This window comes from Pseudomonas sp. P867 (genome assembly GCF_019891455.1).
Taxonomy (GTDB): domain Bacteria; phylum Pseudomonadota; class Gammaproteobacteria; order Pseudomonadales; family Pseudomonadaceae; genus Aquipseudomonas; species Aquipseudomonas synxantha_A.
This window is the reverse complement of record NZ_JAFLXB010000004.1, coordinates 287,507-345,177: the sequence shown is the minus strand read 5'-3', so window position 1 is coordinate 345,177 and position 57,671 is coordinate 287,507. Positions and strand designations below refer to the sequence as shown.

The 57,671-nt window shown below is 60.3% G+C and carries 51 protein-coding genes (2 of these 51 running past the window's edge); 24 read left to right on the top strand and 27 right to left on the bottom strand.

Translation table 11 applies throughout. The annotated features are described in order from the left end of the window. Positions 1–793 carry the 5' portion of a LysR family transcriptional regulator gene (locus J1G33_RS10210; protein WP_032878447.1) on the bottom strand. The gene continues 152 nt to the left of window position 1, outside the view, so only the first 793 of its 945 coding nucleotides appear in the window; its start codon is at positions 791–793; its stop codon lies off the left edge, out of view. A gap of 155 nt (positions 794–948) precedes the next feature. Here J1G33_RS10210 and J1G33_RS10205 point away from each other — a divergent pair, with 155 nt between their 5' ends. Next, the gene (locus J1G33_RS10205; protein ID WP_223018014.1) at positions 949–3,264 is read left to right on the top strand and encodes a TonB-dependent receptor; all 2,316 of its coding nucleotides are present in this window, start codon (positions 949–951) and stop codon (positions 3,262–3,264) included. On the opposite strand, the gene J1G33_RS10200 is transcribed toward J1G33_RS10205, so the two are convergent. Next, the gene (locus tag J1G33_RS10200) at positions 3,235–4,422 is read right to left on the bottom strand and encodes a CynX/NimT family MFS transporter (RefSeq protein ID WP_223018013.1); all 1,188 of its coding nucleotides are present in this window, start codon (positions 4,420–4,422) and stop codon (positions 3,235–3,237) included. The two genes, J1G33_RS10205 and J1G33_RS10200, sit on opposite strands and share 30 nt — an antisense overlap. After that, a complete protein-coding gene (locus J1G33_RS10195) occupies positions 4,409–4,870 on the bottom strand; it encodes a nucleoside deaminase (RefSeq protein WP_032878444.1) in 462 nt (153 codons plus the stop codon). The genes J1G33_RS10200 and J1G33_RS10195 overlap by 14 nt, the downstream gene beginning before the upstream one ends. Positions 4,871–4,976: 106 nt before the next feature. On the opposite strand from J1G33_RS10195, the gene J1G33_RS10190 reads away from it, so the two are divergent. The 12 genes from J1G33_RS10190 to J1G33_RS10135 all read left to right on the top strand — a co-directional run bounded on the left by J1G33_RS10190 (position 4,977) and on the right by J1G33_RS10135 (position 17,004). After that, positions 4,977–5,828 (top strand): LysR substrate-binding domain-containing protein, encoded by an 852-nt coding sequence (locus tag J1G33_RS10190; RefSeq protein ID WP_032881155.1) that lies wholly within the window; start codon positions 4,977–4,979, stop codon positions 5,826–5,828. Between the two features lie 234 nt (positions 5,829–6,062). Continuing rightward, positions 6,063–6,881, top strand: coding sequence for an energy transducer TonB (locus tag J1G33_RS10185; protein WP_223018012.1), 819 nt, complete (start codon positions 6,063–6,065; stop codon positions 6,879–6,881). 49 nt (positions 6,882–6,930) lie between these two features. After that, a complete protein-coding gene (locus J1G33_RS10180) occupies positions 6,931–7,653 on the top strand; it encodes a MotA/TolQ/ExbB proton channel family protein (protein ID WP_223018075.1) in 723 nt (240 codons plus the stop codon). Position 7,654: 1 nt separating this feature from the next. Beyond that, positions 7,655–8,056 (top strand): biopolymer transporter ExbD, encoded by a 402-nt coding sequence (locus tag J1G33_RS10175; protein ID WP_034125467.1) that lies wholly within the window; start codon positions 7,655–7,657, stop codon positions 8,054–8,056. 187 nt (positions 8,057–8,243) lie between these two features. Beyond that, positions 8,244–11,141, top strand: a complete 2,898-nt coding sequence (locus J1G33_RS10170) for a DUF6543 domain-containing protein (RefSeq protein WP_223018011.1) — start codon at positions 8,244–8,246, stop codon at positions 11,139–11,141. Positions 11,142–11,380: 239 nt separating this feature from the next. After that, complete coding sequence (locus J1G33_RS10165; protein ID WP_032878440.1) at positions 11,381–11,962, top strand: alpha/beta hydrolase; 582 nt, start codon at positions 11,381–11,383, stop codon at positions 11,960–11,962. A 48-nt stretch (positions 11,963–12,010) separates the two neighbouring features. Beyond that, entirely contained in the window at positions 12,011–12,937 is a 927-nt protein-coding gene (locus tag J1G33_RS10160; protein WP_032878439.1) for a sigma 54-interacting transcriptional regulator, read from the top strand. Positions 12,938–13,046: 109 nt separating this feature from the next. Continuing rightward, a complete protein-coding gene (locus J1G33_RS10155; protein ID WP_032878438.1) occupies positions 13,047–13,829 on the top strand; it encodes a MetQ/NlpA family ABC transporter substrate-binding protein in 783 nt (260 codons plus the stop codon). Between the two features lie 251 nt (positions 13,830–14,080). Beyond that, positions 14,081–14,746, top strand: coding sequence for an amino acid ABC transporter permease (locus J1G33_RS10150; protein ID WP_005783759.1), 666 nt, complete (start codon positions 14,081–14,083; stop codon positions 14,744–14,746). Continuing rightward, a complete protein-coding gene (locus J1G33_RS10145; protein WP_078820016.1) occupies positions 14,727–15,386 on the top strand; it encodes an amino acid ABC transporter permease in 660 nt (219 codons plus the stop codon). The genes J1G33_RS10150 and J1G33_RS10145 overlap by 20 nt, the downstream gene beginning before the upstream one ends. Continuing rightward, positions 15,383–16,159, top strand: coding sequence for an amino acid ABC transporter ATP-binding protein (locus J1G33_RS10140; protein ID WP_103734003.1), 777 nt, complete (start codon positions 15,383–15,385; stop codon positions 16,157–16,159). Before J1G33_RS10145 ends, J1G33_RS10140 begins: the two co-directional genes overlap by 4 nt. Next, positions 16,156–17,004 carry a transporter substrate-binding domain-containing protein gene (locus tag J1G33_RS10135; RefSeq protein WP_078820017.1) on the top strand — a complete coding sequence of 283 codons (849 nt, stop codon included), beginning with the start codon at positions 16,156–16,158 and terminating at the stop codon, positions 17,002–17,004. Before J1G33_RS10140 ends, J1G33_RS10135 begins: the two co-directional genes overlap by 4 nt. A 145-nt stretch (positions 17,005–17,149) precedes the next feature. On the opposite strand, the gene J1G33_RS10130 is transcribed toward J1G33_RS10135, so the two are convergent. Next, complete coding sequence (locus tag J1G33_RS10130) at positions 17,150–18,310, bottom strand: AAA family ATPase (RefSeq protein WP_032881152.1); 1,161 nt, start codon at positions 18,308–18,310, stop codon at positions 17,150–17,152. 120 nt (positions 18,311–18,430) lie between these two features. Between J1G33_RS10130 and J1G33_RS10125 the strand changes: the two genes are divergently transcribed. The 4 genes from J1G33_RS10125 (at position 18,431) to J1G33_RS10110 (ending at position 25,996) form a co-directional block, all read left to right on the top strand. Continuing rightward, on the top strand, positions 18,431–19,513 hold the full coding sequence (locus J1G33_RS10125; protein ID WP_223018010.1) for an efflux RND transporter periplasmic adaptor subunit: 1,083 nt from the start codon (positions 18,431–18,433) through the stop codon (positions 19,511–19,513). Then, positions 19,510–20,580 carry an efflux RND transporter periplasmic adaptor subunit gene (locus J1G33_RS10120; RefSeq protein WP_032878432.1) on the top strand — a complete coding sequence of 357 codons (1,071 nt, stop codon included), beginning with the start codon at positions 19,510–19,512 and terminating at the stop codon, positions 20,578–20,580. Before J1G33_RS10125 ends, J1G33_RS10120 begins: the two co-directional genes overlap by 4 nt. Continuing rightward, positions 20,577–23,642, top strand: a complete 3,066-nt coding sequence (locus J1G33_RS10115; RefSeq protein WP_032878431.1) for an efflux RND transporter permease subunit — start codon at positions 20,577–20,579, stop codon at positions 23,640–23,642. Before J1G33_RS10120 ends, J1G33_RS10115 begins: the two co-directional genes overlap by 4 nt. A 164-nt stretch (positions 23,643–23,806) precedes the next feature. Further along, a complete protein-coding gene (locus J1G33_RS10110) occupies positions 23,807–25,996 on the top strand; it encodes a glycoside hydrolase (protein ID WP_223018009.1) in 2,190 nt (729 codons plus the stop codon). Positions 25,997–26,105: 109 nt separating this feature from the next. Here J1G33_RS10110 and J1G33_RS10105 read toward each other — a convergent pair whose 3' ends face one another. After that, the gene (locus J1G33_RS10105; RefSeq protein ID WP_223018008.1) at positions 26,106–26,732 is read right to left on the bottom strand and encodes a class I SAM-dependent methyltransferase; all 627 of its coding nucleotides are present in this window, start codon (positions 26,730–26,732) and stop codon (positions 26,106–26,108) included. Positions 26,733–26,909: 177 nt separating this feature from the next. Here J1G33_RS10105 and J1G33_RS10100 point away from each other — a divergent pair, with 177 nt between their 5' ends. Next, entirely contained in the window at positions 26,910–28,013 is a 1,104-nt protein-coding gene (locus tag J1G33_RS10100) for a hypothetical protein (RefSeq protein WP_223018007.1), read from the top strand. Between the two features lie 2 nt (positions 28,014–28,015). Here the strand turns inward: J1G33_RS10100 and J1G33_RS10095 are convergent, their stop codons facing one another. From J1G33_RS10095 to J1G33_RS10045, 11 genes are all read right to left on the bottom strand, one after another. Continuing rightward, complete coding sequence (locus J1G33_RS10095; RefSeq protein ID WP_078820022.1) at positions 28,016–28,660, bottom strand: methionine ABC transporter permease; 645 nt, start codon at positions 28,658–28,660, stop codon at positions 28,016–28,018. Then, positions 28,650–29,765, bottom strand: a complete 1,116-nt coding sequence (locus J1G33_RS10090; protein ID WP_078820023.1) for an ATP-binding cassette domain-containing protein — start codon at positions 29,763–29,765, stop codon at positions 28,650–28,652. Before J1G33_RS10090 ends, J1G33_RS10095 begins: the two co-directional genes overlap by 11 nt. Then, entirely contained in the window at positions 29,762–30,577 is an 816-nt protein-coding gene (locus tag J1G33_RS10085) for a MetQ/NlpA family ABC transporter substrate-binding protein (RefSeq protein ID WP_103733995.1), read from the bottom strand. Before J1G33_RS10085 ends, J1G33_RS10090 begins: the two co-directional genes overlap by 4 nt. Before the next feature lie 83 nt (positions 30,578–30,660). Continuing rightward, positions 30,661–32,013: an LLM class flavin-dependent oxidoreductase gene (locus J1G33_RS10080; RefSeq protein WP_032878423.1), complete on the bottom strand. Its 1,353-nt coding sequence runs from the start codon at positions 32,011–32,013 to the stop codon at positions 30,661–30,663. Further along, complete coding sequence (locus J1G33_RS10075; RefSeq protein WP_223018006.1) at positions 32,013–33,206, bottom strand: SfnB family sulfur acquisition oxidoreductase; 1,194 nt, start codon at positions 33,204–33,206, stop codon at positions 32,013–32,015. The genes J1G33_RS10080 and J1G33_RS10075 overlap by 1 nt, the downstream gene beginning before the upstream one ends. A 40-nt stretch (positions 33,207–33,246) precedes the next feature. Beyond that, positions 33,247–34,488 carry an SfnB family sulfur acquisition oxidoreductase gene (locus J1G33_RS10070; RefSeq protein WP_032878422.1) on the bottom strand — a complete coding sequence of 414 codons (1,242 nt, stop codon included), beginning with the start codon at positions 34,486–34,488 and terminating at the stop codon, positions 33,247–33,249. Positions 34,489–34,675: 187 nt separating this feature from the next. Further along, positions 34,676–35,470: a hypothetical protein gene (locus tag J1G33_RS10065; protein ID WP_103733993.1), complete on the bottom strand. Its 795-nt coding sequence runs from the start codon at positions 35,468–35,470 to the stop codon at positions 34,676–34,678. Between the two features lie 371 nt (positions 35,471–35,841). Beyond that, positions 35,842–36,588 (bottom strand): L-cystine ABC transporter ATP-binding protein TcyN, encoded by a 747-nt coding sequence (gene tcyN / locus J1G33_RS10060; protein WP_005783788.1) that lies wholly within the window; start codon positions 36,586–36,588, stop codon positions 35,842–35,844. 3 nt (positions 36,589–36,591) lie between these two features. After that, positions 36,592–37,257, bottom strand: coding sequence for a cystine ABC transporter permease (gene tcyL, locus J1G33_RS10055; protein ID WP_032878420.1), 666 nt, complete (start codon positions 37,255–37,257; stop codon positions 36,592–36,594). Further along, positions 37,257–38,051 (bottom strand): cystine ABC transporter substrate-binding protein, encoded by a 795-nt coding sequence (tcyJ, locus tag J1G33_RS10050; RefSeq protein ID WP_032878419.1) that lies wholly within the window; start codon positions 38,049–38,051, stop codon positions 37,257–37,259. Before tcyJ ends, tcyL begins: the two co-directional genes overlap by 1 nt. A gap of 171 nt (positions 38,052–38,222) precedes the next feature. Beyond that, a complete protein-coding gene (locus J1G33_RS10045; RefSeq protein WP_223018005.1) occupies positions 38,223–39,218 on the bottom strand; it encodes a D-cysteine desulfhydrase in 996 nt (331 codons plus the stop codon). A 167-nt stretch (positions 39,219–39,385) separates the two neighbouring features. Here J1G33_RS10045 and epsC point away from each other — a divergent pair, with 167 nt between their 5' ends. The 3 genes from epsC (at position 39,386) to mgrA (ending at position 43,777) form a co-directional block, all read left to right on the top strand. Further along, complete coding sequence (gene epsC, locus J1G33_RS10040; protein WP_005783794.1) at positions 39,386–40,312, top strand: serine O-acetyltransferase EpsC; 927 nt, start codon at positions 39,386–39,388, stop codon at positions 40,310–40,312. 339 nt (positions 40,313–40,651) lie between these two features. Beyond that, positions 40,652–42,613 (top strand): choline transporter BetT, encoded by a 1,962-nt coding sequence (gene betT / locus J1G33_RS10035; protein WP_164366000.1) that lies wholly within the window; start codon positions 40,652–40,654, stop codon positions 42,611–42,613. Between the two features lie 126 nt (positions 42,614–42,739). After that, a complete protein-coding gene (gene mgrA / locus J1G33_RS10030; protein ID WP_103733990.1) occupies positions 42,740–43,777 on the top strand; it encodes an L-glyceraldehyde 3-phosphate reductase in 1,038 nt (345 codons plus the stop codon). 160 nt (positions 43,778–43,937) lie between these two features. On the opposite strand, the gene tauD is transcribed toward mgrA, so the two are convergent. The 7 genes from tauD to J1G33_RS09995 all read right to left on the bottom strand — a co-directional run bounded on the left by tauD (position 43,938) and on the right by J1G33_RS09995 (position 52,093). Then, positions 43,938–44,774: a taurine dioxygenase gene (tauD, locus tag J1G33_RS10025; protein ID WP_223018004.1), complete on the bottom strand. Its 837-nt coding sequence runs from the start codon at positions 44,772–44,774 to the stop codon at positions 43,938–43,940. 14 nt (positions 44,775–44,788) lie between these two features. After that, the gene (gene tauC, locus J1G33_RS10020; RefSeq protein ID WP_032878413.1) at positions 44,789–45,625 is read right to left on the bottom strand and encodes a taurine ABC transporter permease TauC; all 837 of its coding nucleotides are present in this window, start codon (positions 45,623–45,625) and stop codon (positions 44,789–44,791) included. Next, positions 45,622–46,401 (bottom strand): taurine ABC transporter ATP-binding subunit, encoded by a 780-nt coding sequence (gene tauB, locus J1G33_RS10015; protein WP_032878412.1) that lies wholly within the window; start codon positions 46,399–46,401, stop codon positions 45,622–45,624. Before tauB ends, tauC begins: the two co-directional genes overlap by 4 nt. 18 nt (positions 46,402–46,419) lie before the next feature. Then, positions 46,420–47,397 (bottom strand): taurine ABC transporter substrate-binding protein, encoded by a 978-nt coding sequence (gene tauA / locus J1G33_RS10010; RefSeq protein ID WP_032878411.1) that lies wholly within the window; start codon positions 47,395–47,397, stop codon positions 46,420–46,422. A gap of 190 nt (positions 47,398–47,587) precedes the next feature. After that, positions 47,588–49,171 (bottom strand): glutamate--cysteine ligase, encoded by a 1,584-nt coding sequence (gshA, locus tag J1G33_RS10005; RefSeq protein WP_032878410.1) that lies wholly within the window; start codon positions 49,169–49,171, stop codon positions 47,588–47,590. 214 nt (positions 49,172–49,385) lie between these two features. Next, the gene (locus tag J1G33_RS10000) at positions 49,386–49,769 is read right to left on the bottom strand and encodes a PaaI family thioesterase (RefSeq protein ID WP_050549370.1); all 384 of its coding nucleotides are present in this window, start codon (positions 49,767–49,769) and stop codon (positions 49,386–49,388) included. Then, positions 49,769–52,093 (bottom strand): Tex family protein, encoded by a 2,325-nt coding sequence (locus tag J1G33_RS09995; protein WP_032878409.1) that lies wholly within the window; start codon positions 52,091–52,093, stop codon positions 49,769–49,771. Before J1G33_RS09995 ends, J1G33_RS10000 begins: the two co-directional genes overlap by 1 nt. Positions 52,094–52,450: 357 nt before the next feature. Here J1G33_RS09995 and ompR point away from each other — a divergent pair, with 357 nt between their 5' ends. Both ompR and J1G33_RS09985 read left to right on the top strand, forming a co-directional pair. Continuing rightward, entirely contained in the window at positions 52,451–53,191 is a 741-nt protein-coding gene (gene ompR, locus J1G33_RS09990) for a two-component system response regulator OmpR (protein WP_003187669.1), read from the top strand. Positions 53,192–53,307: 116 nt separating this feature from the next. After that, a complete protein-coding gene (locus J1G33_RS09985) occupies positions 53,308–54,621 on the top strand; it encodes an ATP-binding protein (RefSeq protein ID WP_005783812.1) in 1,314 nt (437 codons plus the stop codon). Between the two features lie 140 nt (positions 54,622–54,761). Here J1G33_RS09985 and rimK read toward each other — a convergent pair whose 3' ends face one another. The 3 genes from rimK to J1G33_RS09970 are packed head-to-tail and all read right to left on the bottom strand — an operon-like array spanning position 54,762 to position 56,938. After that, positions 54,762–55,667: a 30S ribosomal protein S6--L-glutamate ligase gene (gene rimK, locus J1G33_RS09980; RefSeq protein ID WP_003187674.1), complete on the bottom strand. Its 906-nt coding sequence runs from the start codon at positions 55,665–55,667 to the stop codon at positions 54,762–54,764. After that, a complete protein-coding gene (locus J1G33_RS09975) occupies positions 55,664–56,128 on the bottom strand; it encodes an ATP-dependent zinc protease (RefSeq protein ID WP_169986753.1) in 465 nt (154 codons plus the stop codon). Before J1G33_RS09975 ends, rimK begins: the two co-directional genes overlap by 4 nt. A gap of 30 nt (positions 56,129–56,158) precedes the next feature. Then, a complete protein-coding gene (locus tag J1G33_RS09970; protein WP_223018003.1) occupies positions 56,159–56,938 on the bottom strand; it encodes an EAL domain-containing protein in 780 nt (259 codons plus the stop codon). Between the two features lie 116 nt (positions 56,939–57,054). On the opposite strand from J1G33_RS09970, the gene J1G33_RS09965 reads away from it, so the two are divergent. Further along, entirely contained in the window at positions 57,055–57,462 is a 408-nt protein-coding gene (locus J1G33_RS09965; RefSeq protein ID WP_005783819.1) for a S4 domain-containing protein, read from the top strand. A 135-nt stretch (positions 57,463–57,597) separates the two neighbouring features. Here J1G33_RS09965 and J1G33_RS09960 read toward each other — a convergent pair whose 3' ends face one another. Next, positions 57,598–57,671, bottom strand: partial view of a phosphatase PAP2 family protein gene (locus J1G33_RS09960; protein ID WP_032878407.1) — the 3' portion only. 730 nt of this gene lie beyond the right edge of the window; 74 of the gene's 804 nt are visible here — the last part of the coding sequence; its start codon lies beyond the right edge, outside the window; its stop codon occupies positions 57,598–57,600.

The following is a 57,671-nucleotide window of genomic DNA, read 5'->3' as shown; positions in this document are numbered from 1 at the left end:
CCAGGCCATCGATCTTCAAACACACCAGCTCGCCCCGCGCCATGTGCAGCACATCGCTGTTGGCGCTGACGATGCCGATGGCATCCGAGCGCAGCACCACGCCCATCAGGCTATAGCCGTTTTCGCACTCCACATTGGGTTGGTAATCGGGCCGGCCGCTGAGGTCGGCGATGACCTTGCGCAGGTTCGGCGGGCGAATGGTGACCGCCAGCGGATAACTCATCAGTTCATCGGCGCGGATGCTTTCGCGGCCGGCCAGGGGGTGGCCGGCGCGGCAGCAGAAATACCAGCGACGGGCGCGCAGGCGGTGGGTGTGGTAGTCGGGGTTGGCTTCGAAGTGGCGAGTGTCGGCGACGAAGAATTCGAACTCTTCGCTGAGCAGGCGTTTGCCCAGGCTTTGCCAGTCATCCACCTGGAACTGCACGCGGGCCTTGGGGTAGCGCCCGATAAAACTGCCGATGGCGCGCGGGATCAACCCACCTGCCGGGGCCGGGCCGCAGCCGAAGCGCAGCTCGCCGGCTTCCAGGCCGTTGAACTGGCTGATCTCGTTGGCCAATTGCTGGGCGCCGCTGACCAGGCGCCGGGCATGTTCGAGCAGTACCTGACCTTGCTTGGTGGGCGCCAGGTCCTTGCGGCCACGGTCTACCAGCTGGCAGCCGGCGCTGTGTTCAAGGGCCTGGATGCTGCGACTGAACGCCGACTGCGACAGGTTCACGGCCAAGGCTGCCGCGACAAAACTGCGTTGCTCGGCGAGGGCGATGAAGTGGCGAAGCTGGCGCAAATCGATATGCATTTTTCACATCAAAAATATCCGGGAAATGCATTGGCTATGCATTAGGTCGACTCCTTATAAAGGCTATCTCTTATGCAGTAAATGTTCGTAAAAACATAAATAAATAACCTTTAGGAATATCTGGCGACGGATATCTCCGGGTTCTGGAGCCGCTTATGAGTCTGTTCAAGTCCTTGCCGCTGGCGATGCTGGTGGCCGGCAGCAGCAGTTGGTCGCCTTCCCAGGCCGCTGAAACACCCGCGCCTGCCGGCAAGGGCGAAAGCGCCAGTGGCCAACTGGAAACCGTCACCGTGACCGCCCGGCGGCGTACCGAAAGTGCCCAGGCCGTGCCAACGCCCATGAGCGTGGTCGGCGGCCAGGCGCTGGAAACCCAGCGGGTGTACCGCATCCAGGATTTGCAGCAACTGGTGCCCAGCGTCAACGTCGCCTACATGCACGCGCGCCAGTCCAGCGTGTCGATTCGCGGCCTGGGCAACAACCCGGCCAGCGATGGCCTGGAAGGCAGCGTGGGGTTGTACATCGACAACGTCTATCTCGGGCGCCCGGGCATGGCGGTGTTCGACCTGATGGACATCGAGCAGCTTGAAGTACTGCGTGGCCCGCAAGGGACGTTGTTCGGCAAGAACACCACCGCCGGGGTCATCAACATCAGCACCCGCGCACCGAGCTTTACCCCGGAGCGCAGCATCGAAACCTCTCTGGGCGAGGACGGTTATTTCCAGACCAAGGGCACGATCTCCGGCCCACTCACCGAGGACCTGGCGGGGCGTTTCTCGGCCTATCGCACCCGCAGCGACGGCGACATCAAGAACGAGCACGACGGCCATGAGCTTAACGGCGGTTCGCGCCAGGGCTTTCGCGGGCAACTGTTGTACAAGCCCAACGAGGCGTTCAACCTGCGCTGGATCGGTGATTACAACGAAGAGGATTCCAGCGCCGGCACCCGCGTGCTGTACAGCACCGGGCCGACCATCAATGGCACCAACCTGTATCAATCCCGGGCCAACGCAGCGGGGGCGACCCTGGTGGATGGCACCCATCGCAAGGTCAACCTGGACAACGACCAGCATGTCACCGTGTTCCAGGGTGGTACCTCGCTGGAGGCCAACTGGACGCTGCCTAGTGACTTCACCCTGACGTCGGTGAGCTCCTATCGCTGGTGGAATTTCACCCCACGCAATGATGACGGCCTCAACGTACCGGCGTCGTATAACGCCGGGGTCTCAGTGGAAGATAAGCAGTGGTCCCAGGAGTTTCGCCTGGCATCGCCTACCGGCGGCTTCTTCGATTACGTGCTCGGCGCCTATTACTTCGGCTCCGACCTGGACAACAAATCCTTCGCTTATTACGGCCCCAAGGCCGATATCTGGAACGGCACGCCGAACGGCGCTTTGAGCAATGTGAGCAGCGTCGGCAACGGGCATATCCGCACCGACAGTTTTGCCCTGTTCGCCCAAGGCACCTGGCACCTCACCGAGCGCCTGGATTTCACCGCCGGCCTGCGCGGCACCTACGAAGAAAAAAGCGCCTGGGTCACGCGCAATGCTCCGCTGGGCGGCGCTGCGGTGAGCGGTGCGGCGGCCAATGCACGGCGGGGGCGCACCGGGGCGTATGACTCGGGCGACCTGACGCAGTACAGCGCCACCCCATCGGGGCTGCTCAACCTCAGTTATCACTTCAATGACAACCTGCTGGGCTACGCGACGCTGTCCCATGGCGAGAAGTCTGGCGGGGTCAACCTGGCGGTAGGGTCTGCGCCCACGGCCGGGGCCGACTCGTTACTGATCGGCACCGAGCGCGCCAACAACGCCGAGCTGGGTTTCAAGAGCACGTTGTGGGACCGCCGCCTGCAACTCAACGCCAACCTGTTCTGGACCCAGGTCAACGGCTACCAGACCAACGCCTACGACCAGGACAACCGCGTGCAATACCTGACCAACGCCGGTTCCGTGCGCTCGCGAGGCGTGGAAGTGGAAAGCACCCTGGTGCCGATCAAGGGCCTGACCCTGAATATCAACGGCTCGTTCAACGACGTGAGCTACCTGTCGTACAAGGATGCACCGTGCCCGCCGGAAACCAGCCTGCGCCCTGGTGCTCCGGCGTCCTGCGACCTCACGGGCCATCAAGTGGTGGGCGCGTCCAAGTGGATCGCCAATGCCAACGGCGAATACAAATGGAACCTGGCTAACGGTTTGGAACCCTACGTAACCGCCAGCTACGCGTTCCGTTCCAAGGCGGTGGGCACGGTGGAAGATTCCGACTACGGGCAGATCCCGGCGTATGCGGTGGTCAACCTGTCCACCGGCCTGCGCGGTGACTATGAGCAGGGGCAGTGGGACGTGTCGCTGTGGCTGAAAAACGCCTTCGACAAAACCTACTACACCACCCTGTGGACCGGCGGTAACGGCGGTTACGAGGGCCTGTTGGGCACGCCGCGCACCCTAGGCGTGACTGGGCGCTACGACTTCTAAGTCAGTGCGATAGGTGGCCGGGCTGAACACCCGCGTCACCAGCAGCATCGCCACCACGGTCACCGTCAGCACCACCCAGGCGCTGACAAAGTTGCCGGTGAGCTCGCGCAGCGCGCCGGTCAGCCACGGCGAAAGTGCATTGATCAGAAAGCCTACGCCTTGCACGAATGCTGCCAGTTGCCCGGCTTGGCGTGGATCGCGATGGTGGTCGAGGGTCAGCAGCAGGCTCAGGGCGAAACATGCGCCCAGGCCGAAGCCGATCAGCGCTACCCACAGGTGCGGGAATTGCTGTGGCGCCATCAGCAGGCCGAGGTAGCCGACCGTTTGCGCCAGCAGGCTGATGCTCAGCAACGGGCGCCGATCAATCCCTCGTTGCGCCAGCACCGGCATCAACAGTGCGGCGATCACCTGGAAGATGGTCATGAACGCCAGCAACGAGCCGCTGGGCAGCACGCCCCAACCCAGTTGCTGATAGTAGGCGGGCAGCCACGCGACCATGCTCATGTAGCCACAATTGACCAGGCCGAAATACAGCGCCAGCAGCCAGGCACGCCGGTTGCGCAACCCTTTGAACGCAGGTGCCTGTTGTGGGTTTCGCGCGGCACCCAGCGGCAGCCAGGCCCATAGCAGCAATGCCCCCAGCGCCGGCAACAACCACACCCCCAGGCCTGCCTGCCATTGCTGGAAATGCAGGGCCACCACAGGGCTAAGCAGCGCCGCCAGCCCACCCCCGGCCATCAGCGAGGCCGAATACACGCCCATCGCCACCGGCACGCGGTGATGAAATTCGCGCTTGATCATCGCCGGCACCAGCGCCTGGATCAGCGCCACGCCCGCGCCGCCGAGCAGTGCGGTAACCAACAGCGCCGAAGCCTGGCCCATCAACCAGCGCGCCAGGCACGCCAGCAAAATCATCAACAAGCCCAAGGCGATGCCGCGACGTTCGCCCAAGCGAGCCTCCACGCGCACGCCGACCAGTGCCACCAACCCCATGCAGATCACCGGCAGGCTGGTGAGCAGGGCGCTGCTCTGGAAGCTCAGCCCGGTGGCCTGGCGAATCTCGCCGAGCAACGGGCTGATGGAGCTGAGGATGGGGCGCAGGTTCAGGCCGAGCACCACCAGCAGGCCCCAGCCGGCAAGGGATTTATTCAGGGTCATGCAGAGCTTTCCACTGGTGATACAGCGCAGTCATTGCGCTGTCGGGCAGGTGCTGGATGGGCAGGCGTTGCGCGCCGATGGGCAAGCCGACCTGTTGGCTAATGGCTGCGGTCGAGAGGCCGAACGGCTCGGCCATTTCGTTGCTGGCGGCAAACACCACCCGTTCTACACCGCACAGGTACATGGCGCTCAGGCACATCGGGCAAGGCTGGCCGCTGGCGTAGATCACGCAGCCGTCCAGGCGTGCACCCAGCAGCCGGCTCGCTGCGCGGATCGCCAGCAGCTCGGCGTGGGCGGTGGGGTCCTGGGTCAGGTGGATCTCATTCACGGCTTCCACCAGCACTTCACCGTTGCGCGTCAGCACCGCGCCGAAGGGTCGGCCGCCTTGGGCAACGTTGGCGCGGGCCAAGGCGATAGCGCGTTGCAGGTGTGGTTGATCGTTGGTCATACAAGCCCCCCCGGGCGCGATGAAAGGTGAAGTATGGTCAGCCACCGGGGTATGCTGAAATTAAATATAAACATGCCAATCAGTGGCAAACGCAATGGTGATGACGTTGTTCGATCCCGTGTTGTTGCGCAGTTTTGTCGCCGTGGTGGACTGCGGCAATTTCACCCGCGCCGCCGAGCGCCTGCATTTGACCCAGTCCACTGTCAGCCAGCAGATCCGCCGGCTGGAAGACGCAGTGGCTTGTCAGTTACTGGACCGCGACCAGCGCCGCGTGGTGGCTACCGCCGAGGGTGAGCGTCTGCTCGCGTATGCGCGCCGCATTCTCGCACTGCACGAAGAAGCCGCTGACGTGCTGATCAACCAGCAGAGCGACGGTGTGTTACGCCTTGGCGTGCCGGAGGACTTTGCCGCCGAGCGCCTGATGCCGCTGCTTTCAGCGTTTGTCGTGGCGTATCCACGGGTGCGGCTGGAAGTCACCAGCGGTCTGGGCCCTGAATTGCAGCGCCAGTACCGGGGCGGTGAGTTCGATGTGTTGCTGGTCAAGCAGATGGGCGACAGCGACGACTGTGTGGCGTCGTGGCCGGAGCCCTTGTATTGGGTCGACAGCCTGAGCACCCCGGCGCTGGGTCGCGACCCGCTGCCGCTGGTGGCTTTCCCGGTGGGCGGCTTGTACCGCAACGACATGCTTCACCATCTTGAGCGTGCCGGCTGGCGTTGGCGCATCGGCTACTCCAGTGCCAGCCTGGCCAGCGTGTGTTCAGCGGTGGCGGCAGGCTTGGGCATCAGCCTGTTGCCGGAGCGGGTGTTGCAACCGGGCCATTGCATACTCGGCCCAGAGAGTGGCCTGCCGCCTGTCCATGGTGTGCGATTGGCCCTGTATGGCCGCAGTGGTTTGGGCGCAGCGGGCCAGAGTTTGCTGGGAGAATTGCTGGCGTTGTGCAGTGGAAATCCGCACTGAGCCATACCTTTGCTGAATATTTTGTATGCCTTTAAAGCATTGAAAAACAAGGGTTTGGCGCCAGGCCCCGAGCCACGTGGCTTTGACGTCAGCGGCTGTTTCATTTATGCATTTTTGTTCTATATATAACTTTAAAGATTACTTTAAGAGATAAGTGTCTGGCCCCGATGATTCAGCCCTCGACGGGGCTGCACGCTGGCCCGTCGGTTTTTCAAAACCGTAGGGAGTGAATCAATGGGCAATGTCCAGACCGCCGCCAGTGCACCCGAGGCGCAATGGCGCCAGGCACCGAGTGGTGAGTTGGTCGACCTTGGCCGGCCGCATCGCGCGCCGTTGGGGCAATTGCGCCTGCAGAAGACCCCGAAGCGTTTTTCCAGCCGCCGCGAAGGGATTTTGCTCGGGTTGCTGGTGTTGGCGCTGCACGGCGCAGTGATCTATTGGGTGAGCCAGAAACCCACGCCGGTGCTGCCGATTGTGCCGCCGGAAATTCCGCCGATGACCATCGAATTTTCCCAGCCGGCGCCGCCGGTGGTTGAAACGCCACCACCTGTACCGCCACCACCGCCGCCCCCTGTAGTCGAGCCACCGCCGCCGGTGGTGGATGAGTTGGCGGCCAAGCCGGCGCCGCCCAAACCTATTGTGAAACCCAAGCCCAAGCCCGCGCCGAAACCTGAGCCCAAGCCGGCCCCCAAACCCGTCGAGCAGCCGCCTGCGCCACCGACGCCAGCCCCACCTGCTCCGCCCGCACCTGCGGCGCGAGCGCCAGCGCCGGTGACGCCGGCTTCGGCCAACGCCGCGTACCTGAAAAACCCGGCACCGGAGTACCCGTCACTGGCTCAGCGACGCGGTTGGGAAGGCACGGTGTTGTTAAGGGTGCATGTGCTGGCCAGCGGTAAACCGGGTGAGATTCAGGTGCAGAAAAGCAGCGGGCGCCAGCAGCTCGATGACGCCGCACTGGCCGCCGTAAAGCGCTGGAGCTTCGTACCGGCCAAGCAGGGGGATGTGGCCCAGGACGGCTGGGTCAGCGTACCGATCGACTTCAAGATTCATTAATTATTCGGCCGCGGTGTGCACACGCCGCGACCTGCACAAGAGGGAAAACATCATGGCATTAGCGTCTCCACTTGAATCCATCGAAAGCGCGGTGATCTGGCTGCTGGTGATCTTTTCGGTCGCCACCTGGGGCCTGGCCTTGCTCAAGGGCGTGCAGTTCGGTCGCCTCAAGGCTCAGGATCGCAAGTTTCACAAACAGTTCTGGGCGGCATCGAGCCTCGATTCAGCCGCCGAACTCGCCGAAACCCAGCCCGGCGCCGCCGCGCGCGTGGCCCAGGCCGGCTATGCCGCAATCCAGGTGGGCGATACCCCTCACGCTGCGGATCTAAGCCAGGCGATCAATCATCAGGACCGCCTCGAACGCGCCCTGCGCCAGCAAATCGTGCGCGAGCGCCGCTCCCTGGAGACCGGCCTGGCTGTGGTCGCCAGTATCGGCAGCACCTCGCCGTTCATCGGCCTGTTTGGCACCGTGTGGGGCATCATGGAAGCGCTGAAGGGGATCAGCGCCGCCGGGTCCGCCAGCCTGGAAACCGTGGCGGGGACGATTGGTGCGGCGTTGGTCGCGACCGGTGTGGGGATCGCCGTCGCGGTGCCTGCGGTGCTTGTCTACAACTATTTCCTGCGCCGCCTGAAGCTGACAGCGGCAGACCTGGATGACTTTGCCCACGACTTCTACAGCCTGGCGCAGAAGAACTCATTCCGCGTGCTGTTGCACCCGACACTGACCAAAGCCAGCGCCGCCAGCCCGCAAAAAGTGAAGGAGGCGTCCTGACATGGCCTTCTCCACGCAAGACAGTGATGAGGTGCTGAGCGAGATCAACGTCACGCCGCTGGTGGACGTGATGCTGGTGCTGCTGGTGGTGTTTATCGTCACCGCGCCGTTGTTGACCAACTCGATCCCGATCAACCTGCCCAAGACCCAGGCCGTGGCGCCTGTCGAGCAGAAAGACCCGCTGGTGGTGAGCATCGACGGCGCGGGAAAACTGTTTATCAACAAGGACGAAATCCAGCCGGACCTGCTGGAATTCAACCTGCAGGCGGCCAAGGCCAAGGACCCCGATGTGCGGGTGCAATTGCAGGCTGACGATGGAGTGAACTACGGCGAAGTGGCACGCGCCATGGCGTCGATTGAACGTGCGGGGATTACCAAATTGTCGGTGATTACCGCACGTTAGTTTCATCCGCCGCGACACGTTTTTTAGGCCGTTTCCTTGGCAGGGTGCGGCCTTTTTTTATTTTGTGGTTACAGTGTTTATAGAGGAAAAGAATTTTCACGTATTTGAATATTTCTGGGCGTGCAATTCACAACAGTATGATTACTCTAGTCGGCGCATGGAGAAATTTAACTAATGGAGAAGTTGCATGAACGTACGCTTTCCTATTCATTCGGTAAGTGCATTTGTTAACCCACAATCAACTCCCCCTCAGCTCGAAGAAACCCCCACTGCAAGGATTTATTCGCGGCCTGATAGGCCGGGTGTGCAGCATCCGCTTCCCAAAAAATCATTAAGTCGCGCTGATTATCGAGAGAGTAAAGCGCCAAAGGCCGGGGCGCCGGTGTTGAAACCAAACCCTGAAATAGATGCTTATATCAGCACACACTCTTTTGACTACATTTCTCCCGAGAAAGAAATTTCGACGATACTCTCGGCGAAAATAAAACAACATTGGGGCGTCGACGTTGATCCTGATAAAACGTATCTGGTTACGTTTAAAGATAATGGTAAAGATGATAAAGATGTTGTGGAAAAAATAACGCTGACACAAGCGGCGTTGAAAAACAGACAAGATGTAACGATTGAGGATAATGAGGGCTGGTTTGTAAAGATTGCCAAGTATTTTTCGCCGGCAGTTTATATTTACAATAAAGTTGACGGTTGGGTGCAGGAAGCACACAGTCGACAAGCTATTTACCGAGAGCCGAGTTCCCCAGGTTCTGCGCTGTATAGTGCAGACACTCAAGTGTCCATTCCTGTTGAAGACTTCAAAGCCTTGGTCTGGGATACAGACCGAACCAAACTTTACAAGAACACCCTTGACGGGTTTTGGGACAAGCACAGTAGTTCCTATGCTTCATTGAGTAAAATATCCTTTGTTAAAGCGATCAACCTACAGCGCTTGGAAGGCACGCTTGGCCCAGTCGAGGCGGCACTCGCCCAGAGGGCGTTGGGGCCTGTTGCGCAAAAGCAATGGTCCGAGCTGACGGTTCAGGACTTTTCAGCACCTGCCGTCAAGGATCCGAACCTGGATATCGGGTTGCTGAGCATCAATGGCCTGCAGTCAACCGACTTGATGTGTGTGACCGATCGCAAAACCCAGCTGACCTTGCTTTACATCCCTGGTAACTCCTCGCCGATACATCGTTTCGATAACCCACAGCAAATGAATATCTGGCTGGCCAAGCAAGCCACTGATCCTGTGAAACTTGAATCACTGCTGACGCATTTTTCCCTCAAGGACCAAGCCCAAAAGCTGTTGGCAGACGGTGTGCGTCAATCCTTGGACGGGATGGCACATTGGTCCAATGCGCAAGTATCTGGCAACGGCTTCCTTGCAAGGATCAACGGCTGGGTGCCCGATCGCTTTATCTCGGTTGAGCCTTTGCGCAGAGATCCTTTTGAAGCGGTCAAGGTCCGGCAAAAGGCGCGGTCTTATTCGGATGCAGAAAACGCGATCGTCAGCGATGGTGACTACACCAAGAACAAAGTCTTGCAAGGTGTGGAAGAGGCCACGAAGGTTGCCATGTTCATGACGCCTCTGGCATTGGTCATGCCGGAAGTAGCGATAGGCTTGGATGTTTTTTTCATGGCAGCCGGAGCCACTCAAACAGGTATCGGTATTGATGATGCCGTCAAAGGAAAGGCCACTGGTTCTGACCGGATTGTATTTGGAGTACTGAACGCGATACCGCCCTTGGTCACCCATGCGGGGGCGCCGCTGGCGAAAGCGATGACAGAGAGAATGGCCAACGGGGGCGTTACAGCAGGGGTTGACGCCGCAGCCCAGGCGCCCACTCAAGTGGCTGAACAGGAGCGTCCATTCTTCAATCCCCCACGACGAGTCAATGGGCATATCGGCTACCCAATGGGGCCTACTACGCCTCCCGTTATCCTCGATGAGTTCACGGTCCCCATGGACGACGTGCAGCGAATGTTTTCTCAGGACTACATGGTTTTTGTCGGGCAGTACGGTACTAAAGTCACTTATGACGTTGAGGCACGCCTCTGGCGTGGGCTCAACGAAGATGGTCAAGTGAATGATATATTCTATTGGCGTAATGGCCGAGGAAGATGGTTAGGTGGTACTAAAACCGAAGCGATCGAAGGGAATAAGAACGTACCTCCATCAGTTATAAATAAAACGCTTAAGTTACCACGGTTGCCGTCGCTGCCGTCCGGTACGACAGAAGTGCCCAAAGTCATTCATTATTTTTGGGCTGGCAATGAAATGCCGGAGCATTTAATCCAGAACATTATTGAGAACGCCAGGAAAAGCCCGGGTTACAAGTCTGTCGTTCACGTGGATGCAAACAGCGGGAGTGCGTTTCAGAAAATAAAATCTGCTCTGGATCACAAAGTGGGTGGGCTGGAGGTGCATGATCTGAAAGAGGATGAAGCTTTTCGAGAGCTAACGGCAAGTAAATATGGAGAGATGTATCAGTATTTTAGATCAGGTCAAGGGCAAAATTTAGCGGCTTCATCGGATGTGATGCGCGTTGCACTGATAAAGAAGCACGGTGGAATATACCTGGATACGGATGACACGCTGACCTTCAACGTGGGGGATGTCACGCTGAAAGCCACACCAAGTGATCTATTGATGAACTCGCCCATTACTTATGAGGGAGCGGATTTCAATGGTTTCAATACAAGTAATTTCGCAAGCCATGCGGACAATCCATTATTTGACAAGATTCTGGAGGAGTCATATCAGCGGTTCAAAGCCAACGAGTCGTGGTTTAACAATAATCGTCCGTTTTTAAGAGAAGGTTCGACAGACATAGAACGGCAAGCCTATAAAGAGTACGAGACGAAAATCTTCGAGGTTACCGGGCCGAGAATGTTTGGTGATGTAGTGGCGCAAGAGGAATATGGTTTTTTCCCGTTTGTTGATGACATGACTGAACTTTTGAATGCGCGTCTTCTTTTGCCCGAAGATTTCGGAAAAAAGTACATGGAAGTACGCGATTTCTATATGCCCATGAATCGTAAATTTGGGGTCGATATCGGCTCGGAGCACTCTATGCATCATTCTCGTTGAGTCGGTATAGCGGTAGCGGTCGTTGAGCATTGGGTTATCCAACTCAACATTACCGGCCCCCGATGCCATGGCGTCGGGGGGCACAATGGTTGGTTTCCAGGAATGTGGAAGGGAGTGGGATTCGAATAAATGATGTGATGAGTTTTTGGTTATTAATAAATTCCTTTTTATTCCTTATTTGATTGTTGGGGCGCCCCTATACTGGTCAGCAACGTTAAAAGCTGCAGGAGGGCACACCCATGCACAGCGAGTCGATTCGTTATCTGATCGTGCCGGGCTGGCAAGGATCGCCAGAAGATCATTGGCAAACCCATTGGCAGCACAGCCTGCCCAACAGCGCTCGCGTGGAGCAGGCCGATTGGCTGACGCCGCGTCGAGAGGATTGGGTAGCCGCATTGGCCGAGGCGATTGCCGCCGACAGCACACCGGTAATCCTGATTGCCCATAGCCTGGGATGCATCACCGTGGCTCATTGGGCGGCCACTGCCCCCGTGCATTTCTTGCGTCAGGTTCGCGGCGCCTTGCTGGTAGCCCCAGCCGATGTCGAGCGCGCAGCCTGTGCCCCCGCCCTGCGTAACTTCGCACCAATTCCCACCGACCTGCTGCCGTTTCCCAGCCAGGTGGTCAGCTCCGACAACGATAGCGCCGTCAGCGCGCCCCGGGCTCTGGAGTTGGCGCGTCAATGGGGGGCCGAAGCTGGCATTTTGTCCGGCGCCGGGCATATCAATGTGAAGTCCGGCCACCGCCGCTGGGAGCAGGGTTTCGCCTATCTCTATCGCCTGCAGAGCCGCCTCGAGCACCATGCTCGGCGTAGTGCCTGATATTTTTTCAACGCCCCGTCCCTGAGTGGATTGGGGCGGGAGCCTGCCATGAGTTTGCATGAAACCTACGGCCAGCCTTTGCTGACCTTTCCCGATGCCGAAAAGAGCCCACTGAGCATCCGCGCCAAGGCGTTGGTGTTCGTCGACCCACGCTCACGCCAACTGCGTGAAGAATTGGAAAGCCTTGCGCCGCGCGCCTTACCCGTATTGATCCGCGGTGAAACCGGCAGTGGTAAAGAACTGCTGGCGCGACACATCCACCGTGGCAGTGACCGTACTGGCCTGTTTGTCTCGGTCAACTGTGGCGCCATCAGTCCTACCTATGCGGATGCCGAGTTGTTTGGCTATGCCGCCGGCAGCCACAGCGGCGCAGCGAGCAGTCGGGCTGGCTGGTTTGGCTCTGCCAACGGCGGCACCTTGTACCTGGATGAGATTGGTGACTTGCCGTTGCCGATCCAGGTGAAATTGCTCGCGGCCCTGGAAAATCATGAGGTCACCCGCGTTGGTGCCCATCAACCCAGCCCGGTAGACGTACGTCTGGTGGCCGCTACCAGCATCGACCTGGCCCAGGCTGTGGCCGTTGGCAAGTTTCACGAGCGCCTGTTTCATTACTTGAGCGAAGGCCGGCTGGACCTGCCGGCGTTGCGCGAGCGGGTGGGGGATATTTTGTCTCTGGCCGAGTATTTTCTCGGCATCTACAGCCAGCGCCTGGACCTGCCGGTGCCGCTTATCAGCGACGCCGCTCAACAGGTACTGGAGCGTCACACCTGGCCGGGCAATACCCGCGAACTGGAAAACGTCATTCACTTTGCCTTGCTGGTGAGCAGTGGCGATGAAATCTTGCCCGAGCATTTGAACCTGCCGGTGGCAGGTTCGCCGCTGGAGCAAGTGCGACGAATTTTTGCCAGCGCCAGTGCGACCGAGCGCGAATCGCTGCGTACCTTCCTGTATGAACAAAATGGAATATCAACGTGAATAAAAGATATTGTTCGGGAATAAAAAATCTAGGTATTGTCCTTCCTACGCCGCGATAGCATTTCGCTGGCACCTCACATAAAAAATGGTCGTTAGAAAAGGACACTGCATGAAAAAGGTTCTGTTGTTTACCGCCCTGGCGGCTGCCCTGACTGCCGGCTTCGCCCAGGCCAACGAAAAGCTGGTGGTAGCGGCCACGCCGATTCCGCACGCTGAGATCCTGGAGTTGATCAAGCCGACCCTGGCCAAGGAAGGCGTGGACCTGCAGATCAAAGTCTTCACCGATTACGTGCAGCCAAACGTGCAAGTCGCTGAGAAGCGCTTGGACGCCAACTACTTCCAGACCCTGCCGTACCTGGAAAACTTCAACAAGGGCAAGGGCACCAACCTGGTCACGGTAGTCGGTGTGCATGTTGAACCCATCGGCGGCTACTCGAAAAAGATCAAGAAAATTGAAGATCTGAAAGACGGCGCGACCGTGGCCATCCCGAACGAAGGCTCCAACAGTGGACGCGCCCTGTTGCTACTGCAGAAGAACGGGCTGATCACCCTGAAAGACCCGACCAACGCGTTGTCCACGCCAAAAGACATCAAGGACAACCCGAAAAACCTCAAATTCAAAGAGCTGGAATCGGCCCTGCTGCCACGCGTGCTGGATCAGGTTGATCTGGATGTGATCAACACCAACTACGCCCTGGAAGCCGGCCTGAACCCGGCCAAGGACGCGTTGATCATCGAAGATGCCAAATCCCCTTACGTGAACTTCCTGGTAGCGCGCCCGGACAACAAGGACAGCGACGCTATCCAGAAACTGTCCAAGGCCCTGACCAGCCCGGAAGTCAAAGCTTTCATCGAGAAGAAGTACAACGGCGCAGTCGTGCCGGCGTTCTGATGTAACTCAAAACCCCCTTCAAGGTTTCAACGCCGACGGCTACTACAGCGTCGGCGTTTTTTTTGTGGGAGGGGGCTTGCCCCTCCCACATTGATCGCCCTGGCGAAGGTTAGTTTTTTGGGTGATATCAATATGCTATTTCGGTATTTAAATTTTGCTTTTTATACCTTTAAAGTTCGCGCTACCCGACGTTATCCACGCCGGAACGGATTGCGCTCGCGGCATTACCCATGCGGCGATATGGACTGCACATGACCTTCGATTTCGCTTTTATCCTCAGCACCTTGCCGGCGTTCCTGCAAGCGGTGGGCGTAACCCTGCAAGTGGGCCTGATCGCCATCGGCACCTCCTTGCTGGTGGCGCTGATCAATGCAGCCTTGTTGGTGTTTCGCACGCCGTACCTGTCACGGCTGGTAGCGCTGTATGTGGAGCTGGCGCGGAACACGCCGCTGTTGATCCAACTGTTTTTCGTCTACTTCGCACTGCCGGCCCTGGGTTTGAATATCTCCGGGTTCTGGGCGGCAATCATCACCATGACCTTTCTCGGCGGCGCCTACCTCACTGAAGTGTTGCGCGCCGGTGTGGAAGCGGTGCCGCTGGCGCAGATCGAGTCGGGCAAGTCCATTGGCCTGTCCGACTGGCAGCTGTTGCGCCATGTGATTCTGCCCCAGGCCGGCATCCTCAGCCTGCCGGCGCTGTTCGCCAATTTCATCTTTCTGCTCAAGGAAACCACGGTGGTTTCCGCGGTGGCGGTGCCGGAGATTCTCTACACCACCAAGAGCTACATCGCCCTCTACTACAAGACCTACGAGATGCTCGCCGTACTGACGCTGATTTGCGTGCTGCTGTTTTTGCCGTTGTCGTTGCTGCTCAGCCGTTTGGAAAGGAGGCTCCAGCATGGCCAGTTCGGGTCTTGAGTTGCTGTGGGTGTCGTTGCCACAACTGGGCAAAGGCGCTGCGCAAACCCTGTCGATTTCGTTTTTGAGCATCGCTTTCAGTACGGTCGGCGGCGTGCTGTATGGCGTGCTGCGCACCTTGAATAACAAGGTGATCAACGGTGTGCTGCGCATCTACCTGGAGCTGTTCCGGGCGATTCCGGTGCTGGTGTGGTTGTACCTGCTGTTTTTCGGCCTGCCGATTTTCTTTGGTGTGAGCCTGCCGAGCTTCTGGTGCGCGGTGCTGGTGTTGTCGCTATGGGGCGCCAGCGAAGTCGGCGAGGTGGTGCGCGGTGCATTGCATTCGCTGCCGCGTGGCCAGCGTGAAGCGGGCTTGTCGATTGGCCTGTCCGACCCGCAGTTGTACGGCTACGTGCTGCTGCCCCAGGCCCTTAAACGCATGACGCCGCCGACCATCAACGTCTACACGCGCATCATCAAGACCAGTTCCCTTGCGGTGCTGATTGGCGTGGTGGATGTGATCAAGGTCGGCCAGCAAATCATCGAGCGTACCTACGAGTCGGTATTGATCTACGGCGCGCTGTTCCTGTTTTTCTTCTTTATCTGCTACCCGTTGTCGGCCGCCTCCAAGGTGCTGGAACGGCGCTGGGCCCACGCATGAGCGCATTGATCGAGTTCCAGGGTTTCAACAAATTCTTTGGCCAGGCACAGGTGCTCAAGGGCATCGACTTGAGCGTGCAAAGCGGCGAGGTGGTGGTGATCCTCGGCCCCAGCGGCTGTGGCAAAAGCACCTTGCTGCGCTGCCTCAATGGGCTGGAAGTCGCCCACAGCGGCAGCCTGCGGTTTGCAGGCGTTGAGCTGCTGGATAAAAACACCGACTGGCGCCAGGTGCGCCAGGACATCGGCATGGTGTTCCAGAGCTACCACCTGTTCCCGCACATGAGCGTGCTCGACAACATCCTGCTCGGCCCGCTGAAAGTGCAAAAGCGTGTCCCCCGCGAGGCCCGTGAGCAGGCGCAAAAACTGCTGGAGCGCGTGGGCCTGGCCGACAAGCGCGACGCGTTCCCGCGCCAGCTCTCCGGCGGCCAGCAGCAACGCATCGCCATCGTGCGTTCATTGTGCATGAACCCCCAGGTCATGCTCTTTGATGAGGTCACGGCGGCTCTTGACCCGGAGATGGTCAAGGAAGTACTGGAAGTGATCCAGGGCCTGGCCCGCGATGGCATGACCCTGCTGATCGTCACACACGAAATGGCCTTCGCCCGCGCCGTCGCCGACCGCGTGGTGTTCATGGAGGCCGGTCGCATCCTCGAACACAACACCCCCGAGGCATTCTTTACGAACCCGCAGACCGCACGCGCGCAGCAGTTCCTGGAGAAGTTCTCCTTCGTTTCAACACTGCCCAAAAAGATCAAGGAACTGGAGCTGATATGAAAAAGTTACTGCTGCCACTGTTTGCCGTCGCCGTGCTGGCCGGTTGCGATAAAAAGGCCGAAGAGCCGGTAAAACCCGCGGCTGTCAGCTACATCGACAAAATAAAAGCGCGGGACAAGCTGATCGTTGGCGTCTTCACGGACAAGCCACCGTTTGGCTTTGTCGACGAGGCTGGCCGCTACGTCGGCTTCGATACTGACATTGGCCGTCAATTCGCCAAGGACCTGTTGGGCGACGAAAACAAGGTGGAGTTTGTCGCCGTTGAGCCCGCCAGCCGCATTCCGTTCCTGCAAAGCGACAAGGTCGACCTGATTCTCGCCAACATGACGGTGACGCCCGAGCGCAAGGAAGCGGTGGACTTTACCAACCCCAACCTGAAAGTCGCGGTGCAGGCCCTTGTACCGAATGACAGCACGGTAAAAAGCCTGGATGACCTGGCCACTCGCACCACCATTGTCACCACCGGCACCACCGCCGACATCTGGCTGACCAAAAACCACCCGGACTGGAAGCTGCTCAAGTTCGAGAAAAACTCCGAGTCGCTGCAAGCGCTGTCGGCCGGGCGTGGCGATGCCTATGCCCAGGACAACCTGGTGCTGTTCAGCTGGGCCAAGCAGAACCCGGGCTACCGTGTGCTGGAAGAAAAGCTGGGTGATGAAGCACCGATTGCTCCGGCGGTGAAGAAGGGCAATACCGAACTGCGCGACTGGGTGAATGCCGAGCTGGCAAAGCTGGGCGAGGAGAAGTTCCTGCTCAAGCTCTATGACCAATATGTGCGCAAAGAACTGAGCGATGACACCAAGCCTGAAAGTGTGATTGTTGAAGGCGGGAAGTGGCAGGGCTGAAACCTGACTTTTTGTGTTGGCTGCACCGGCCTCATCGGGAGCAAGCCCCCTCCCACACTGGATCGGGTTCACACATTCCGATGTGTGAATACAGGTCAAAATGTGGGAGGGGGCTTGCTCCCGATGAGGCCGGTACAGTCACCACCTACTCCGGCCAATGCCAGGCCGGCCCATCCAGAATCCCTTGCCCCACGATCCGCGTTTCCCCCAACACCTTCTCCAGCACAATCGAATTGCACCCCTCATCCTGCTGCAACGCCGCAATCAAGCGGCTGGCATGGGACACCACCCACACCTGGCACTGCTTCGACGCTTCGATAATCAGGCGCGCCAAGGCGGGCAGCAGGTCCGGGTGCAGGCTGGTCTCCGGTTCGTTCAGCACCATCATGGTCGGCGGGCGTGGCGTCAGCAGTGCGGCGATCAGCAACAAGTAGCGCAGGGTGCCGTCTGACAGTTCCGCCGCCGACAACGGCCGCAGCAAGCCTTCCTGATAGAACTCAATGGCAAAGCGTCCGCCTTGCAACGGTTCAATGTTCAGGCGCGCCCCCGGGAATGCATCGCTTACGGCACGTTGCAGCGCCTCGGGGTCGCCGATCTCGCGGATAGTCTGCAACGCGGCCGCCAAATCGCGGCCATCGTGGTGCAACACCGGCGTACGCGTACCCAACTGGGGCTGGCGCACTGGCGCGTCCACGTCGCTGCGAAAGTGATCATAAAAGCGCCAGCCACGAATGCTTTCACGCAACAGCAGCACTTCCGGCGAGCCGCGCAGGCTGCCGACCTGATCGAACAGGCTGTGGTAGTTGGGTGTGTGCTGCGCCAGTACATCCCAGGCACGGCCTTCGCGGGCACGCACCATGGCACCTGAGCGCTGCACCAACAGGCTGGCCGGGCGGTAGATGTGGCCGGCCCAGATGCATTCCTTCTTCACTTCGGGGTCGAGGCTGAAGAACGACGAGGTTTTTTCCGGCAATCCCAGAGAGATTGCGTAGCTGAAATCTTCGGCGGCAAACCCTAAGCGCAGGCGTTTGACGCCCTGGCGCACATTGGATTCGATCGGTACTTCACCAGTGCGCATACGCCGGCTGATGGTTTCCGGCCCGGCCCAGAAGGTCGAGTCCAGCCCGCCTTCACGGGCCAGGGCATTGATCACTCCGCCCTGGGCGGTTTCTGCCAGCAGGCGCAGGGCCCGGTACAGGTTGGATTTGCCGCTGCCATTGGGCCCGGTGATCAGGTTCAAGCGGTCCAGCGGCACTACCAATTTGTTGATCGAGCGGTAATTGGCCACCGCGAGGGTTTTCAGCATATGCATTTAATCGGCTGGGGAACCATTGGAGTATGGGATCCTCCATGCAGATAAGGAACCCTGATCTAAGCTCACAGTCGCATACACACTTGTACCTTGCGTCACGCAAAAGGAGCCTGCATGGGCGGTCGCACTTCGACATTTATTCTCAGCCTTGGCCTCCTGGCGCTGCTGAGCGGCTGTGGCCAAGACAAAGCCGAGCCCAAGCAGCATTCACGGGTATTTGTGCAAACCGTGCAGCCGGCGGATTTTGCCGCGGCGGTCACGCTGACGGGCGATATCCAGGCGCGGGTGCAGACCGATTTGTCCTTTCGCGTGGGTGGCAAGATCATTCAGCGCATGGTGGACGTGGGCGACCGAGTAACGGCCAAGCAAGTACTGGCCAAGCTTGACCCCAAGGACCTGCAAACCAACGTCGATTCCGCCCAGGCCCAGGTTGTGGCCGAACAGGCGCGGGTCAAGCAGACCGCCGCCGCCTTCGTGCGCCAGGAAAAACTCTTGCCCAAGGGCTACACCAGTCGCAGCGAATACGACGCCGCTCAGGCCGCGTTGCGCAGCAGCCAAAGTGCCCTTGCCGCCGCGCAGGCGCAATTGGCCAACGCCCGTGAGCAACTTGGCTACACGGCGTTGGTCGCCGATGCACCGGGGATCATCACGGCGCGCCAGGCCGAAGTCGGCCAAGTGGTACAAGCCACCGTACCGATCTTCAGCCTGGCCAGTGATGGCGAACGTGACGCGGTGTTCAACGTGTATGAATCCCTGCTGGTGGAGCCGCCGCCGGATGCGCCGATTACCGTCAGCCTGCTGGACAACCCGAGCATCAAAGCCGTGGGCAAGGTGCGGGAAGTGACCCCGGCAGTGGCGGCCAATACCGGCACCATACAAGTGAAGATCGCCCTGCAAAACCTGCCTAAAGGCATGGAGCTGGGTTCGGTGGTGAGCGCCACCGCCAACGGCCCGGCCAAGGCCAGCATCGAATTACCCTGGGCGGCCTTGACCAAAGACCTCAGCGAGCCTGCCGTATGGCTGGTGGATGCCGACGGCAAGGCGCAGCTGCACAAGGTCAAGGTGGCCCGTTACCTCACCGGCAAGGTGATTATTGGCGAGGGCCTTAAAGGCGGCGAAAAAGTCGTAGTGGCCGGTGGGCAATTGCTGCACCCCGGCATGGTGGTCGAGATCGCCCAGCAAGGAGCCCAGCCATGAAGCAACTGACGGTTATCGTCGCCGCCAGCCTGTTGCTGATGGCTTGCTCCAAGGAAGAGGCGCCGCCTGAGCCTGTGCGCCCGGTGTTGTCCATGCAAGTGAAGGCTGAAGATCAGGAAAACCTCGGCCGCTTCGCCGGCACTATCCAGGCCCGCTACGAAAGCAACCTGGGTTTCCGGGTGTCGGGCCGCATCGCCCGTCGCGCCGTCGACGTGGGCGCCGAGGTGGAGAAGGGGGCCTTGCTTGCCGTGCTCGACCCCACCGACCAGCAGAACCAACTGCGTGCCGCCCAGGGCGACCTCGCCCGCGTGCAGGCACAGTTCATCAATGCCCAGGCCAATGCCCGTCGCCAGCAGGAGCTGTTCAACCGGGGCGTCGGCGCCCAGGCTCAGTTGGATGTGGCGCAGACTGACCTAAAAACCACCCAGGCCACCCTTGATCAGGCCCGCGCCTCGGTCAATCAAGCCAAGGACCAGCTCAATTACGCCGAGCTGCACACCGACCACGCCGGTATCGTCACCGCCTGGAATGCCGAGGCTGGTCAGGTAGTCAGCGCGGGGCAGCAGGTGGTGACCCTGGCTCGCCCGGACATCAAGGAGGCGGTGATCGACCTGCCTGCCGGCCTGGCCGAGCGCCTGCCGACGGATGTGGTGTTTCTGGTCGCCGGGCAACTGGACCCCAGCGTGCATACCACCGCCATCGTGCGTGAGATCGAACCCCAGGCCCAAAGTGCCACGCGCACCCGCCGCGCACGTCTGAGCCTGACCGACACTCCCGCCGCGTTCCGCCTGGGCACCGCCATCAGCGTGACCTTGAGCAGCGCCATTACGCCGCGTATCGAATTGCCCTTGAGCGCCTTGCAGGACGTCGACGGCAAGACGCGCATCTGGCTGCTTGATACCCAGAGCCAGACCGTGCAGCCACGCGACGTCAGTGTGGTCAGCCGGGATGCTGACAGCGCCTTGGTCAATGGCGGCATCAAAGCCGGTGAACGCATCGTCACCGCCGGCGTGAACAGCCTGAAACCCGGACAAAAAGTCAAAATCGACGAGGACAGCCCGCGATGAAAGGGAGCTTCAACTTATCCGACTGGGCACTCAAGCATCAGTCCTTCGTCTGGTACCTGATGTTCGTCGCGCTGCTGATGGGCGTGTTCTCGTATATGAACCTGGGCCGCGAGGAAGACCCCTCGTTCACCATCAAGACCATGGTGATCCAGACCCGCTGGCCGGGCGCTACCCAGGAGGAAACCCTCAAGCAGGTCACCGATCGCATCGAGAAAAAACTCGAAGAGCTCGACTCCCTAGACTACGTGAAAAGTTATACGCGACCGGGTGAGTCCACGGTGTTCGTGTTCCTCAAGGACACCACCAGCGCCAAGGCCATTCCGGAGATCTGGTACCAGGTTCGCAAGAAGATCGATGATATTCGCGGCACCTTCCCCCAGGGCCTGCAGGGGCCGTCGTTCAACGATGAGTTCGGTGATGTGTTCGGCTCGGTGTACGCCTTTACTGGCGACGGCTTGTCGATGCGCCAGTTGCGCGACTACGTGGAGCAGGTGCGCGCCGAAATCCGCTCGGTGCCGGGGCTGGGCAAGGTCGAGATGATCGGCCAGCAGGACGAAGTGATCTACCTGAACTTCTCCACGCGCAAACTGGCGGCGTTGGGCATTGATCAGCGCCAGGTCGTGCAAAGCCTGCAATCGCAGAATGCGGTAACGCCCGCCGGGGTGATCGAGGCCGGGCCGGAGCGGATTTCGGTGCGCACCTCCGGGCAGTTCGCTTCGGAGAAAGACCTGGCCAACGTCAACCTGCGCCTCAATGACCGCTTCTATCGGCTGGCGGATATCGCTGACATCAGTCGCGGTTACGTCGACCCGGCAAGGCCGATGTTCCGTTTCAATGGCAAGCCGGCGATTGGCTTGGCGATCGCCATGCAAAAGGGCGGCAATATCCAGTCGTTCGGCAAGGCGCTGCACGGGCGCATGGATGAGCTGACTGCCGACCTGCCGGTGGGCGTCGGTGTGCACAAGGTGTCTGACCAGGCCGAAGTGGTGGAAGAGGCCGTCGGCGGCTTTACCAGCGCGTTGTTCGAAGCCGTGATTATCGTGCTGGTGGTGAGCTTTATCAGCCTCGGTATGCGCGCTGGGCTGGTGGTGGCGTGCTCGATTCCGTTGGTGCTGGCGCTGGTGTTCGTGTTTATGGAATACAGCGGCATCACCATGCAGCGGGTATCGTTGGGTGCGTTGATCATTGCACTCGGCTTGTTGGTGGACGATGCGATGATCACCGTGGAGATGATGATCACGCGCCTGGAAAAAGGCGAAACCAAGGAGCAGGCCGCCACCTACGCCTACACCTCAACAGCGTTCCCGATGCTCACCGGTACGCTGGTGACCGTGGCCGGTTTCGTGCCGATTGGCCTCAATGCCAGTTCGGCGGGCGAGTACACCTTTACTCTGTTCGCGGTGATTGCCGTGGCGATGTTGGTGTCGTGGGTGGTGGCGGTACTGTTTGCGCCGGTGATCGGCGTGCATATTCTCAGCGCCAATGTGAAGCCGCATAACGCCGAGCCTGGGCGCATCGGCCGCGCGTTCAATGGCGGTATGCTCTGGGCCATGCGCAACCGCTGGTGGGCCATCGGTATCACTGTGGCGCTGTTTGCGGCCTCGGTGTTTTCCATGCAGTTTGTGCAGAACCAGTTTTTCCCGTCATCGGATCGCCCGGAAATCCTGGTTGATCTGAACCTGCCGCAAAACGCCTCGATCAACGAGACGCGCAAGGCGGTTGACCGCCTCGAAGCGATCATCAAGGACGACCCGGACATTTCTCGCTGGAGCACCTACATCGGCCAGGGCGCGATCCGTTTCTACCTGCCGCTGGACCAACAACTGGAGAACCCGTACTACGCGCAGTTGGTGATCGTCAGCAAGGGCCTGGAAGAGCGCAGCGCCTTGATTGCGCGATTGCAGAAACGCCTGCGCGATGATTTTGTCGGTATCGGCAGCTATGTGCAGCCGCTGGAAATGGGCCCGCCGGTCGGGCGGCCGATCCAGTACCGCGTCTCCGGTAAAGACACCGACCAGGTGCGCAAGCACGCCATCGAACTGGCGACCTTGCTGGACCAGAACACCCACTTGGGCGAGATCATCTACGACTGGAACGAGCCGGGCAAAGTGCTACGCGTCGACATCGCCCAGGACAAGGCGCGGCAACTGGGGCTGTCGTCGGAAGACGTGGCGCAGTTGATGAACAGCGTGGTCAGCGGCGCGGCGGTGACCCAGGTGCACGACGATATCTACCTGATCAACGTGGTCGGTCGCGCCGAAGATGCCGAGCGCGGCACGCCGGAAACCTTGCAGAACCTGCAGATCGTTACGCCCAACGGTACCTCGATCCCGTTGCTCGCGTTTGCCACGGTGCGTTACGAGTTGGAGCAGCCGCTGGTGTGGCGTCGTGACCGCAAGCCGACGATTACCATCAAGGCCGCGGTGCGCGATGAGATGCAGCCGACCGACCTGGTCAAGCAACTGGCGCCGACCATCCAGAAATTCAGTGACGGCCTCCCGGTGGGCTACAAAGTCGCCACCGGCGGCACCGTGGAAGAAAGCGGCAAGGCCCAGGGCCCGATTGCGAGTGTGGTGCCGTTGATGCTGTTCCTGATGGCCACGTTCCTGATGATCCAGTTGCACAGCGTGCAGAAAATGTTCCTGGTGGCCAGCGTTGCACCGCTGGGGCTGATCGGCGTGGTGCTGGCGTTGATCCCCACCGGTACGCCGATGGGGTTTGTGGCGATCCTGGGGATCCTGGCGCTGATCGGCATCATCATCCGTAACTCGGTGATTCTGGTGACGCAGATTCATGAGTATGAAGTGGCGGGCTATACGCCGTGGGATGCGGTGGTGGAGGCTACCGAACACCGGCGTCGGCCGATTCTGCTTACGGCGGCAGCGGCGAGCCTGGGCATGATCCCGATTGCCCGAGAAGTGTTCTGGGGGCCGATGGCCTACGCGATGATTGGCGGGATTATCATCGCCACGTTGCTGACGCTGCTGTTTTTGCCGGCGCTGTATGTGGCCTGGTACAAAATCCGCGAACCCAAACAAGAGCATCAGGAACAGCGCGGTTAAAAATGTGGGAGGGGGCAAGTCGAATCGTCGCACCGCCCCTCCCACATTTGGATCTTCATCTCGCTTGAGGCTGTGGGACGCTTCCGAAAAATCCACTTGTTGCCCCGGCCACTGTCTGCATGTTTTACCCTCTCGACCTAACTTCTCCGTCCAGGTCGATTCCCATGCAGTGCCTGCGCCTCATCTTTGTGCTCTGTGCGCTTGTTCTTGCGCCCTCAGTCTTTGCCTCCACCGTGCTGGAAAACGCCCTGTGGCGCGTTGACCTCGACCCTGCAACCCTGGCGCTGCGTGTCACGCCAGCGGGGGAGGCCCCGGTACAAGCCTCCAGCGGTGTCGCCGCGCACGCTGTCAGTGCGTTGCAAGCTGATGCCGCACAGGTCTCCTGGCAATGGGATAGCGGCGCCTACCGCCTGACGGCCCGGCTTGAGCAGCGCGAACTGTCCCTGTCTATCAGTGCTCGCGAGCCGGGTGAATTGGCCCTGCTGCGCCAGCCGGCCACGGCCATGGGCCAGGCGCTGATCTGGCCGTTGGCTGAAGGGCATTATGTGCCCTTTGATAACCCCGTGTGGAAGGCGTTCCTGCTTGAGCACGGCGAAGTCAATACCACCCAGGACCTGAGCTTGCCCTTGTGGGGCCTGGATCACGGGCGCTTCACGCTTAACTGGCTGCTGACCAACCCCTACAACAATCGCCTAGAATGGCAAGCGGACGGCCAGGGCCTGGCGTTGTCAGCGGCCCATGAATTCACCACCCTTGCCCCCGACGCACCGATGACGCTGCGCCTGCATCTGGGCGACGCCGACCCGTTGGCCGGCGCCAAGCGTTATCGCCAATGGTTGGTGGAGCAGGGCCGTTACGAGCCGCTGGCGGACAAGCTGCGGCAAACCCCCGAGGCGGTGAAATTGCTCGGCGCCAGTCACGTTTACCTCTGGGGCAACGGCTTGCTGACGCTGGATGATGTCCGTGATTGGCCAACGTTGATCAAACGGCTGCGCACCCATGAGCTTGGCAGGCTGCTGGACAAAGAGTCTGCGAAGGTGCTTGCACAGACAACCGCATTGAATCGTTATGAGCAAACCGTGTTGCTGCGCGGCCTCAATGCGGCCATCAACCAGAAGGCCCGGCAAGCCTGGCAAGTGGAAGAGCCCGACATGAGTCGCCTTGCCACTCGCTACGGCGAGTTGCGTAGCGAGCTGGCCGTGGATTTCGCCTCAGCCTTGAGTGATCGCCCCGAAACCTGGGGGCATTCGACTATCCAAGCCTTGCGTGACGCGGGGCTCTCGCGTCTGCTGTTGACCCTGGGTGATGGCTGGGAAGGCGGGCTCTGGCATCCCGAAGCGATTCGCGCAGGCGTGGATGCCGGGTATCTGATGGCGCCTTACGATTCGTATGAAACGGCGCTGTCGGCCAGCGAAAATCCGGATTGGGCCACTGCCCACCTGGGCGGCAAGGCGTACCGTGACTGCGCAATCATATTGAAGAACGGCCAGCCGAAAGCCGGTTTCCAACAATCCGGCCACTACACGGACCCGCGCTGTGTGCGACCGTTGCTGGAAGCACGGGTAAAGGCGGTGCAGGCCGCAGCCGGATTCAATGCCTGGTTCCTCGATGCGTACGCCACCAGCATGATCTTTGACAGCTACCGCGACGGCGCCTCCATGAGTCAGGTGCAGAATGCCCAGGGCAATATCGACGCCTCGCGCTGGATCAACACTTCGCTAAAACTGCCCGCAGGTTCCGAAGACGGCAACGCCGTCACCGCTCAGGGCATTATGTTTGCCCATGGTATGCAAACTCCGGTGATTGGCTGGGGTGACCGGGACATGACCCGCGACCGGCAGTCGCCCTATTACGTCGGCAACTGGTACCCGGCGGAACAGCCGGCGGTGTTCTTCAAGCCTGTGCCGTTGAAAGCGTCGCTGCGCACGGTGTATTTCGACCCGACGATGCGGCTGCCGTTGTATCAGGCGGTGTTCCATGGCTCGGTGATCACCACTCATCACTGGCTGTTCGACAACCTCAAGCTGAGCAATGTACGGGCTGAAAATGAACTGGCCCAACTGCTCTACAACGTACCGCCGCTGTATCACCTGAGCGCGACGACACTCAAGGACAGGCTGCCGGTGATTCAGCGCCAGGACCGGTTCTTTCGGCCGCTGCATCAACGGTTGGGGACTCAGGCAATGACTGAGTTTCGCTGGCTGACAGCGGACAAACTGTTGCAGCAAACCACCTTCGCCGATGGGACGCGGTTGGTGGCGAATTTTTCGGACGCGCAGAAAGATGGGTATGCCGGGCGCAGTGTGACGGCGCTGGTGGAGGGGGAGAAGCCGGTGGTGTATCAGGTGAAATAACGCTGCCCGTTACGGCGCTATCGCGGGCAAGCCCGGCTCCCACAGTGAAATGCATTCCGAATGTGGGAGCTGGCTTGCCTGCGATGAGGCCGGTACAGGCGATGCGGCACTAAATTTTACGCCACACACTCGCCAACCAAGGCTGCTGTTCCCGCGGCAACCCGGCCGGCCGGTAGTAGTGCTCCAGCTCTTCAAATCCGGCCTCGGTCAGCAAGCCCCGCCACGCCTCCAGGTCGTGATAAGAGCCATACCGCGGCCCATTCCAACCCTCCTGGTTCTCACCCCGTGGGTTGGAGCTGAACAGCACGCCCCCAGGCTTCAACGTGCCATGCATCTGCTTGAGAACCCGCGGCAATTCCTGCTTGGGAATATGAAACAGCACCGCATTGGCAAACACGCCATCGAAGCGCTCGGGTGGCAGGTCCAGCTTGAGAAAATCCTGTTGCAATACCTCACAGCCGCTGTCGTCCCGCGCCATCTGCGCAAACCGCTCGGAGCCATCCAGCCCCACGGCGATATGCCCCATGCGCGTAAAAGTCTGCAAATCCCGCCCCGGCCCGCAGCCGAAATCCAGCACGGTAAACGGCGCCGAGCCCTGGATATGTCGCAACAGCGCGTCGATGTTCTGGCTCACATCGTGATCACGGGTGCCTTCACGGAAGTCTTCGGCGACTTTGTTGTAATGGCCGAGGGTGGTGGAGGTGATCTGGTTGAGGTCGTCGGGGGCGAGTTTCATGGTGTGGCGCACCGCTGCGGTTGAGGTGGTCGGACTATACCTCAGGCTCACCCTTGAGTTGAAAGACGTGTATCTGGTGTAGGGCGGTTCATTGTGTGCGTGTTGGGAGAATCCGACAGACCGTCCCGCAGGATTCTGGGTAAGATTCGGCCCTCATTCAAAGAGGGTTGTACATTCATGGAAGAAGAAAAACGTTCACGTGAGGGTCAGAAATTCACTGCAAACAAGGTGGACCAATACGCCACGAAACTCAGCAGCGGCCTGCTCTGGCTCAATGAACGCGCCTGGCCGCTGACGGTGGGGATCCTGTCGGTGGCAGGCTTGTATTTGTACCAGTACATCCAGGTGGAAAAGGTACCCCTGAGTATTTTGTCGGCCGCGGCGTTCACCGCATTGCCGGCCATGTTCGCCATGTTGGTATTCGTCATCGGCATGATGGGCGCGTCGATCCTGATCCCTACATTCATCTTGTTCAAACGCCTTAACGACACGGGCGTGCGCCTTAGTGATCAGCTGAATCTCAGTCCGCTTTCCCCTCAGTTGACGGCCCAGCACCGGCGTTTATTGTTGCACTGGGCTGCCAGCCTGGTCGTCATGGCCATCTTCTGGATGTGCGCCGTGTACCTGTCGGTGAACGCCGAAAGTGGACCTTTGCTGACTGTCAGTTGGATTGTGGCGATCGTGGTGGCGGTACTCGCCTATGTCGGCATCATCATGCGCGCACGCCCTGCTCAGGTTGCATTGCGTGACATATCCGGCGAGTTCTGGCTGGCCAGTGTGGGTGCTGGCGCGGTTCAAATGCTGGTAATCCTGATGGTAACCGTGCCGGTCTCCCGCGCCTTCCTTGAGTATTCCGACAGCGCTGTGCTCTTTGCACCGTTCATGTTTGCCGAGGTGGTCGTGCTGTTCCTGGTCCAGGGCTGTGGGGCCTGCCTTGTGGTGTACATGCGCGATCACAAGAACCCGGTTGCCTTCGCATCACTGGCAGCCTTTGCACTCATCGTCTTCCTCGGGCTGATCCCGGCAAGCGGGTCGAAGCTGGGTGGGTTGCCATTGCAAGGCTCCGCCTCCGGAGGGCGCGTGTGTACGCTGATGACCTGGTCGGACGACGCCAAGGTTCTTCGCGTGCTGGTAGACGCCGACAACCCGCAGCGCAGTGTAAAACTGCGGGTAATGGCAGACTCGGACGGCAGCTACATCGTGCGCCCCTGGCAGGCCAAGGAAAAAACCGTCAGCTTCGTGCCCCATGCCAGCGTCGCGCAGTTGGACGAATGCCCGTGAGTTCAGCGCTTGTTCAATACCCGCGCCAAGCGATCCCCACTCAGTTGAATTACCGCCACCAGCACCACCAACAACACAATCACCGTGAGCATGATCTGCGAATCAAATCGCTGGTAGCCATAGCGGTAGGCAATGTCGCCCAGGCCACCGGCACCGATCGCACCGGCCATGGCCGATGAGTTGATCATGGTGACCAGGGTGATGGTGAACCCGCCGACGATCCCCGGCAGGGCTTCCGGCAGCAGCACATGCCAGATGATGTGCCAGCGCCGGCAACCCATGGCCTGAGCCGCTTCGATCAGGCCGTGGTCGACCTCGCGCAGGCTGACTTCGGCAATGCGCGCAAAGAACGGTGTGGCGGCGATGGTCAGCGGCACCACGGCCGCCCATACACCGTAGGTGGTGCCGACGATCAGCCGAGTGAACGGGATCAACGCCACCATCAGGATCAGGAACGGAATGGAGCGGAACAGATTGACGAACGCCCCCAGCACGCGGTTAAGCGCCGGCGCCTGGTAGATACCGCCCTTGTCGCTGGTAACCAGCAATACCGCCAGCGGGATACCGACCAGCAAGGCGATCAGCGACGACACACCGACCATCAACAAGGTGTCGATAGCGCCCTGTACTAAACGATCAAACCACATAGCCCAGCACCTCCACCCGTTGTGCCCAATTGCCGGCGCGGTTACGCAGCTCTTCGGCATTGTGCGGCGACCCATTCACCGCCAGCAGCAGTTGCCCCAAAGCGTGCCCCTGGATACGTTCCACACCGCCTTGCAGCAAACGCACGCGGCCGCCGAGGGCGCTGAACAGTGCGGCCAGGTCCGGCTCATCGGTATCGCTGCCGGTGAACTGCAAGCGCAGCACCAGCGCCGCATCAGCCGAGGTTTGTGTCGGTTGCAGGCGGTTTTGCAATTCGGGCGGCAGGCCGTGTTGCAGCGGTGCGAGCAGGGTCTTGCTGACCTCATGCTGCGGGTTGCCGAACACTTGCCACACCGGGCCTTGCTCGACGATGCGCCCGTGTTCCAGCACCACCACGCGGTCGCAGATTTCGCGGATCACCGCCATCTCATGGGTGATCAATACGATGGTCAGGCCCAGGCGTTGGTTGATCTCACGCAGCAGGCCGAGGATCGACTGGGTAGTCTCCGGATCGAGGGCCGAGGTGGCCTCGTCGCACAGCAGAATCTCGGGGTCGTGCACCAGCGCGCGGGCGATGCCGACGCGCTGTTTCTGCCCTCCGGAAAGCTGCGCCGGATACGCCTTGTGCTTGTCTTGCAGACCTACCAGCTCCAGCAGTTCATGCACCTTACGCACGCGTTGTGCCTGGGTCACGCCGGCGACCTTGAGAGGCAGTTCGACGTTCTGCCACACAGTCTTGGCCGACATCAGGTTGAAGTGCTGGAAGATCATGCCGATGCGCCGGCGCAGTGCGACCAGATGGTCTTCATCGAAGCCGCCGATGTCCACCTGATCGATCAGCACGCGCCCGCTGCTGGGTTGTTCCAGGCGGTTGATGGTGCGGATCAGCGACGACTTGCCGGCGCCGCTGCGGCCGATGATGCCGAACACTTCGCCACGCTGGATCGCCAGGTCGATGCCTTGCAGGGCGTGCACGGTGCCGCCATAGGTTTTGCCCAGGTTGATAAAACGCACGTGGGCGCGATTGAGGTCCGGGTGCAGTTCAGTTTGCTCGGCGTCCCTGGGCGCATGGCCCAGGTCGCGCAGTTGGGCGTTGGCGGCGGTCATTTTTTATCTTCCCAGCCGACTTGGTAGAGCTTGCCCAGGGATTTATCCAATGCGGCACGTACCACCGGCGAGTGCTGGTAGATGTCGACGAACTTGATCACTCGTGGGTCGGTCTTGCTCTTGGGCTGAATCACGAACTGAATCACGTACTCCGGGTGGTCGAGGCCATCGAACAGCAGCGCCGATTGCGCATCGAAGGTCTTGGACAGGCGGATATACGCCGGGTAGCCCTGCACCAGGTCGGCGTCGTCGTAGGCGCGTACCAGTTGCACGGCTTCCACCTGCAGGATCTTGAGCTTTTTGGGGTTGCTGACGATGTCTTCTTCGGTGGCCTTGTAGCCCACGCCCGGCTTGAGAGTAATCAACCCGGCCTTGGCCAGCAGTTGCAGGCCGCGCCCGCTGTTGATCGGGTCGTTGGCAATGGCCACGCTGGCGCCTTCGGGCAGGTCGTTGAAGCTTTTGTATTGCTTCGAATACAGGCCGACGTTGTTGATGATGCCCGGTGCGTAAGACACCAGGTCAAACCCGGCGGCGGCCTTGGCGTTTTCCAGGAAGGGAATGTGCTGGAAGTAGTTCACGTCGATATCGCCGGCGGCGAGGCTGACGTTGGGGGCGATCCAGTCGCTGAACTCGACCAGTTCGACTTTCAGGCCCTGTTTGCCGGCCTCTTCAACGGCCGCTTCCAGCGGAATGGCGAAGGCGGCGGTGGTGCCGATTTTCAGGGGAGGGTCGGCGGCGAAGACCGCTGTGCTGAATAACCCGAAGGCCAGGGCCAGTGCTTTGACTGGGTGGGTGAGCAGTGTTTTTTTCATAATCAATTTCCAGTCATAAGGTATAGGCACAAACAATGGAGATCCAATGTGGGAGGGAGCAAGCCCCCTCCCACATTTTTTGATCAGTGACGGTAGGTGGCGCCGGTGTGTTGTTCGGGTAGCCGAGCGGTGCCGTGGAAAACTTTTTCCCGCAGGGTGCCCTGCTCATAGGCGGTCTTGTACGACCCACGTCGTTGTAGTTCCGGTATCACTAGGTCAATGAAATCCACATAGCTCTCCGGCGTCACAACGCGCGTCAGGTTGAAACCATCCAGCCCGGTTTCGCTGATCCAGGATTCCAACTCATCGGCAACCTGTTCAGGCGAGCCCACCAAGGTGATATAGCGCCCACCCAGGGCGTGCTGTTCGAGCAATTTGCGCCGGGTCCAGTCGTTGTTTTGCAGGTTCTTGGTGGCCGACTGGATCGCGTTGCTCTTCACGTACTGGATCGGTTCGTCCAGTTCGTAGGTAGAAAAATCAATCGCCGTGGACGCCGAAAAGTGCGCCACACCGGCTTCCGCACTGGCATAGCTCAGGTACTCGGCGTGCTTGGCCCATGCAAGCTCCTCGGTGGCGCCCACGATCACGTTGAGGCCCATGAACACCTTGATGTCATCCGGGTTGCGCCCAGCCTCCACTGCGCTGGCGCGCACCTTGTCCACCTGTAGCCTGGTCGCGGCCTTGTTCTGCCCGCTGATGAACACGCACTCGGCGTGGCGCCCGGCGAACAGCAGCCCGCGCTCGGAACTGCCGGCCTGGAACAACACTGGCGTACGCTGCGGCGATGGCTCGCACAGGTGATAACCCTCTACCTGATAAAACTCACCGTGGTGCTCCACCTTGTGCACCTTGCCCGGTTGCGCATACACCCGCGTTTGCGGGTCGTTGAGCACCGCGTCGTCTTCCCAGCTGCCTTCCCAGAGTTTGTACAACACCTCCAGGTATTCATCGGCCTGGTCGTAGCGCCGGTCATGTTCGACCTGTTCGGTGAGGCCCATGGCTTTGGCGGCGCTATCGAGATAGCCGGTGACGATGTTCCAGCCGACGCGGCCACGGCTCAGGTGATCGAGCGTGGACATGCGCCGGGCGAACAGATAGGGCGGCTCGTAGGTCAGGTTGGCGGTAAGGCCGAAGCCAAGGTGCCGGGTGACGGCGGCCATGGCCGAGACCAGCAGCAACGGGTCGTTGACCGGTAGTTGGATGGACTCCTTGAGCGGCACGTCAATCGAGTTCTGGTACACGTCATAGACGCCGACGATATCGGCGATAAACAAACCATCGAACAACCCGCGCTCAAGGATCTGCGCCAATTCGGTCCAGTATTCGAGGCTCTTGTACTCGGTCGAGTTGTCCCGTGGGTGAGTCCACAAACCGTGGTTGATATGCCCGATGCAGTTCATGTTGAAGGCATTGAGCAGGATCTTTTTCTTGCTCATCAGATGGTCCCCCGCAGCGGCGGGTTTTCATCGTTGAGGTAATAGTTGCCTACCGCATGATATTTCCAGCGCACCGGATCATGCAGGGTGTGCACCCGGGCGTTGCGCCAATGGCGGTCCAGGCCATGCTCGGCCAAAGTCGCCTGGCTGCCGGCCAGTTCGAACAAGGTGCTGCCCGCTGCGAGGGAAATCTCGGTGCTCAGGGCGCGCACTTCGGCCACGGCGATGGACGCGGCGGCGACGGTCTGGGCATTGCTGTCGGCCTGGGCGCGGTCGAGGAATTCGCCGGAGCGCTCCAGCAACGCCTCGGCGGCGTGCAAGCGAATGCTCAGGTGGCCGAAGCTCTTTAGAGTCAGCGGGTCTTCGGTGGCCTTGTCGTTGCCGGAATCGATCCACGGGCGGGTCTTGGTGCGCACAAAATGCAACGCATCTTCAAACGCTGCGCGGGCGATGCCGGTGTCGATGGCGGCGTGAAGGATCTGCGCCAAGGGGCCCACGGTGGTCGGGCGTTCGAAGGCGCTCTGGAATGGGATCACGTCCTGCGTTGCGACCCACACGTTATCGAATACCACTGAGCCGCTGCCAGTGGTGCGCTGGCCGAAGCCGCTCCAGTCGTCGATGACCGTCAGGCCCTCGCTGTCACGGGGTACGAACGCCAGTTGCTGGATGCCGTTTTCATCCACCACCGAGGTGGGAATGCGTTGGGCATAGATCGCGCCGGTGGCGTAGAACTTGCGCCCGTTGATGCGAAAACCGTCGCCGTCGCGGGTGAGGCTGGTCACGCGGTCATGGGCGGTCTTGGTGCCCAGTTCCGCCAAGGCGTTACCAAAGCGCTGACCGGCCAGCACCTCGGCGTACAGGCGCTTTTGCTGCTCGGGGTTGCCGTTTACGCGCAGCACTTCAAGGGCATAAAAATGATTTTGCGGGATCTGGCCCAAGGAACCATCGGCCTGGGAAATCAGTGCAATCACCTTGGCCAGGGTGACATTGGATACGCCCGCGCCGCCGAATGCCTTGGGCACCGTGATACCCCACAGGCCGGAGCGCGAAAACACGTCCAGCTCGGGCCACGGCAGGCGGCGTTCGCGGTCGCGCTGGGCGCTGTCGCGGCGCAAATCTTCAGCGAGGTCGCTGGCGACAATAAGGGCTTGCTCATCGCTGGTGATAACCGCGACGTGGTGAGAAAGGGTCATGAGTTTCTCCAGAAGCTCGTGGAAAAAGTGTTCTGGTCGGTTAAATCCAGGAATGACGAGCAGGTAAGGTGCCGTTCAGTCGATACGCGCCGATGGCGTGATACTTCCAGCGCACCGGATCGTGCAGGGTATGCACCCGCGCGTTGCGCCAGTGACGGTCAAGGTTGAATTCGGCGAGGGTGGCGCGGCTGCCGGCCAGTTCGAAGAGCTTTTCGGTAACCTGCAATGCCACTTCGGTGGTGAGCACCTTGGCCTCGGCTACGGCAATCGAGGCGCGCGCGGCGGACTGCGCGGTGATCGGCGCCGCGCTGACCTGGTCCAGCACCTGGCCGGCCTTGCGCAACAGTGCTTCGGCAGCGTGCAGTTCGATCTTCATCTTGCCGATATCGGCGATCACATACAGGTCATCGCTGGCCCGCTCGACCTTGGCGTCGATCCAGGGGCGTGAACGCTCGCGTACAAAGGCGATAGTGTCGTCGAGGGCACCACGGGCGATGCCGGCGTCAATGGCTGCCTGGATCAGTTGCGACACGGCACCCTGGATATTCGGGCTTTCGCCCAGGCGCCAGTTGTCGATGACCAACTCCGGGTCTACCGCCACCCGGTCGAGCAGCACGGTGCCGCTGGCGGTGGTGCGTTGGCCAAAGCCCGACCAGTCATCGACGATGCGCAGCCCCTCGCTGCCGCGCCGCACGAAGGCCATGACTTGCTTGCCGTCATCGTTCAATGCCTTTATCGCGACCCAGTGGGCAAATAGTGCGCCGGTGGAGTAGAACTTCTGGCCGCTGACCACGAACCCATCGCCTTCGGCCGTGAGGCGTGCCTTGAGCTCCAGCGTGTTTTTGGTACCGCGTTCCGGGCCGCCGTTGCCGATGCGCCAACCGTCGAGCACGCTCTGGAACAGCTGCTTTTTCTGGCGCTCGGTCGCGGTGCCCTGCAACACGTGCAGGATGCCGAAATGGTTCTGCGGGATCTGCCCGAGGGCCGGGTCGGCTGCGCTGATGATCGCGAAGACTTCGGCCAGGGTCACAAACGACACCTGTGGGCCGCCGTATTCGCGGGGAATGGAAATACTGCCCAGGCCGCTGCGGGTGAATTGTTCGAGTTGCGCCCACGGCAGTTTGCGCTGCTGGTCGCGCGTAGCGGCCTGCAGGCGCGCAGCCTGGGCCAGCTCATGAGCCGCACTCAGTGCCTGGGCGTCGTTGCGCAGCACCGTTGCGGGCAACAACAGGGGGGCTACGTCCAGATCACTCTGGGGGGGTGTTAGAGCCAAGTTAGACATCAGCGCCGCTCCTTGGCTGCACGCAATGCCCTGGCGTTATGCACCGGGGTAATTCTGACCATACCGACCTCGCATTCAATGAAATAAAAACAGAAAAATCAGGAATGTCCGGTGGTCCGGTGCATATACCCTAAGCGTGTTAATTCTTTAAATAAACTAACTTTTAGGAATATGCATAGAAGGGCTGTCACCCCGGTTCACAGGGCGAGCCGAAGCGACGCGGTTGATAGCCCGGCGCGGGCGAGGCAGGTGGGGTTGGCACGACTGGCGTGCAAGCGGCGATACGTAGCGTGCGGGCCGGTGCCCAGCGTGAATTATTGCCCACGCGATCGAGAATGCAGTACGTGACTTCCAATCGGCAGTCGTCGCCCGCTTCGACAATGATCTGGGACGGTACCCACACCTGCACTGCCAGGCCAACGTTTTTGTCCTGGATTTTCGGCAGGTCCAGGCGCACATCACCCCAGCGCAGTGTGATGGCATCGCCGGCACTCATGTTCAAGTAAGGTTCGATGGTCAGCGGAATGCCGCGCCGAACCTGGTTGCGATTGACGCCATGGCGGCGGATCGTCTCGGGCAAACCCACGGGGGCGAGATTCTGGTTTTCATCACTTTCGTGGTTGAGGCATGGCGCAGGCTGGCCTCCGGGGTAGTTGGTCTTGACCCGCACCAGGGCGACGGCAGAGCGCATCGGGCCATGGCCGATTTGCAGGACCTGGTAGTGGACGCGTGCCGGCCCGTCCTGCACGAAGCTTTCCGGTACCCACAGATGAGTGAACGTGCCGATCTTGCACGCCGTCACCTTGCGCGAGGCGGCAAAGCAGTTGTTCCAGAACAGTTCGATCAGGTCGCCTTCCTCCATGCCCGAGTAGGGGGATATATCGACCTGCAGATGGGTGGAAGCCAGGGCGCTGATGCCGTTTCCTACCGCCTGGGGCAGCTTCGGGGCAGGCAGCATGGCCAGGGTTTGGGTGTGTGTCATAAGTAATCTCCTTGTTGCAGCCAGCAGTCATCGTTCCGAACCTTCGGCGCATAGGCACAGGGCGATTCGAAAGGAACGATTCAGTCAGTAGCCGGGATGGGATCCAATCCTCAAGGCGCTAGATAAGAGGGTTGGCCGGGGAGCGTCAATGGAGGCAAAAGGCTAAACGGCGGGTTTGAGGATATTCAGAAGGGTCTGACGGGGAGGGGGATTTTAAGGGGGGGACGGCGGGGGTATTTTATGCGCTGAAATGGTAACCCGTTGTAGGAGTGAGCTTGCTCGCGAAGAACGTAAACGGTAACGCGGTGATTCAGATCGACCGAGTTGCCTGGGCGTTTTTCGCGAGCAAGCTCGCTCCTACAGAGGGTGGGTCAGTGGGCGAGGAATTTGCTCAGAAACTGCCGGGTGCGTTCTTCCCTGGGGTTGGCGAACAACGCTTTGGCTTCACCCTGTTCAACGATCACGCCCTTGTCGAAAAAGATCACGCGGTTGGCCACGTCCCGCGCAAAGCTCATTTCGTGGGTCACGATGACCATGGTGCGGTTTTCTTCGGCCAGGCTGCGAATGGTTGCCAGCACTTCGCCCACCAGTTCCGGGTCGAGAGCCGAGGTGGGTTCGTCGAACAGAATCACCTCCGGCTCCATGGCCAACGCACGGGCAATCGCCACACGCTGTTGCTGGCCGCCGGACAGCCGCCTTGGGTAGGACGCCTCCTTGCCCGCCAGGCCGACCCTGGCCAACAGCTTGCGCCCCAGTTCGGTGGCCGCTTCCCGTGGCATCTTCTTGACCACAATCGGGCCTTCGATGACGTTTTCCAGCGCAGTGCGGTGGGGGAACAGGTTGAAGTTCTGGAACACAAAGCCCACGTGCTGGCGCAGACGACGCACCAGCCCCTGTTGCTGGTTGAGCGGCTTGCTGCCGTCGATCTGGATATCCCCCACCTTGATGCGGCCGCTGGTGGGTTCTTCGAGGAAATTCAGGCAGCGCAGGAAGGTGGTCTTGCCGGAACCGCTGGGGCCGATGATGGCGACCACTTCGCCTTCCTTGACCTCAAGGTCGATGCCGTCAAGCACCACTTGACCGTTGAATTGTTTGGTCAGTTTTTCAACCACGATCATGCTTCAGGACTCCAGGTCATGCCGGTTGACCCGGTCTTCCAGACGATTTTGCAGATGCGCCAGGATGCTCGCCAGGATCCAGTAGATCAGGGCTGCGGACAGATACATGGTGAAAATTTCGAAGGTCCGCGCCGATACCAGTTGGGCCTGACGGAACAGCTCGGGCACCTGGATGGTGGCGGCCAGCGCAGTGTCCTTGACCAGCGAAATGAAGCTGTTGCCCAGGGGCGGCAATGCCGTGCGCATCGCTTGCGGCAGAATGGCCCGGCGCAGGGTTTGCGCGCGGGTCATGCCAATACTGGCGGCGGCTTCCCACTGGCCACGCTCGATGGAGGCGATGGCGGCCCGCAGGATTTCACACGCATAAGCGGCCATGTTCAGCGAAAAGCCGATCATGGCCGCCGGGATCGGATCCAGCTCGATGCCCACTTGCGGCAAGCCGTAGTAGATCAGGAACAGCTGCACCAGCAACGGCGTACCGCGAAAGAACGACACGTAGACTCGGGCCGTCCAGCTCAGCAACTTGAAGCGCGACAGGCGCATCAAGGCCAGGCCGAAGCCCAGCAGCAAGCCGAAAAACATCCCGCCCAGGCTGAGGATTACCGTGTAGTACGCGCCCTTGAGCAGAAAGGGCGCGGAGTCCAGCGCGAGTTGAAGACCTGCTTCCATTATTGAGTGACGTCAGCGTTGAAGTACTTCTCGGACAGCTTCTTCAAGGTGCCGTCGGCGCGCAGTTTGTCGAGGGCCGTGTTGACCGCATCGAGCAATTCAGGCTCGCCTTTGCGCAGGGCGATACCGGACTCCTGACGGGAGAAGGCGTCGCCGGCAGCGGCAGTGTCGGGGGCTTTCTTGGCGTATTCGAGGGCGGCCAGGCGGTCGATCAGGATCGCGTCGATACGGCCGATGCGCAGGTCCTGGAACTTGGTTGGGTCGTCGTTGTAGGTCTTGATAATGGCTTTGGGTTGATTGTCCTTGAGCCATTGTTCGTAGTTGGTGCCCAGGCCCACGCCGACCTTTTTACCGGCCAGGTCGTCGGCTTTCTTGATCGAGTCGACGTTCTTTTTCAGCACCAGTGCCTGGATGCCGGACACGGTGTATGGCTTGGAGAAATCGTACTTTTTCTTACGCTCTTCAGAGATGGTCACCTGGTTGACCACGGCGTCCAGGCGCTTGGATTCCAGCGCGGCGAGAATGCCGTCCCACGGTGTAGCTTGCAGCTTGACCTTGACGCCCAGCTCCTTGGCCAGTGCTTCGGACAGTTCCACTTCGAAACCGCTGAGCTTGCCGCTTTCATCGACGAAGCTGAACGGTGGGTAGGTGCCTTCCAGACCGATCTTGATCTCGCCGGCCTTCTTGATGGTGTTCAACTGCTCGCCGGCAACCGCCTGGCCCAACCAACCGGCGCCAAGCGCCAGGCCCAAAGTGCTGACCAGCAGCGTGCGACGCAATACAGAAATAGTCATGAAGAGCCCCTGTGTTTTTATGGTGAGCGAAGCAGGTGACGCAGTAGTCGTATCCTGCCTTAAAGCGCGAAGCGCGTCTTCGCCTTCGGCGCGATGATAAAGCGGGTTTTTAAGACTTGAAAATAATAAAAAAACAATTTCATATTTCTTTTGAGAATATATGCCATTCAATCAATTGAATACTGAGTCATAGGCAAACAATGCCGGCGCCCCACCGGTATGCAGGAAAATGATCGGCCCCTCTTCAAACCGCTGGCGCCCGATGCCGTCCAGCAAACCGGCCATGGCCTTGCCGGTATAGACCGGGTCCAGCAGCAGACCTTCCTGGCTGGCCAAAAGTTTGATCGCGGAAAGGGTGCCGGCATTCGGTTCGCCATAACGGGGGCCGAAATACTCGTCCCACAGGATCACTTTGAAGGCGTCGGGAATAGCCACTCCGAGCAACTCGGCAGTGCGTTCTGCCAGGCTTTGCACTTTGGGCAACTGCGCTTGCTCGGTGCGCGACACGGTGATGCCGATCACCGGCAACTGCGGTAGTGCTTCGCTCAAGGCCAGGGCCAGGCCGCTGTGCGTGCCGGCACTGCCTGAGGCGAGCACCACGGCGGCGAACTCAATCCCGCTGTCTTCAATCTGCGCGGCCAGTTCCAGCCCTGCGCGCACGTAACCCAAAGCGCCGAGTGCATTGGAGCCACCGATAGGCACCAGGTAGGGCTTCTTGCCATTGCTGCGCAGGCGGTCGGCGAGGGCGGCGAGTTGGGCGTCGGCGTTGTCGAGGTTTTCCACCAGTTCCACTTTGGCGTCAAGCAGCTCCAGCAGCAGGCGGTTGCCATTGGCCAGGTAGTTGGCGTCTTCGGTGCCAGTAGGGTTTTCCAGCAGAGCAACGCAGCCCAGGCCGAGTTTGGCGGCCAGTGCGGCGGTCTGGCGGACGTGGTTGGACTGGATCGCGCCGGCGGTGACCAAGGTGTCGGCGCCCTGGGCAATGGCGTCGGCCGCCAGGTATTCGAGTTTGCGCAGCTTGTTGCCACCCATGGCCAGGGGCGTGGTGTCATCGCGCTTGACGTAAATGTCCCTGCCCAGCCAGGCCGACAGCCGTTCAAGTTTTTCCAGAGCGGTGGCACCGCCCAGTAGTTCCAGACGGTTAAAGCGCTCGAGCTGTTGTTTGATCATGGCTACGCACGGTGACTGAATGATGGGGAGGACTATAGGCAGGCACTTTTCATCGGGCAACCGTCAATCGCTTATGAACAATAGTTCTTACGACCACACCATTGGTTCTTAAGAGCTGCCAGGGTGCATACCGTAAAGTGATGGCCATTTCGTCAGGAGTGAATACCGTGAGTGAGCGTTCCAGTCATTGGCAATTGCAGACCATCGTCAGCCAGCTGCGCGGCGCGCGGGACCAGTGGCGAACGCGCAACGGTCGCTTGAGCGGCGAGCACGGTGGCCGTGAATTGCCGTCCCGCGAGGCGGTGGCGCAAATCCTCGAAGCCTTGTGCGGCGCACTATTTCCCATGCGCCTGGGCCCGGTGGACCTGCGTGAAGAAAGCGAAGACTTCTACGTGGGGCATACCCTCGACGTGGCGCTCAACGCCTTGCTCGCCCAGGCGCGCCTGGAGTTGCGCTACGCCGCACGCCAGGGCGGCGAAGATGACAGCGGTGTGGATGCCCATGCCATTCGGCTGATCCAGGATTTTGCCCTGGCATTGCCGGCTCTGCGCAGCCTGTTGGATACCGACGTACTGGCCGCCTACCACGGCGACCCGGCTGCACGCAGTGTGGATGAAGTGCTGCTGTGCTACCCGGGCATCCTGGCGGTGATTCACCATCGCCTGGCCCACCACCTGTACCGCGCAGGTTTGCCGCTGCTGGCGCGCATCAGTGCAGAAATCGCCCACTCGGCCACTGGCATTGATATCCACCCCGGCGCGCAGATTGGCCCGAGTTTCTTCATCGATCACGGGACTGGCGTAGTGATTGGCGAAACGGCGATCATCGGCGAGCGCGTGCGTATCTACCAAGCGGTGACACTGGGCGCCAAGCGCTTCCCTGCCGATGAGGATGGGCAGCTGCAAAAAGGCCATCCGCGGCACCCCATTGTCGAGAATGATGTGGTGATCTACGCCGGGGCGACGATTTTGGGGCGGATCACCATCGGCCAGGGCTCGACCATTGGCGGCAATGTGTGGCTGACCCGCAGCGTGCCGGCAGGGGCGAATATCACTCAGGCGAACTTGCAGCATGACGATGGGGCGCAGAAGTAATACCTGAGCCAACCGCCGACCCGTGTGGGAGCAGGCAAGCCAGCTCCCACATTTCGTATGTATTTCAACGTGGGGTCGCTGAACGATTTGCCTTCTTCATCCGTCATACCAATCCTTGAGCTAGTGTAGGAATCATCTACCACTCAGCCCTGCGATTAGTCCCAGACCGCCTATTCATGTTTAACTTGAATGTTCGTTCAAGTTAAACCCGGTGGTTCGCTGCCCGCTCACAACAGGAGGCTTACCTTTGCTGAGTCCGTTATTTACAGCCATATCCCGCAACCTTGAGGTGCATCGTTCATGAGTGCATCGTCCACCCCTTCCAGCGGCATGGTGCGCATGAATGCGCCCGTTTTCTACTTTGCCGCCACCTTCATCCTGCTGTTTGGCATCACGGTTATCGCTATCCCGCAACAGGCCGGAGCCTGGCTGCTGGCGGCGCAAAACTGGGCGGCCAATACGGTCGGCTGGTACTACATGCTGGCGATGACCCTGTATCTGGTCTTCGTGGTGGTCACCGCGCTATCGGGCTACGGCAAGATAAAACTCGGTGCCGACCACGACGAGCCCGAATTCAGTTACCTGTCCTGGGCCGGCATGTTGTTCGCCGCCGGGATCAGCATCACGCTGTTCTTCTTCTGCGTCTCGGAGCCGTTGACGCACCTGGTGCAGCCGCCCCAGGGCGAAGCGATGAACGCTGATGCAGCGCGCCAGGCCATGCAGGTGCTGTTCCTGCACTGGGGCCTGCATGGCTGGGGTGTGTTCGCGTTCGTGGGCATGGCCCTGGCGTATTTCGCCTACCGGCATAACCTGCCGCTGGCATTGCGTTCGGCGCTGTACCCGCTGATCGGCAAGCGCATCAATGGCCCTATCGGTTATGCGGTGGATGGCTTCGGTATCATCGCGACGGTGTTCGGCCTGGGCGCTGACATGGGTTTTGGCGTGTTGCACCTCAATTCCGGCCTGGACTACCTGTTTGGCATTGCTCACACCCAGTGGATCCAGGTGGGCCTGATCACGTTGATGATGGGCGCGGCGATCATTGTTGCGGTAGCCGGCGTCGACAAGGGCGTGCGGGTGATGTCCGACATCAACATGCTGCTGGCCTGTGCGTTGCTGCTGTTTGTGTTGTTCGCCGGGCCTACCCAGCACCTGCTCAACACCTTGATCCAGAACATCGGTGACTACCTGGGCGCGCTGCCGACCAAGAGTTTCGATGTGTACGCCTACGATAAGCCAAGCGACTGGCTGGGCGGCTGGACAGTGTTCTACTGGGCCTGGTGGATCGCATGGTCGCCGTTCGTAGGTCTGTTTATTGCGCGTATCTCCCGTGGCCGCACCATCCGCGAATTCGTGTTTGGCGTGCTGCTGATTCCGCTGGGCTTTACCCTGGCGTGGATGTCGATCTTCGGTAACAGCGCCATCGACCAAGTGCTCAATCATGGTATGGCCGCGCTGGGCCAGTCGGCCATCGATGACCCGTCGATGAGCCTCTACCTGCTGCTGGAAACCTACCCGTGGAGCAAGACGGTGATTGCGGTCACGGTGTTTATCAGCTTTGTGTTCTTTGTGACCTCGGCGGACTCAGGCACGGTGGTGCTGTCCACCCTGTCGTCCAAAGGCGGCAACGCTGATGAAGACGGGCCGAAGTGGCTGCGGGTGTTCTGGGGTGCGATGACAGCGCTGGTGACCAGTGCCCTGCTGTTCGCCGGCAGTATCGATTCGTTGAAATCTGCGGTGGTCCTGACCTCGCTGCCGTTCTCGCTGATTCTGCTGCTGATGATGTGGGGGCTGCACAAGGCGTTTTACCTGGAGTCGCAAAAGCAGATCGCGCAGTTGCATTCCCTGGCGCCAATATCTGCTTCACGCAAAGGCCGTGGCGGCTGGCGCCAGCGCTTGAGCCAGGCCGTGCATTTCCCGTCACGTGATGAGGTGTATCGCTTCCTTGAATCGACGGTGCGCCCGGCGATCGAAGAAGTGACGGCGGTGTTTGTCGAGAAGGGCCTGAATGTAGTCACTCAGCCGGACCCGTCCAACGACAGCGTCAGCCTGGAAATCGGCCATGGCGAGGAGCATCCGTTCATCTACCAGGTGCAGATGCGCGGCTATTTCACGCCGTCGTTTGCCCGCGGTGGCATGGGTTCCAAAGAGATCAACAACCGCCGTTACTATCGTGCGGAGGTGCACTTGAGTGAGGGTAGCCAGGACTATGACCTGGTGGGCTATACCAAGGAGCAGATCATCAACGACATCCTCGACCAGTACGAGCGCCATCTGCAGTTCCTGCATTTGGTGCGCTGATACCGTTCCTCTCAAGTAGGTCTTTGCTGTAAAAGGAAGAGGCAGACTTAAGCGATTCAGCGGGTTAAAAGGCTTGGGAATAACCTTATTCCCGGGCCTTTCAACCCTCAGTCCAGAGAGGATTCGATGACGTACATTGCTGCCGAAAACCGCTATGAATCTATTCCCTATCGCCGCGTAGGCCGCAGTGGGTTGGTGCTGCCGGCACTGTCCCTGGGGCTGTGGCACAACTTTGGCGACAGCACCCCGATCGACACCCAGCGCGCTTTGCTGCGCACGGCGTTCGACCTGGGTATCAACCACTTCGACCTGGCCAACAACTACGGCCCGCCCTATGGCAGCGCCGAGATCAACTTCGGCCGTTTGCTGCGTGAAGACTTCAAGCACTACCGCGACGAATTGATCATCTCCAGCAAAGCCGGTTGGGACATGTGGCCCGGCCCCTACGGCCAGGGCGGTGGCTCGCGCAAATACATCCTGGCGAGCCTGGACCAGAGCCTGCAACGCCTGGGCGTCGACTACGTGGATATTTTCTACTCCCACCGTTTTGACCCCGACACGCCCCTGGAAGAAACCGCCAGCGCCCTCGCCACCGCTGTGCAACAAGGCAAGGCGTTGTACATCGGTATCTCGTCCTATTCCGGGGTGAAAACCCGCGAAATCGCAGCCTTGCTCAAAGAGTGGAAAGTGCCGCTGTTGATTCACCAACCGGCTTACAACCTGCTCAACCGCTGGGTGGAAAAGGACCTGCTCGACACCACCGAAGAACTTGGCGCTGGGGTGATCGCCTTCACGCCCCTGGCCCAGGGTTTGCTCACCGACAAGTACCTCAATGGCATACCGGCCGATGCACGGGTCAATCGTCCGGGTGGTGGTTCGTTGCAGGCCCAGCACCTGTCCGAGGCCAACATTGCCCATGTACGCGGCCTGAATGAAATCGCCCAGCGTCGCGGCCAGAGCCTCGCGCAATTGGCGCTGGCCTGGACCCTGCGTGATCCACGGGTGACCAGCGCGCTGATCGGCGCGAGCCGGCCGGAGCAGATCATCGAGAACGTCGGGGCGTTGCAGAACTTGAGCTTCAGTGCTGAGGAACTGGCGCAGATTGATCGGTTTGCGCAGGAAGGCGGGATCAACTTGTGGGAAAAGCCATCCACTGCTGAATAACTGACACAACTGGGTCAAAAATGTGGGAGGGGCGGTGCGACGATTCGACTTGCTCCCGATAGCAGTGGGTCAGCTACGGATGAGCTGACTGAACCACCGCCATCGGGAGCAAGTCGAATCGTCGCACCGCCCCTCCCACATTTGGTTTTCGGTGTGGCGACTAGAACGGCACATCCCCAAGAATCGTAGCCCGGTGCATCACCCGCCGCTGTGGCCGGTAGTCATCCACGGCGTAATGCTGGGTCACGCGGTTATCCCAGAACGCCACGTCATTTTCCTGCCAGCGCCAGCGGATGGTGAATTCCGGGCGGGTGGCGTGGGCGAACAGCAGCTTGAGAATGGCCTCGCTTTCGGCCGCTTCCAGTTCATTGATTCGGGTGGTGAAACCGTCGCTGACGAACAGCGATTTGCGCCCACTTACCGGATGCGTGCGCACGACTGGGTGCGATAGCGGCGGGTTTTTCTTGCGAGTTGCCTCCCAGCGCACCAGGTCCTCGGCGGTGTTGCCAAAGCGCTCCAGCGGGAACGACTTGGTGAAGTCGTGTGTGGCGGTGAGGCCATCGAGCAAGCGCTTTAGCGGTTCAGACAGTGCTTCATAAGCCGCAATCCCACTGGCCCACAAGGTATCGCCCCCGAACGCCGGCAATAGCTTGGCGCTGAGCACCGCGCCGAGGGCCGGGGTTGGCAGGAAGGTTACGTCGGTGTGCCACACGGCATTGTCGCGCACGTCGGTGACGGCGGTGTCGAGGATCAGCACTTCGGGCTGTTCCGGCACGTTAGGGTAGATCGGATGAATGTGCAGGTCGCCGAAGTGCGCCGCGAACCGCGCTTGTTGCTGCGGGGTGATCACCTGGTCCCGGAAGAACAATACCGAGTGGTCGAGCAGCGCCTGCTCGATGGCACCGTGATGTGCCTCGCTTAGCGGCTGGGAGATGTCGACGCCACTGATCTGGGCGCCCAGGGCGGTACTTAATGGGGTAACGGTCAGGCTGCTCATTGTAGATTTTTCACTCAGTGTGCCTGGCCATGCCAGGGCACTAATTTACGCTGCAGGGCGCGCAGGCCCATTTCCATGGCGAAGGCGATCAGGGCGATCACCAGGATCCCCAGCACCACCACATCGGTGACCAGAAACTGCGCCGCCGACTGCACCATGAAACCCAGGCCGCTGGTGGCGGCAATCAACTCGGCGGCGACCAGGGTCGACCAGCCCACACCCAGGCCGATACGCACACCGGTGAGGATATCGGGCAGGGCGCTGGGTAGGATCACATGGCGAATCAGTTGCGCACGGGTGGCGCCCAACGACTGCGCAGCCCGCAGCTTGGCCGGGTCGACGGTGCGCACCCCGGTTGCGGTGGCGATGGCGATCGGGGCGAAAATCGCCAAGTAAATCAGCAGCACCTTGGACAGCTCGCCAATGCCGCACCAAATCACGATCAGCGGCAGGTAGGCCAGCGGCGGAATCGGCCGGTAGAACTCGATCAACGGATCGAAAATGCCTCGGGCAATGCGGTTGGCACCGATGGCAATCCCCACCGGCACGGCAGTCAGCACTGCAAAACCCAGGCCCAGGCCGATGCGGCTCAGGCTCGCGCCCAGGTGCTGCCACAAGGTGGAATCCATGTAGCCGGTGGTCGCCAGCAGCCAGCCTTTTTGCAACACGGCGGACGGGGGCGGCAGGAACAAAGGTTCGATCAAACCGGTGGCGGTCACCCCCCACCACAGGGCAAGCAAAGCGACCAGGGTCAGTGCGCTGATCCAGCGTGTGCTCAGGCTGCGGCGTAACGGGATAACGGCGGGTGCCACCGGCTTGCTGGCGGTGGCGGGAAGTTCGTAGCTGCTCATGCGTACACCTGCCGTTGGGAGAACACTTTGCCCAGCACGTGCTCGCGGGTTTCGATAAAGCGCGGGTCGGACTTGATTGCGCGGGCTGATTCACCGGCAGCGTAACGTTGGCCGAAATCCAGCTGCAGGCGTTCGACGATCTGGCCGGGGTTGGGCGCCAGCAGGATCAGGTCCGTGGCCAGGAACACCGCTTCTTCAATGTCATGGGTAATCAGGAACACCGGCTTGGCCGTGCGCCGCCACACTTGCAGCAGCAACTCCTGCATTTGTTCGCGGGTGAAGGCGTCCAGCGCACCGAAGGGCTCGTCCATCAGTAATACGCGAGGGTCGGCCGCCAGGGCGCGGGCGAGGCCAACGCGTTGCTTCTGGCCGCCGGAGAGTTGCCAGATGCGCCGGCTGTCGAAACCGGCCAGGTCCACCAGAGCGAGCATTTCGCGGGCGCGTACTTCACGCTGCGCCTTGGGCACGCCGGCCAGTTCCAGGCCGAAGGCGACGTTGGCCAGCACGTCCTGCCAGGGCAGCAGGGCGTCGTCCTGGAACACCACACCGCGTTCGGCGCTGGGCCCTTTGACCGGCACACCGTCGAGGGTAATCCGCCCGGCAGAAGGCTCGACGAAACCGGCAATCAGGTTCAACAGCGATGTCTTGCCACTGCCGGAGGGGCCCAGGGCGACCAGCAATTGCTGGGGCCCAAGGTCCAGGGAAATATCGGACAGTACCGGTTCCGGGGCGCCTGGGTACTGTGCGCTGATGCGCTCCAGCTGTAGCAAGGCCATCGCGATGAACTCCTTGGATCAGTTAGAAATGAACTTGGCGCTGACGTAAGGGGCGTAGTCGGGCAGTACGGCATCGACCTTGCCTTGTTCCTTGAGGAACACAGCAGTGTCGGTGACTGCCTTGGTGGTCGGCGCGCCCAGCAGGGTCACCTGGTCAGCGGCCAGCGGGTAGACGTTGCCTTGCAGCAGCAAGGGAATGTCACTGGCCTTGGCGCCGGAGAGTTTCACCAGCTTGTCGACGTTGCCGGTGTCGGCCAGCCAGGCTTGTGGGTCTTTACGGTAGGCGGCGTAGGCATCCAGGGTGACCTTGGCGAAGGCGGTGACGATGTCCGGGTGCTTCTCGGCAAAATCCTTGCGCACGATCCAGGCATCGAATGTTGGCGCGCCGAACTTGGCCAGTTCGCCGGAGGTGATCAGCACCTTGCCGTTTTCCTTGGCTACGCCCAGAGCCGGGTCCCACACGTAGGTGGCATCGATATCACCGCGCTTCCACGCGGCGATGATGGCCGGAGGCGCCAGGTTGAGAATGGTGACTTTGGCCGGGTCGATGTTCCAGTGTTTCAGCGCGGCAAGCAGGCTGTAGTGGCCGGTGGAGACGAAGGGCACGGCGATCTTTTTGCCGATCAGGTCCTGCGGGCTGTTGATCCCCGATCCGTTGCGCGCCACCAGGGCTTCGGCCCCGCCGATCTGGGTGGCGACGAGGAAGGTTTCTACTGGGACTTTGCGGGTTACCGCGGCAGTCAGCGGGCTGGAACCGAGGTAGCCGATCTGCACGTCGCCGGAGGCAATGGCGGCGATGATGTCGGCGCCATTGTCGAATTTGCGCCAGTCGATTTTGGCGTTGGTAGCTTTTTCATAGGCCCCGTCAGCCTGGGCGACTTTGGCCGGGTCGACGGTGGTCTGGTAAGCGATAGTCACGTCCGCCGCCTGGGCAAACAGACTGGCACCGGCCAGGGACAACGCGGCCAGCAAGCGCAGAGGGGTCAGCAGTTTCAAGGGGAAGCTCCTCAATCAGGCGGCCGAGAGTCGGCGTGTGAGGAGACTAAATGATCTAAGAACTCGAAAATAAATAACCTTTTCGAATTAGCTTATGAGTAGAAAGGTTGAAGCAAATCTTTGTTCCGGTGATGACCAAATGTGGGAGGGGGCAAGCCCCCTCCCACATTGGAACTGAGTAGAGCTCCGGTTAGTTGCTGATGGCGAGGATGCTGGCCTGGTACGACCCGACAAACACATCGAAATCGCCCACTTCGTTCTGCTCAAGCTCCGCCTGTTGCGCCAGCGACGCACGGGCCAATTCTTCAAAGTGCGCTTGTTCCTCAGGCGCCAAAGGCTCCTTGCGGAAGTATTCGGCATGTACTTCGCTTTGATGCAGAGAGAACTGCGCAAAGCTTTCCTTGCGTTCAGCCATGGCCGCCAACACCTGGGCCGACGGCGTCAGGGACGGGTCCTTGACCTTGGCCAGTTGGGCATCCAGCGCTTCACTGTGTTCGGTCATGCCCTGGCTCTCGTCGAGCAAGGCGGCCAACGGTGCAATCTTCTCCAGCAACTGCGCAGCCCATTCCTTCATGTCCACCGGCTGGCCGTCACGTTGCAATTGCAGGCCCGGACGCCGACCTTCCTTGACCACGCTGAGGAAGTTGGAGGTGGCGTTGCCGCACTCGTTGTTGGCGAACAGCGGGCTGTCGTTCAGCGCGCAATACAGCAGGAATGCGTCGAGGAATCGCGACTCCGGCAAGTCGATCCCCATCGGCAGGAACGGGTTGATATCCAGGCAGCGTACTTCGATGTACTGGATACCGCGGGCCATCAGCGCCTGGATCGGCCGCTCGCCGGTGTAGGTCACGCGTTTGGGACGGATGTTGGAGTAGTACTCGTTTTCGATCTGCAGGATGTTGGTGTTGAGCTGCACCCACTCACCATCCTTGTGCGTGCCGACTTCAACATACGGCGCGTAGGGCGTTGCCACCGCTTCGCGCAGGCTGTCGGTGTAGCTGGCCAGGTCGTTGTAGCAAGGCGTCAGGCCAGCCTGGGCGTTGCTCTGGTAACCCAGGTCGCTCATGCGCAGGCTCGTGGCGTAGGGCAGGTACAGGGTGTCGGCATCCAGGACTTCAAGCTGGTGCGAGCGGCCGCGCAGGAAACCGGCGTCCAGGGCTGGCGAGGCACCAAAGAGGTACATCAACAGCCAGCTGTAGCGACGGAAATTACGGATCAGCGCGATATAGGCCGTGGACTGATAGTCACGGTCGGTACCGACAAAGCCTTCGGCTTCCTTGAGCAACGGCCACAGCTGTTCCGGCAGCGAGAAGTTGTAATGGATGCCGGCAATGCACTGCATGGTCTTGCCGTAGCGCAGGGCCAGGCCCTTGCGGTACACATACTTGAGCTGGCCGATATTGGAGGTGCCGTAGTAGGCGATCGGAATATCTTCCTCGGCCGGTAACGGGCACGGCATCGAGGGGCTCCACAGGTATTCGCTGCCCAGCTTGGAGTAGGCAAAGCGATGGATCTTGTCCAGGCTGCCCAGGGTCTCGGCCGGGTTGGGCAGGGCTGGGGTGATGAACTCCAGCAGCGATTCCGAATAGTCAGTGGTGATCTGTTCGTTGGTCAACGCAGCGCCCAGGGCTTCAGGGTGCGGCGTTTGCGCCAGGCGACCCTCGCTGGTGACGCGCAGGCATTCGCGCTCGATGCCGTGCAAGCACTGCTCTAGCAGGGAGAGGTGTTCGCGCTTGCCGAGCAGGGCCAGGCGGCGGTTGAGAAGTTCGCTCAAGTTGGATTCCTTCACGCGTCAGTCGCCCCAATATGGGGGTGGGCAGGACGGTCTACAAGGGTGAAGTGGAAACTGGCGTGATCGCCTGGTTCTGAGTCGATTTGACCCGCTCTGAAAATGCCGACTTCACTCCATGAATTGGGCTACAGCGCAGCGAGAAAATTCCGACGCTGTTATCGCAGCGCCGAAATTAACTCAAATCGAGGGTAGGGAGCTATAGGACAGCGAACGTGCCCTGCGCTTTTGCGACAAGTCTTTCGCCCTGGTACACGTCGGCTTCGACCACCAACGTGCGCCGGCCGGCGTGAATTACTCGGCTGGTGCACAGCACGTCACCGTCTTCGACGGCGCGAATATAATTGATCTTGCATTCGATGGTGGCGCTCTGCTGGTCGAAACCATGGGCGCTGGAACAGGCCAGGCCCATCGTGATGTCCACCAGGCTGAAAATCGCCCCGCCATGGAGCTTGCCTGCACGGTTGCGCAGGTGCGGCTCCAGGGTCAGGGCCACCTCGGCAACGCCTTCATCCAGGCGTTGCAGGCGGCAGCCGATCAGCTCGCTGAACGCGCTCTGGGTCAAACCCGCCGGGATTTCCATCAACGCTTCTTCAACTGTTTGGCATTGGCGAACAGCGATGCCATGGCGTTGTTGCTCGGCGCGGCAGTCGTAGCGTCCTTGCGCGGCGCGTTGTTCTGCGACTGGCGCGGTGCCGAACCTGGGCGAGCGCCACGAGCACCGTCGATCTTCTCGCCCGGGGTATCGCTCATGCGCATCGACAGGCCCACGCGTTTACGCGGGATATCGACTTCCATGACCTTGACCTTGACCACGTCACCGGCTTTGACCGCTTCACGCGGGTCCTTGATGAACTTCTCCGAAAGCGCGGAGATATGCACCAAACCGTCCTGATGCACGCCAATATCCACAAAGGCGCCAAAGTTGGTCACGTTGGTCACTACACCTTCGAGGATCATGCCCGGTTGCAGGTCCTTGAGGTCTTCGACGCCGTCCTGGAACTCGGCGGTCTTGAACTCGGGACGTGGGTCGCGGCCAGGTTTTTCCAGCTCTTGCAGGATGTCGGTGATGGTCGGCACACCGAAGGTTTCGTCGGTGTACTTCTTTGGATCCAGACGCTTGAGGAAGGCGGCGTCGCCGATCAGCGAGCGGATATCACGGTCGGTCTCGGCGGCAATGCGTTGCACCAGCGGGTAGGCTTCCGGGTGAACCGCCGAGGCGTCGAGCGGGTTATCGCCATTCATCACGCGTAGGAAGCCGGCCGCTTGTTCAAAGGTTTTTTCACCCAGGCGTGCGACTTTTTTCAGCGCAGCACGGGTTTTGAACGCACCATTTTCGTCGCGATGGCTGACGATGTTCTGCGCCAGGGTCGCGTTGAGGCCCGAGATTCGCGCCAGCAGCGCTACTGAAGCGGTGTTCACGTCTACGCCCACGGCGTTTACGCAGTCTTCCACCACCGCATCCAGGCCGCGTGCCAGTTTAAGCTGCGACACGTCGTGCTGGTACTGGCCGACGCCGATGGATTTGGGATCGATCTTCACCAACTCGGCCAGCGGGTCTTGCAGGCGACGGGCGATGGAGACGGCGCCACGGATCGACACGTCGAGGTCCGGGAACTCCTTGGACGCCAGCTCCGAAGCCGAGTACACCGAAGCACCCGCCTCGGAGACCATGACCTTGGTCATCTTCATGGCCGGGTATTTTTTGATCAGCTCGGCGGCCAGCTTATCGGTTTCGCGGCTGGCAGTGCCGTTGCCGATGGCGATCAGGTCTACCGCGTGCTTGGCGCACAGGGCGGCAAGGATCGCCAGGGTCTGGTCCCACTTGTTGTGCGGTACGTGTGGGTACACGGTGGCGTGGTCCAGCAGCTTGCCGGTGGCATCGACCACAGCGACCTTGCAACCGGTGCGCAGGCCCGGGTCGAGGCCCAGGGTGGCACGCGGGCCGGCCGGTGCGGCCAGCAGCAGGTCGTGCAGGTTGTGGGCGAACACGTTGATCGCTTCGGTTTCGGCGCCGTCGCGCAACTCGCCCAGCAGGTCGGTTTCCAGGTGGGTGTAGAGCTTGACCTTCCAGGTCCAGCGCACGACTTCACCGAGCCACTTGTCCGCAGGGCGATTCTGGTTCTGGATGCCGAATTGTTGACCGATCATGCCTTCGCACGGGTGCATGGTGCCTGGCAGTTCGTCACCGACTTTCAGCGCGGAGCTGAGAATGCCTTCGTTGCGGCCGCGGAAAATCGCCAGGGCGCGGTGGGACGGCATGCTTTTGAGCGGCTCGTCGTGTTCGAAGTAGTCGCGGAATTTGGCGCCTTCCTCCTCTTTGCCGGCGATGACGCGGGCGCTGAGGATGGCTTCCTGCTTCAAGTAGGTACGCAGTTTTTCCAGGAGGCTGGCGTTTTCGGCGAAGCGCTCCATCAGGATGTACTTGGCGCCTTCGAGGGCAGCCTTGACGTCGGCGACGCCTTTTTCCGCGTCGATGAAGCGAGCGGCTTCGGTTTCCGGCGTCAACGATGGGTCGTTGAACAGGCCATCGGCCAAATCGCCCAGGCCGGCTTCCAGAGCGATCTGGCCCTTTGTACGACGTTTCTGTTTGTATGGCAGGTAAAGGTCTTCGAGGCGGGTCTTGGTGTCCGCGAGTTTGATGTCGCGCTCCAGTTGAGGGGTCAACTTGCCCTGTTCCTCGATGCTGGCGAGGATGCTGATACGCCGTTCGTCGAGTTCTCGCAGGTAGCGCAGGCGCTCTTCCAGGTGACGCAGTTGAGTGTCGTCGAGGCTGCCGGTCACTTCTTTTCGGTAACGGGCGATGAAAGGCACCGTGGAGCCTTCATCCAGTAGAGCGACGGCCGCTTCGACCTGTTGTGGGCGTACACCGAGTTCCTCGGCGATGCGGCTGTTGATGCTGTCCATAAAACCACCTGAAATTCTTAAAATCAGCGCGCCGGCCCGTAAAAACAAGGCCCGGCGAGGCTGGTTGAGCGGCCCGACTGGCGCCGCTGCCTGGGTCAAGAGGCTGCCTATTGACCCTCGAAATCGAAAAATTCACGACAAGCGGGTAAAAAAAGCCCGGCAGCAAACGGTAACGATCTGACGTTGCCCTGCACGGAGGCGCCGCATTATAACCAGCGTTCTGCTATTGGGGGGTACTGCGCCGGAGGTTGTAGGGCGTGGGTTCGCTGGCAGTAGATGAAAAATCTGCTAACAATGCACACGGTGCGTATAACGGCAGCTACGCCATAATGCGCGCCGAGATAAGAGGAGCATCCAATGAGCAGCACCGCACAAACTGCTGAAGGCGAAAAAATTCTCATCGTTGATGACGATCCGGGGCTGAGCAGCCTGCTGGAGCGTTTTTTCAACTCCAAGGGCTACCGTGCCCGCGCGGTGCCGAACACCGAGCAAATGGACCGCCTGTTGGGGCGTGAAGTGTTCAACCTGGTCGTGCTCGATCTGATGCTGCCCGGCGAAGACGGCCTTACCGCCTGCAAGCGCCTGCGTGGTGCCAACAACCAGATTCCAATCATCATGCTCACCGCCAAGGGCGATGAGTTGAGCCGCATCAAGGGCCTTGAACTGGGCGCTGATGACTACCTGGCCAAGCCGTTCAACCCTGATGAGCTGATGGCGCGGGTCAAGGCCGTATTGCGTCGCCAGGCACCGGCCGTGCCGGGCGCACCGGGCAGCGAAGACGAAAGCGTCACCTTTGGCGACTACGAACTGTCGTTGGCCACCCGTGAGCTCAAGCGTGGCGAAGAAGTGCACATGCTTACCACCGGCGAGTTTGCGGTGCTCAAGGCTCTGGTGATGAACGCCCGTCAGCCGCTGACCCGTGACAAGCTGATGAACCTGGCCCGTGGCCGTGAATGGGACGCCCTGGAGCGCTCCATCGACGTGCAGATTTCCCGACTGCGCCGGATGATTGAGCCGGACCCCTCCAAGCCGCGGTATATCCAGACGGTGTGGGGCGTGGGTTATGTGTTTGTGCCGGATGGTACCGCAACCAAGTGACCGATGATTTGCAGGGGCGGGTATCCGGCGTTTGACTCCATAAGAGTCGACGGGATGCCCGGCGTCTGCAATTCTGCGAGCACCGCTCGTTCCTGCAAGGTGTGCAGCTTTCATCTATGAAAACCCCGCTGTGGTTCCCACAAAGTTTCTTCTCTCGCACCCTTTGGCTGGTGCTTATTGTCGTTCTGTTTTCCAAGGCGCTCACGCTGGTTTATCTGTTGATGAACGAAGACGTGCTGGTGGATCGGCAGTACAGCCACGGTGTGGCCCTGACGTTGCGGGGCTATTGGGCCGTAGACCCTGAGAACCGAGAAAAGGTGGCCAAGGCGTCGACCTTGACTCGGGTTGATGGGGCCGGCGTGCCTGAAGGCGAGCAGCATTGGCCTTACAGCGAGATCTATCAGCGCCAGATGCAGGCCGAACTGGGCGCCGACACCGAGGTGAGGCTGCGCATGCATGTTTCACCGGCGTTATGGGTGCGGGCACCTAGCCTGGGCGATGCCTGGATCAAGGTGCCGCTTTATCCGCACCCGCTGCGCGGGCAGAAAATCTGGAACGTGCTGGGCTGGTTCCTGGCCATCGGCTTGCTTTCAACGGCCTCCGCGTGGATCTTCGTCCGTCAGCTCAACCAACCACTCAAGCGCCTGGTATTTGCCGCTCGCCAATTGGGCCAGGGGCGCAGTGTGCGCCTGCCGGTCAGCGACACGCCCAGTGAGATGACCGAGGTGTACGGCGCGTTCAACCAGATGGCGGAAGACGTCGAGCAGGCCGGGCGCGAGCGCGAGCTGATGCTGGCAGGTGTGTCCCATGACTTGCGCACACCGTTGACGCGATTGCGCCTGTCCCTGGAGCTGATGGGGGACCATACCGACCTCACCGATGACATGGTGCGCGATATCGAGGACATGGACGCTATCCTGGACCAGTTCCTGGCCTTCATCCGCGACGGGCGTGATGAAGTGGTTGAGGAGGTGGACCTCACGGACCTCGTGCGTGAGGTGGTTGCGCCCTATAACCAGAACGGTGAGCAGGTGCGCATGCGCCTGGAGCCGATCCAGCCGTTTGCATTGCGCCGGGTCTCGATGAAGCGCCTGCTGAACAACCTGATCGGCAACGCCTTGCATCATGCCGGTTCCGATGTGGAGGTGGCGGCGTATGTCTCCGGTGACAGTGCCGCGCCTTACGTGGTGCTGAGCGTGATGGACCGTGGCACGGGGATCGACCCTGCCGAGCTTGAGGGTATCTTCAACCCGTTCACCCGTGGCGACCGAGCCCGAGGTGGCAAGGGCACCGGGTTGGGGTTGGCGATCGTGCGACGAATCGCCTCGATGCATGGCGGCAATGTCGAGTTGCGTAACCGGGAAGAAGGCGGGTTGGAGGCGCGGGTGCGCTTGCCGCTTGGGCTGATGCTGCCTAGAGATGCGGTCTGACAAACAACAAATATCAAAAATGTGGGAGGGGGCTCGCTCCCGATGGCGGTCTTTCAGTCAAGAAGTTCAGTGACTGTGACACCGCTATCGGGAGCAAGCCCCCTCCCACATTGGTTTCATGTCGGGATTAAAATAGGCTTTTAGCCTTTGCCCTTGGTCCGAGTCATATTCGGCCCACCATTCTTCTCCAAGTGCTGAATGATGATCCCCGCCACGTCCTTGCCGGTGGTGGTCTCGATCCCTTCCAGGCCCGGCGATGAGTTCACTTCCATCACCAGCGGCCCATGATTGGAGCGCAGGATATCCACGCCTGCCACGCTCAAGCCCATCACCTTGGCTGCCCGCAGTGCGGTCATGCGTTCTTCCGGTGTGATCTTGATCAGGCTGGCGCTGCCGCCACGGTGCAGATTGGAGCGGAACTCACCGGGCTTGGCCTGGCGCTTCATCGCCGCGATCACTTTGTCGCCCACCACGAAGCAGCGAATATCCGCGCCGCCGGCTTCCTTGATGTACTCCTGCACCATGATGTTCTGCTTGAGGCCCATGAACGCCTCGATCACCGATTCAGCTGCCGTCGCCGTTTCACACAGCACCACACCGATGCCTTGGGTGCCTTCCAGTACCTTGATCACCAGCGGTGCACCATTGACCATCTCGATCAGGTCAGGGATGTCATCCGGGGAGTGGGCAAAGCCGGTGACCGGCAAGCCGATACCCCGGCGTGACAGCAACTGCAGCGAACGCAGTTTGTCCCGCGAGCGGGCAATGGCCACGGACTCGTTGAGAGGAAACACCCCCATCATTTCAAACTGACGCAACACCGCGCAGCCATAAAACGTCACCGAAGCGCCGATACGCGGGATCACCGCATCAAAGCCTTCCAGGGGTTTGCCCCGGTAGTGGATCTGCGGCTTGTGGCTGGCAATGTTCATGTAGGCACGCAACGTGTCGATCACCACCATTTCATGGCCACGTTCAGTGCCGGCCTCGACCAGGCGGCGGGTGGAATACAGACGCGGGTTTCGCGACAGCACAGCAATCTTCATGCAGCACCTGGGGCAGAAATAGTGGAGACCGGGAACACCGGCTTGTCTTGAACGTACTTGACGCCTGGATTGACGACCAACTGGCCGTCAATCAACGCCTTGGAGCCCAGTAACAGGCGATAACGCATGGCTTTGCGACAGGCGAGGGTGAATTCCACCCGCCATACCCGGTCACCCAGCGCCAGGGTGGTGCTGATCACGTAGCGCACCTGCGCATGGCCGTTGGAGCTCTTGATGGTTTTCATCGTCACCAGGGGCGCTTCGCAGCGACGGTGGCGCAGTTGCACCACGCTGCCCAGGTGCGCGGTAAAGCGCACCCACTTTTCACCGTCGCGCTCAAACGGCTCGATATCGGTGGCATGCAGGCTTGAGGTGCTGGCACCGGTGTCGATCTTCGCGCGCAGGCCCGCCACTCCCAGGTCGGGAAGTGCCACCCATTCACGCAGACCCACAACGGTCAAATGGTCAAATGTCTTCAATATGGGTACCGATCAATTTGCCCAGGCTTGAGGAGAAACCTTGGCCAGGGTATTGAATGCAGGTTTGGCGAACCAAAAACCCTGCATCAGAAATATTCCACAGTCGGAGAGGAAATCCCGCTCGCCAGCACTTTCGATGCCTTCGGCGATGACAGTAACTCCCAACTGCTCACAGATTGTGACAATCCCCCGGACGATCACCTGACGGACACGGTCTTGATCGACATCGCGAATCAACGCCATGTCGAGTTTGATCAGGTCGGGTTGGAAATCGGCCAGCAGGTTCAGCCCCGAATAGCCCGCACCGAAGTCGTCGATGGCGGTCTTGAAGCCGAATTCGCGATATTCACGCAGAATATTCGTCAAATGGCGATAGTTATCTACATGCTCGCTTTCCAGTGTCTCGAAAATCAGCCGGTCCAGCGGGAAATTGTGCGCCCGGGCGGCCTCCAGGGTGCTGCGAATACACAGTTCCGGACGGTATACGGCATTGGGCATGAAATTGATGGAAAGGTGAGTCTGCATGCCCAGCGCTGCGGCACCGGCAATGGCCTTGGTTCGGCAGCGCTGGTCGAAGCGGTAGCGATTGGTTTCGTTGACCTGGGCCAGCACCGAGAGCGCGCCTTCTCCCTGGGTACCGCGCACCAAGGCTTCGTTGGCGAATATCGAGTGGTCACGCAGGTCTACGATAGGCTGGTAGGCGAACGCAAAGTCGAACCCCAGAGGCTCGCTTTGCTGGCAACCCACGCACCGCTGGTTGGGCGAGGTGAGTGAAAGGGGGAAGTCGGTCACAGCGTATCCTCGCGAAAACAGGGTGCTACCTGGCGTATCTTAGGTGAGCCTTGGGGTTTATGCGTCGAAGGGTTTCAACGGTAAGGTTGCGACATTTTTCAGAGCGAGGAATTCAAGTGGGTCAAAAACAGGAAGAGGAAGAAAAGGTCCGACTGGACAAGTGGTTGTGGGCCGCGCGGTTCTACAAAACCCGTGCCCTGGCCAAGGCCGCAATCGAAAGCGGGAAGGTTCATCATCGCGGCGAGCGCTGCAAGCCGGGCAAAGAGCCACGTATCGGCGATGAGTTTCAGATTCGTACAGGGTTTGATGAAAAGACCGTCGTGGTGCAGGCGCTTTCTGTCGTGCGCCGTGGGGCACCCGAAGCGCAGGCGCTGTACACCGAGACCGAAGCGAGTATCGCCAAGCGCGAAAATGCAGCGGCCATGCGCAAGGCTGGAGCGACTGGAATGACCACCGATGGCAAGCCAAGCAAGAAGCAGCGCCGCGATCTATTCAAGTTCCGCGGCAGCGGCAACGACGATTGATTACGAATCTCCTGCCGGCAGCAGATCAAAATGTGGGAGGTGGCTTGCTGCCGATAGCAGAGTGTCAGCCATTACACTTGTGACTGAGCCACTGCAAATCGGGAGCAAGCCCCCTCCCACATTTAACCCGCGTATTTAAGGAGCGGTGCGTATGACGCTCAATCGCCCGATCACCGGCAGTTTTCCAAGCAACCCGAACACCGGCGCGG

Coding starts and splice junctions, on each gene's coding strand:
- J1G33_RS10155 (WP_032878438.1), top strand. CDS start 13,047: ATGAAAAAGGTTCTGTTGTTTACCGCCCTGGCGGCTGCCCTGACTGCC.
- J1G33_RS10115 (WP_032878431.1), top strand. CDS start 20,577: ATGAAAGGGAGCTTCAACTTATCCGACTGGGCACTCAAGCATCAGTCC.
- J1G33_RS10195 (WP_032878444.1), bottom strand. CDS start 4,870: ATGACCAACGATCAACCACACCTGCAACGCGCTATCGCCTTGGCCCGC.
- tauD (WP_223018004.1), bottom strand. CDS start 44,774: ATGAGCAGCCTGACCGTTACCCCATTAAGTACCGCCCTGGGCGCCCAG.
- J1G33_RS10070 (WP_032878422.1), bottom strand. CDS start 34,488: ATGTCTAACTTGGCTCTAACACCCCCCCAGAGTGATCTGGACGTAGCC.
- J1G33_RS10150 (WP_005783759.1), top strand. CDS start 14,081: ATGACCTTCGATTTCGCTTTTATCCTCAGCACCTTGCCGGCGTTCCTG.
- betT (WP_164366000.1), top strand. CDS start 40,652: ATGAATGCGCCCGTTTTCTACTTTGCCGCCACCTTCATCCTGCTGTTT.
- J1G33_RS10125 (WP_223018010.1), top strand. CDS start 18,431: ATGGGCGGTCGCACTTCGACATTTATTCTCAGCCTTGGCCTCCTGGCG.
- J1G33_RS10110 (WP_223018009.1), top strand. CDS start 23,807: ATGCAGTGCCTGCGCCTCATCTTTGTGCTCTGTGCGCTTGTTCTTGCG.
- J1G33_RS10105 (WP_223018008.1), bottom strand. CDS start 26,732: ATGAAACTCGCCCCCGACGACCTCAACCAGATCACCTCCACCACCCTC.
- mgrA (WP_103733990.1), top strand. CDS start 42,740: ATGACGTACATTGCTGCCGAAAACCGCTATGAATCTATTCCCTATCGC.
- tauB (WP_032878412.1), bottom strand. CDS start 46,401: ATGGCCTTGCTACAGCTGGAGCGCATCAGCGCACAGTACCCAGGCGCC.
- J1G33_RS10000 (WP_050549370.1), bottom strand. CDS start 49,769: ATGGAAATCCCGGCGGGTTTGACCCAGAGCGCGTTCAGCGAGCTGATC.
- J1G33_RS10100 (WP_223018007.1), top strand. CDS start 26,910: ATGGAAGAAGAAAAACGTTCACGTGAGGGTCAGAAATTCACTGCAAAC.
- J1G33_RS10170 (WP_223018011.1), top strand. CDS start 8,244: ATGAACGTACGCTTTCCTATTCATTCGGTAAGTGCATTTGTTAACCCA.
- tauC (WP_032878413.1), bottom strand. CDS start 45,625: ATGAGCAGCTACGAACTTCCCGCCACCGCCAGCAAGCCGGTGGCACCC.
- rimK (WP_003187674.1), bottom strand. CDS start 55,667: ATGAAGATTGCTGTGCTGTCGCGAAACCCGCGTCTGTATTCCACCCGC.
- J1G33_RS10120 (WP_032878432.1), top strand. CDS start 19,510: ATGAAGCAACTGACGGTTATCGTCGCCGCCAGCCTGTTGCTGATGGCT.
- J1G33_RS10140 (WP_103734003.1), top strand. CDS start 15,383: ATGAGCGCATTGATCGAGTTCCAGGGTTTCAACAAATTCTTTGGCCAG.
- J1G33_RS10145 (WP_078820016.1), top strand. CDS start 14,727: ATGGCCAGTTCGGGTCTTGAGTTGCTGTGGGTGTCGTTGCCACAACTG.
- J1G33_RS09985 (WP_005783812.1), top strand. CDS start 53,308: ATGAAAACCCCGCTGTGGTTCCCACAAAGTTTCTTCTCTCGCACCCTT.
- J1G33_RS10095 (WP_078820022.1), bottom strand. CDS start 28,660: ATGTGGTTTGATCGTTTAGTACAGGGCGCTATCGACACCTTGTTGATG.
- J1G33_RS10160 (WP_032878439.1), top strand. CDS start 12,011: ATGAGTTTGCATGAAACCTACGGCCAGCCTTTGCTGACCTTTCCCGAT.
- J1G33_RS10080 (WP_032878423.1), bottom strand. CDS start 32,013: ATGAGCAAGAAAAAGATCCTGCTCAATGCCTTCAACATGAACTGCATC.
- J1G33_RS10205 (WP_223018014.1), top strand. CDS start 949: ATGAGTCTGTTCAAGTCCTTGCCGCTGGCGATGCTGGTGGCCGGCAGC.
- tcyL (WP_032878420.1), bottom strand. CDS start 37,257: ATGGAAGCAGGTCTTCAACTCGCGCTGGACTCCGCGCCCTTTCTGCTC.
- tcyJ (WP_032878419.1), bottom strand. CDS start 38,051: ATGACTATTTCTGTATTGCGTCGCACGCTGCTGGTCAGCACTTTGGGC.
- J1G33_RS10085 (WP_103733995.1), bottom strand. CDS start 30,577: ATGAAAAAAACACTGCTCACCCACCCAGTCAAAGCACTGGCCCTGGCC.
- J1G33_RS10045 (WP_223018005.1), bottom strand. CDS start 39,218: ATGATCAAACAACAGCTCGAGCGCTTTAACCGTCTGGAACTACTGGGC.
- J1G33_RS10130 (WP_032881152.1), bottom strand. CDS start 18,310: ATGCTGAAAACCCTCGCGGTGGCCAATTACCGCTCGATCAACAAATTG.
- J1G33_RS10200 (WP_223018013.1), bottom strand. CDS start 4,422: ATGACCCTGAATAAATCCCTTGCCGGCTGGGGCCTGCTGGTGGTGCTC.
- tcyN (WP_005783788.1), bottom strand. CDS start 36,588: ATGATCGTGGTTGAAAAACTGACCAAACAATTCAACGGTCAAGTGGTG.
- ompR (WP_003187669.1), top strand. CDS start 52,451: ATGAGCAGCACCGCACAAACTGCTGAAGGCGAAAAAATTCTCATCGTT.
- J1G33_RS10090 (WP_078820023.1), bottom strand. CDS start 29,765: ATGACCGCCGCCAACGCCCAACTGCGCGACCTGGGCCATGCGCCCAGG.
- J1G33_RS10185 (WP_223018012.1), top strand. CDS start 6,063: ATGGGCAATGTCCAGACCGCCGCCAGTGCACCCGAGGCGCAATGGCGC.
- J1G33_RS10075 (WP_223018006.1), bottom strand. CDS start 33,206: ATGACCCTTTCTCACCACGTCGCGGTTATCACCAGCGATGAGCAAGCC.
- J1G33_RS10065 (WP_103733993.1), bottom strand. CDS start 35,470: ATGACACACACCCAAACCCTGGCCATGCTGCCTGCCCCGAAGCTGCCC.
- J1G33_RS10175 (WP_034125467.1), top strand. CDS start 7,655: ATGGCCTTCTCCACGCAAGACAGTGATGAGGTGCTGAGCGAGATCAAC.
- J1G33_RS09995 (WP_032878409.1), bottom strand. CDS start 52,093: ATGGACAGCATCAACAGCCGCATCGCCGAGGAACTCGGTGTACGCCCA.
- J1G33_RS10135 (WP_078820017.1), top strand. CDS start 16,156: ATGAAAAAGTTACTGCTGCCACTGTTTGCCGTCGCCGTGCTGGCCGGT.
- J1G33_RS10165 (WP_032878440.1), top strand. CDS start 11,381: ATGCACAGCGAGTCGATTCGTTATCTGATCGTGCCGGGCTGGCAAGGA.